The organism is Flaviaesturariibacter aridisoli (assembly GCF_004343705.1).
Taxonomy (GTDB): domain Bacteria; phylum Bacteroidota; class Bacteroidia; order Chitinophagales; family Chitinophagaceae; genus Flavisolibacter; species Flavisolibacter aridisoli.
In genome coordinates, this window is the sequence record NZ_SKFH01000011.1 from 1 (window position 1) to 55,599 (window position 55,599).

General features: G+C 60.6%; 59 protein-coding genes (1 of these 59 only partly in view). 23 read left to right on the plus strand and 36 right to left on the minus strand.

The window, feature by feature from the left end; genetic code table 11:
• Positions 1-66: 66 nt before the first annotated feature.
• Positions 67-456 carry a VOC family protein gene (locus E0486_RS08680; protein ID WP_131851771.1) on the minus strand — a complete coding sequence of 130 codons (390 nt, stop codon included), beginning with the start codon at positions 454-456 and terminating at the stop codon, positions 67-69.
• 473 nt (positions 457-929) lie between these two features.
• Here E0486_RS08680 and E0486_RS08685 point away from each other — a divergent pair, with 473 nt between their 5' ends.
• Positions 930-1,241, plus strand: coding sequence for a hypothetical protein (locus tag E0486_RS08685; RefSeq protein WP_131851772.1), 312 nt, complete (start codon positions 930-932; stop codon positions 1,239-1,241).
• A 15-nt stretch (positions 1,242-1,256) separates the two neighbouring features.
• Here E0486_RS08685 and E0486_RS08690 read toward each other — a convergent pair whose 3' ends face one another.
• From E0486_RS08690 to E0486_RS08700, 3 genes are all read right to left on the minus strand, one after another.
• Complete coding sequence (locus E0486_RS08690) at positions 1,257-1,814, minus strand: dihydrofolate reductase family protein (RefSeq protein WP_131851773.1); 558 nt, start codon at positions 1,812-1,814, stop codon at positions 1,257-1,259.
• Between the two features lie 126 nt (positions 1,815-1,940).
• Entirely contained in the window at positions 1,941-2,897 is a 957-nt protein-coding gene (locus tag E0486_RS08695) for a tetratricopeptide repeat protein (protein WP_131851774.1), read from the minus strand.
• Positions 2,898-2,959: 62 nt separating this feature from the next.
• A complete protein-coding gene (locus E0486_RS08700; RefSeq protein WP_131851775.1) occupies positions 2,960-3,976 on the minus strand; it encodes a hypothetical protein in 1,017 nt (338 codons plus the stop codon).
• A 122-nt stretch (positions 3,977-4,098) separates the two neighbouring features.
• Between E0486_RS08700 and rlmD the strand changes: the two genes are divergently transcribed.
• The 5 genes from rlmD (at position 4,099) to cysS (ending at position 10,405) form a co-directional block, all read left to right on the plus strand.
• Complete coding sequence (gene rlmD, locus E0486_RS08705; protein ID WP_243697409.1) at positions 4,099-5,637, plus strand: 23S rRNA (uracil(1939)-C(5))-methyltransferase RlmD; 1,539 nt, start codon at positions 4,099-4,101, stop codon at positions 5,635-5,637.
• The gene (locus E0486_RS08710) at positions 5,634-6,278 is read left to right on the plus strand and encodes a rhomboid family intramembrane serine protease (RefSeq protein ID WP_131851776.1); all 645 of its coding nucleotides are present in this window, start codon (positions 5,634-5,636) and stop codon (positions 6,276-6,278) included. The genes rlmD and E0486_RS08710 overlap by 4 nt, the downstream gene beginning before the upstream one ends.
• 194 nt (positions 6,279-6,472) lie before the next feature.
• Positions 6,473-7,399 carry a rhomboid family intramembrane serine protease gene (locus E0486_RS08715; protein WP_131851777.1) on the plus strand — a complete coding sequence of 309 codons (927 nt, stop codon included), beginning with the start codon at positions 6,473-6,475 and terminating at the stop codon, positions 7,397-7,399.
• Positions 7,400-7,555: 156 nt separating this feature from the next.
• A complete protein-coding gene (locus E0486_RS08720; protein ID WP_165917254.1) occupies positions 7,556-8,638 on the plus strand; it encodes an endonuclease/exonuclease/phosphatase family protein in 1,083 nt (360 codons plus the stop codon).
• Between the two features lie 273 nt (positions 8,639-8,911).
• Positions 8,912-10,405, plus strand: coding sequence for a cysteine--tRNA ligase (gene cysS / locus E0486_RS08725; protein ID WP_207906221.1), 1,494 nt, complete (start codon positions 8,912-8,914; stop codon positions 10,403-10,405).
• A gap of 102 nt (positions 10,406-10,507) precedes the next feature.
• Here the strand turns inward: cysS and mnmC2 are convergent, their stop codons facing one another.
• Positions 10,508-11,176 (minus strand): tRNA (5-methylaminomethyl-2-thiouridine)(34)-methyltransferase MnmC2, encoded by a 669-nt coding sequence (mnmC2, locus tag E0486_RS08730; protein WP_131851780.1) that lies wholly within the window; start codon positions 11,174-11,176, stop codon positions 10,508-10,510.
• A 25-nt stretch (positions 11,177-11,201) separates the two neighbouring features.
• Here mnmC2 and E0486_RS08735 point away from each other — a divergent pair, with 25 nt between their 5' ends.
• On the plus strand, positions 11,202-11,801 hold the full coding sequence (locus tag E0486_RS08735) for a DNA-3-methyladenine glycosylase family protein (RefSeq protein WP_131851781.1): 600 nt from the start codon (positions 11,202-11,204) through the stop codon (positions 11,799-11,801).
• A 110-nt stretch (positions 11,802-11,911) separates the two neighbouring features.
• Here the strand turns inward: E0486_RS08735 and E0486_RS08740 are convergent, their stop codons facing one another.
• Complete coding sequence (locus E0486_RS08740; RefSeq protein WP_131851782.1) at positions 11,912-13,015, minus strand: mandelate racemase/muconate lactonizing enzyme family protein; 1,104 nt, start codon at positions 13,013-13,015, stop codon at positions 11,912-11,914.
• 83 nt (positions 13,016-13,098) lie between these two features.
• Between E0486_RS08740 and E0486_RS08745 the strand changes: the two genes are divergently transcribed.
• The gene (locus E0486_RS08745) at positions 13,099-13,635 is read left to right on the plus strand and encodes a Riean_0653 family protein (protein ID WP_131851783.1); all 537 of its coding nucleotides are present in this window, start codon (positions 13,099-13,101) and stop codon (positions 13,633-13,635) included.
• Between the two features lie 110 nt (positions 13,636-13,745).
• Here E0486_RS08745 and E0486_RS08750 read toward each other — a convergent pair whose 3' ends face one another.
• The 9 genes from E0486_RS08750 to E0486_RS18805 form a co-directional block, all read right to left on the minus strand.
• Positions 13,746-14,609, minus strand: a complete 864-nt coding sequence (locus tag E0486_RS08750) for a hypothetical protein (RefSeq protein ID WP_131851784.1) — start codon at positions 14,607-14,609, stop codon at positions 13,746-13,748.
• A 29-nt stretch (positions 14,610-14,638) separates the two neighbouring features.
• Entirely contained in the window at positions 14,639-15,136 is a 498-nt protein-coding gene (locus tag E0486_RS08755) for an SRPBCC family protein (RefSeq protein ID WP_131851785.1), read from the minus strand.
• 5 nt (positions 15,137-15,141) lie between these two features.
• A complete protein-coding gene (locus E0486_RS08760; protein WP_131851786.1) occupies positions 15,142-15,462 on the minus strand; it encodes an ArsR/SmtB family transcription factor in 321 nt (106 codons plus the stop codon).
• A gap of 94 nt (positions 15,463-15,556) precedes the next feature.
• Positions 15,557-15,868 carry a DUF6984 family protein gene (locus tag E0486_RS08765; RefSeq protein WP_131851787.1) on the minus strand — a complete coding sequence of 104 codons (312 nt, stop codon included), beginning with the start codon at positions 15,866-15,868 and terminating at the stop codon, positions 15,557-15,559.
• A 45-nt stretch (positions 15,869-15,913) separates the two neighbouring features.
• Positions 15,914-16,126, minus strand: coding sequence for a DUF5694 domain-containing protein (locus E0486_RS08770; protein ID WP_131851788.1), 213 nt, complete (start codon positions 16,124-16,126; stop codon positions 15,914-15,916).
• A complete protein-coding gene (locus E0486_RS08775; protein ID WP_165917255.1) occupies positions 16,123-16,587 on the minus strand; it encodes a CPCC family cysteine-rich protein in 465 nt (154 codons plus the stop codon). Before E0486_RS08775 ends, E0486_RS08770 begins: the two co-directional genes overlap by 4 nt.
• 347 nt (positions 16,588-16,934) lie before the next feature.
• The gene (locus tag E0486_RS08780; protein WP_131851790.1) at positions 16,935-17,615 is read right to left on the minus strand and encodes a hypothetical protein; all 681 of its coding nucleotides are present in this window, start codon (positions 17,613-17,615) and stop codon (positions 16,935-16,937) included.
• Positions 17,616-18,286: 671 nt separating this feature from the next.
• Complete coding sequence (locus tag E0486_RS08785; protein WP_131851791.1) at positions 18,287-20,461, minus strand: S46 family peptidase; 2,175 nt, start codon at positions 20,459-20,461, stop codon at positions 18,287-18,289.
• Positions 20,462-20,533: 72 nt separating this feature from the next.
• Positions 20,534-20,680: a hypothetical protein gene (locus tag E0486_RS18805; protein WP_165917256.1), complete on the minus strand. Its 147-nt coding sequence runs from the start codon at positions 20,678-20,680 to the stop codon at positions 20,534-20,536.
• Positions 20,681-21,051: 371 nt separating this feature from the next.
• Between E0486_RS18805 and E0486_RS08790 the strand changes: the two genes are divergently transcribed.
• Entirely contained in the window at positions 21,052-21,255 is a 204-nt protein-coding gene (locus E0486_RS08790) for a hypothetical protein (protein WP_131851792.1), read from the plus strand.
• 101 nt (positions 21,256-21,356) lie between these two features.
• Here E0486_RS08790 and obgE read toward each other — a convergent pair whose 3' ends face one another.
• From obgE to paaE, 12 genes are all read right to left on the minus strand, one after another.
• Entirely contained in the window at positions 21,357-22,355 is a 999-nt protein-coding gene (obgE, locus tag E0486_RS08795; RefSeq protein WP_131851793.1) for a GTPase ObgE, read from the minus strand.
• 109 nt (positions 22,356-22,464) lie between these two features.
• The gene (locus E0486_RS08800) at positions 22,465-23,700 is read right to left on the minus strand and encodes a T9SS type A sorting domain-containing protein (RefSeq protein ID WP_131851794.1); all 1,236 of its coding nucleotides are present in this window, start codon (positions 23,698-23,700) and stop codon (positions 22,465-22,467) included.
• A 90-nt stretch (positions 23,701-23,790) separates the two neighbouring features.
• A complete protein-coding gene (locus E0486_RS08805; protein WP_131851795.1) occupies positions 23,791-24,375 on the minus strand; it encodes an acyltransferase in 585 nt (194 codons plus the stop codon).
• A 24-nt stretch (positions 24,376-24,399) separates the two neighbouring features.
• Complete coding sequence (locus E0486_RS08810) at positions 24,400-25,056, minus strand: hypothetical protein (protein WP_131851796.1); 657 nt, start codon at positions 25,054-25,056, stop codon at positions 24,400-24,402.
• 45 nt (positions 25,057-25,101) lie between these two features.
• The gene (locus E0486_RS08815) at positions 25,102-25,653 is read right to left on the minus strand and encodes a TVP38/TMEM64 family protein (protein ID WP_131851797.1); all 552 of its coding nucleotides are present in this window, start codon (positions 25,651-25,653) and stop codon (positions 25,102-25,104) included.
• Between the two features lies 1 nt (position 25,654).
• The gene (gene paaI / locus E0486_RS08820) at positions 25,655-26,089 is read right to left on the minus strand and encodes a hydroxyphenylacetyl-CoA thioesterase PaaI (protein ID WP_131851798.1); all 435 of its coding nucleotides are present in this window, start codon (positions 26,087-26,089) and stop codon (positions 25,655-25,657) included.
• A gap of 38 nt (positions 26,090-26,127) precedes the next feature.
• On the minus strand, positions 26,128-26,904 hold the full coding sequence (locus E0486_RS08825; protein WP_131851799.1) for an enoyl-CoA hydratase-related protein: 777 nt from the start codon (positions 26,902-26,904) through the stop codon (positions 26,128-26,130).
• A gap of 105 nt (positions 26,905-27,009) precedes the next feature.
• Positions 27,010-27,495 carry a 1,2-phenylacetyl-CoA epoxidase subunit PaaD gene (paaD, locus tag E0486_RS08830; RefSeq protein ID WP_131851800.1) on the minus strand — a complete coding sequence of 162 codons (486 nt, stop codon included), beginning with the start codon at positions 27,493-27,495 and terminating at the stop codon, positions 27,010-27,012.
• 116 nt (positions 27,496-27,611) lie between these two features.
• Entirely contained in the window at positions 27,612-28,430 is an 819-nt protein-coding gene (gene paaC / locus E0486_RS08835) for a 1,2-phenylacetyl-CoA epoxidase subunit PaaC (protein WP_131851801.1), read from the minus strand.
• Between the two features lie 174 nt (positions 28,431-28,604).
• Complete coding sequence (gene paaB, locus E0486_RS19200; RefSeq protein ID WP_131851802.1) at positions 28,605-29,009, minus strand: 1,2-phenylacetyl-CoA epoxidase subunit PaaB; 405 nt, start codon at positions 29,007-29,009, stop codon at positions 28,605-28,607.
• Positions 29,010-29,061: 52 nt separating this feature from the next.
• Positions 29,062-30,009 (minus strand): 1,2-phenylacetyl-CoA epoxidase subunit PaaA, encoded by a 948-nt coding sequence (paaA, locus tag E0486_RS08845; RefSeq protein WP_131851803.1) that lies wholly within the window; start codon positions 30,007-30,009, stop codon positions 29,062-29,064.
• A gap of 138 nt (positions 30,010-30,147) precedes the next feature.
• Entirely contained in the window at positions 30,148-31,224 is a 1,077-nt protein-coding gene (gene paaE, locus E0486_RS08850; RefSeq protein WP_131851804.1) for a 1,2-phenylacetyl-CoA epoxidase subunit PaaE, read from the minus strand.
• A 508-nt stretch (positions 31,225-31,732) separates the two neighbouring features.
• Here paaE and E0486_RS08855 point away from each other — a divergent pair.
• The 6 genes from E0486_RS08855 to E0486_RS08880 all read left to right on the plus strand — a co-directional run bounded on the left by E0486_RS08855 (position 31,733) and on the right by E0486_RS08880 (position 36,320).
• Positions 31,733-32,059, plus strand: coding sequence for a hypothetical protein (locus E0486_RS08855; protein ID WP_131851805.1), 327 nt, complete (start codon positions 31,733-31,735; stop codon positions 32,057-32,059).
• A 99-nt stretch (positions 32,060-32,158) separates the two neighbouring features.
• The gene (locus tag E0486_RS08860) at positions 32,159-32,887 is read left to right on the plus strand and encodes a hypothetical protein (protein ID WP_131851806.1); all 729 of its coding nucleotides are present in this window, start codon (positions 32,159-32,161) and stop codon (positions 32,885-32,887) included.
• Between the two features lie 190 nt (positions 32,888-33,077).
• Positions 33,078-33,563, plus strand: a complete 486-nt coding sequence (locus E0486_RS08865; RefSeq protein ID WP_131851807.1) for a hypothetical protein — start codon at positions 33,078-33,080, stop codon at positions 33,561-33,563.
• Positions 33,564-33,588: 25 nt separating this feature from the next.
• Positions 33,589-34,338 (plus strand): hypothetical protein, encoded by a 750-nt coding sequence (locus E0486_RS08870; protein ID WP_131851808.1) that lies wholly within the window; start codon positions 33,589-33,591, stop codon positions 34,336-34,338.
• Between the two features lie 82 nt (positions 34,339-34,420).
• The gene (locus E0486_RS08875; protein ID WP_131851809.1) at positions 34,421-35,203 is read left to right on the plus strand and encodes a hypothetical protein; all 783 of its coding nucleotides are present in this window, start codon (positions 34,421-34,423) and stop codon (positions 35,201-35,203) included.
• A 193-nt stretch (positions 35,204-35,396) separates the two neighbouring features.
• Positions 35,397-36,320: a PfkB family carbohydrate kinase gene (locus E0486_RS08880; RefSeq protein WP_131851810.1), complete on the plus strand. Its 924-nt coding sequence runs from the start codon at positions 35,397-35,399 to the stop codon at positions 36,318-36,320.
• 1,874 nt (positions 36,321-38,194) lie between these two features.
• Here the strand turns inward: E0486_RS08880 and E0486_RS08885 are convergent.
• Positions 38,195-40,168 carry an LTA synthase family protein gene (locus E0486_RS08885; protein WP_131851811.1) on the minus strand — a complete coding sequence of 658 codons (1,974 nt, stop codon included), beginning with the start codon at positions 40,166-40,168 and terminating at the stop codon, positions 38,195-38,197.
• 167 nt (positions 40,169-40,335) lie between these two features.
• On the opposite strand from E0486_RS08885, the gene E0486_RS08890 reads away from it, so the two are divergent.
• Both E0486_RS08890 and E0486_RS08895 read left to right on the plus strand, forming a co-directional pair.
• Positions 40,336-40,944, plus strand: coding sequence for a phosphatase PAP2 family protein (locus tag E0486_RS08890; RefSeq protein ID WP_131851812.1), 609 nt, complete (start codon positions 40,336-40,338; stop codon positions 40,942-40,944).
• Between the two features lie 81 nt (positions 40,945-41,025).
• A complete protein-coding gene (locus tag E0486_RS08895; protein ID WP_131851813.1) occupies positions 41,026-43,908 on the plus strand; it encodes a serine hydrolase domain-containing protein in 2,883 nt (960 codons plus the stop codon).
• 104 nt (positions 43,909-44,012) lie between these two features.
• Here E0486_RS08895 and E0486_RS08900 read toward each other — a convergent pair whose 3' ends face one another.
• The 5 genes from E0486_RS08900 to E0486_RS08915 all read right to left on the minus strand — a co-directional run bounded on the left by E0486_RS08900 (position 44,013) and on the right by E0486_RS08915 (position 50,186).
• Positions 44,013-45,512 (minus strand): hypothetical protein, encoded by a 1,500-nt coding sequence (locus E0486_RS08900; protein ID WP_131851814.1) that lies wholly within the window; start codon positions 45,510-45,512, stop codon positions 44,013-44,015.
• 12 nt (positions 45,513-45,524) lie between these two features.
• A complete protein-coding gene (locus tag E0486_RS08905) occupies positions 45,525-46,676 on the minus strand; it encodes an ATP-binding cassette domain-containing protein (RefSeq protein ID WP_131851815.1) in 1,152 nt (383 codons plus the stop codon).
• Positions 46,677-46,714: 38 nt separating this feature from the next.
• Positions 46,715-46,843, minus strand: a complete 129-nt coding sequence (locus tag E0486_RS19285) for a hypothetical protein (RefSeq protein WP_262709626.1) — start codon at positions 46,841-46,843, stop codon at positions 46,715-46,717.
• A 57-nt stretch (positions 46,844-46,900) separates the two neighbouring features.
• The gene (locus E0486_RS08910; protein WP_131851816.1) at positions 46,901-48,565 is read right to left on the minus strand and encodes a PSP1 domain-containing protein; all 1,665 of its coding nucleotides are present in this window, start codon (positions 48,563-48,565) and stop codon (positions 46,901-46,903) included.
• A gap of 406 nt (positions 48,566-48,971) precedes the next feature.
• Positions 48,972-50,186 (minus strand): DNA polymerase III subunit, encoded by a 1,215-nt coding sequence (locus tag E0486_RS08915; protein ID WP_131851817.1) that lies wholly within the window; start codon positions 50,184-50,186, stop codon positions 48,972-48,974.
• A 151-nt stretch (positions 50,187-50,337) separates the two neighbouring features.
• On the opposite strand from E0486_RS08915, the gene E0486_RS08920 reads away from it, so the two are divergent.
• Positions 50,338-50,949, plus strand: coding sequence for a hypothetical protein (locus E0486_RS08920; RefSeq protein WP_131851818.1), 612 nt, complete (start codon positions 50,338-50,340; stop codon positions 50,947-50,949).
• 92 nt (positions 50,950-51,041) lie between these two features.
• Here the strand turns inward: E0486_RS08920 and E0486_RS18810 are convergent, their stop codons facing one another.
• Complete coding sequence (locus tag E0486_RS18810) at positions 51,042-51,191, minus strand: hypothetical protein (RefSeq protein WP_165917257.1); 150 nt, start codon at positions 51,189-51,191, stop codon at positions 51,042-51,044.
• A 169-nt stretch (positions 51,192-51,360) separates the two neighbouring features.
• Positions 51,361-51,879 (minus strand): glutathione peroxidase, encoded by a 519-nt coding sequence (locus E0486_RS08925; RefSeq protein WP_131851819.1) that lies wholly within the window; start codon positions 51,877-51,879, stop codon positions 51,361-51,363.
• Positions 51,880-52,036: 157 nt separating this feature from the next.
• On the opposite strand from E0486_RS08925, the gene E0486_RS08930 reads away from it, so the two are divergent.
• Both E0486_RS08930 and E0486_RS08935 read left to right on the plus strand, forming a co-directional pair.
• Positions 52,037-53,185 (plus strand): vWA domain-containing protein, encoded by a 1,149-nt coding sequence (locus E0486_RS08930; protein ID WP_131851820.1) that lies wholly within the window; start codon positions 52,037-52,039, stop codon positions 53,183-53,185.
• A 76-nt stretch (positions 53,186-53,261) separates the two neighbouring features.
• Positions 53,262-53,999: a hypothetical protein gene (locus tag E0486_RS08935; protein WP_131851821.1), complete on the plus strand. Its 738-nt coding sequence runs from the start codon at positions 53,262-53,264 to the stop codon at positions 53,997-53,999.
• Between the two features lie 7 nt (positions 54,000-54,006).
• Here E0486_RS08935 and E0486_RS08940 read toward each other — a convergent pair whose 3' ends face one another.
• Positions 54,007-54,189, minus strand: coding sequence for a hypothetical protein (locus tag E0486_RS08940; protein ID WP_131851822.1), 183 nt, complete (start codon positions 54,187-54,189; stop codon positions 54,007-54,009).
• Between the two features lie 78 nt (positions 54,190-54,267).
• Between E0486_RS08940 and E0486_RS08945 the strand changes: the two genes are divergently transcribed.
• The 3 genes in view from E0486_RS08945 to E0486_RS08955 are tightly spaced (at most 48 nt apart) and all read left to right on the plus strand, a layout consistent with a single transcriptional unit that may run on beyond the window.
• Complete coding sequence (locus tag E0486_RS08945) at positions 54,268-54,777, plus strand: DinB family protein (RefSeq protein WP_131851823.1); 510 nt, start codon at positions 54,268-54,270, stop codon at positions 54,775-54,777.
• Positions 54,778-54,786: 9 nt separating this feature from the next.
• On the plus strand, positions 54,787-55,365 hold the full coding sequence (locus tag E0486_RS08950) for a GNAT family N-acetyltransferase (protein ID WP_131851824.1): 579 nt from the start codon (positions 54,787-54,789) through the stop codon (positions 55,363-55,365).
• Between the two features lie 48 nt (positions 55,366-55,413).
• Positions 55,414-55,599 carry the beginning of a 3'-5' exonuclease gene (locus E0486_RS08955; protein ID WP_207906222.1) on the plus strand. It continues 867 nt past the right edge of the window, so 186 of the gene's 1,053 nt are visible here — the first part of the coding sequence; its start codon is at positions 55,414-55,416; its stop codon lies beyond the right edge, outside the window.

Genomic DNA, 55,599 nt, shown 5'->3' on the forward strand with positions numbered 1-55,599 from the left:
CGGGTGGCTTTTTCGTGCTACAGGGGTAGGCAACTACAAACTACAAACCCCAAACTATAAACTGTTCTAACCCATCGGCGTACACAACTCCACCAGGAAGCCATTCGGGTCGCGCACGTAGGCTACTACTTGTCCCCAGGGTTTGGTCTTGACCGGTGCGGCCAGCGTAGCGCCGGCCCGGAGGGCGGCGTCGACGGCGGCGGCAACGTCGGTGGTAGCAAAGCCGATCTCGAAACCGAAGGGCCTCCCCGACGCGTCGGGCGCCTGGAAGCCGCCTTCGAGGTTGGACGCGGCGAGCGCCAGCGAGGCAAACGAAAGCGTAGTGCCGCCGGTGTCGAGCTCGCCGTAAGAGCTGTCGGGCGCAATAAAGCGGCGGGTGCATCCGAAGGCCTTTTCATAGAAGGCGAGGGCGGCTTCCACGGCGGGCACATAGAGGATGGTATAGGCAAAGGTCATAGCGGGAGTTTAGGTGTGAAGATCGGGATTCCAGAGGCACAGCGCTACGCAATCCTTGTCATGACCAGCCCCCAACTATAGGACTGCCTTCGCGCATGTCCTGCGCAGCAGGACGCTCGAACTACGACGGGCAGGAGCGCCGGTGCCTGTACCATTATAGCCGGCAGAAGAGCCGAACGCCGCGCGCTCTGACCGCGCGGCAATAGCTCTGCGCCCCCATGATTGTCTCCCTTTCTCGGCGTTGCAAACCGCGCCTCCCTGCACCTTCCTGAAACGACAAACGGAAGTCCGGTAACCGGCAACTCCCCTGCGCGCTTCAACGCACGCACCAACGCTTCCACCGCCGACCATTGCGGGTTGTGGTCGGCTTCGGGGATGCGCACGGGCGTTCAGATTAGCACTGCAAGTATACAGTGCGCAATGGAAATGCTGACGGGCCGCCGCGTATCTTAGCCCTACTCAACCCGATCACCATGACCGAAGCCCGCCAAACCCTGCAAGACCTGTTCGACCGCACGCCGCGGCGCCACAATGCCGACAATGTGAAGGAGATCTACGGCATCCTCGACGCCTACGAAGACCTGCTGCAAACCCTCGAGGCGCAGCCGCAGTACGAGCCGGTGATCGCCCCCTTCTTTGATGCGCTCGATCCCATCCGCGCCACCGTAAAGAAATCCAACGACCCGAAGGCTTCCAAGAAGGGCAAGGACGACCTCTTCGACGAGGCCTCCGGTGCCCTCAAAGACAATATGGAGGAATTGATGCGGCTGCTGGATAGCCAATAGAAAGCCGGTATCACGTTACCGCTCCGGCGCATACCGCAGCAGCACAATGCCGCAATCGAAGGGCGTGGCGCCGAGCAGCTTCAGGCGGGTGCGGCCGCTGAAGATGGACAGCCCGTCTCCGATGGCCGTGGGGTTGACAAAGAGATGCAGTTCGTCGATGAGGCCCGCATCGATCAGCGCCGATACGAAGGAGGCGCCGCCGTAAACGATCAGGTCCTTACCCTCCAGCGCCTTGAGCCGCGCTACTTCTCCGGCCAGGTCGCCGGCGATCGTACTGCGCGGCCAGGGACTTTCCGTCATTGTTTTGCTGAATACCACCTTGGGCAGCTCCGAAAACAACCGGCCCACGCCCTGCTCGGGGTGGGCGGCATCGTCGGCCACGCCGGCCCAATACGGGATAAAGCCTCCGGCCATCTTGCGACCGAGGAGGATGGTATCGATGGAATCGGTAAGCGCGGTTACATACTGCTTCAGGGCATCGTCCCAGGCAAAGGTCATCCAGTCCAGTTCCCCGTTGGGGCCCGCTACGAAGCCGTCGGCGGTTACCTGCATTTGCAAATGGAGTCGGCGCATCGTTTTTTGCTTTGCCACAAACCTAGGCATTCGGGGCGTTCGGAAGCGGGGCGCCTGCGGCAAAGTGGGGGCATTTTGCAACGCCCCCCCCGGGGCCCGCGCGGCTCAGGGATCAAGGGCGCCTCGTTAGCGGCGGCGGCGGCGGGCCAGCAGCCATACAAAAGCGCCGAGAAATACGAATATGCCGGCCAGCGACCAGTAGAGTGTATTAGAAGGCGCGGGCTTCGTGGCGGCCATTACGGTGGGTGCAGGACGCGCGTCTTTTACCAGTTGCTGCAGTGCGGCGTCGGTCTTGCCGGCAGCAACCAGCGAGTCGCTGAGCGTTTGCGCGCGGCGCAGCAGGAGCGTGTCGGTGAAGCCGTAGCGGCGGGCAGCGCCATAGAGCGCGCCCACGCTGGTAGGATCGTGCTGCAGCCAGCGCAGGTTGCCCAGCTCAAACAGCAGGCGCCCGATGACGGGATCGGGCGGCGCGAGGAACGACATCCGTTCATTAAGCTGGTAAAAGATGGCCTCGTCCAGCGTCCAGGGGCTGCGGCCGGCAGCTGTCCAGCGCGGCTTCGCGTCGCGCCCCAGGTCAGCGTCGAGCAGATCGGAGGTGGAGGGGTTGGCGTTGCCGGCGGCTTTTGCTTCGAGGATATTCACGTGGATCCACTCCGAGCCCCGATGCGACTTCGGGTCGATGGCCACGGCGCGGCGGATCCAGAGGAGGGCGGAATCGTTCTTTCCCAGCAGCTCGTATACCGTACCCAGGTTGGACGCGGTGGAGTAGCGGCCCGGCTTGCGGCGCTCGAGGTCGAGGTAGAGGTCGCGGGCCTCGGTGTATTTCTTTTGCAGGATGAGCAGCACGCCCATATCGGAGCGGTAGGCGGCATCGCCGGTGCGGCGCCAGCCCTGCTCGAGGCGTGCGGTGGTGGCGGCGTAGTCGATCTTTTCAAAGTCGTGGCCCCTCGGCACGCGCGACTCGCCACCGCGGTCGGCAAAGAGCAGGGTACCGTCTTTCGGCTCGCGGGTTTCGCCGTTGATACAGGCGGCGGCCGGCAGGGCGGCGGCCAGGAAGGCAAAGGGAAGCAGCAGTTTCTTCATTTGATGTGCAGGTATGGGGTGCGCGAAAATAATTCAGGGAAAGGGTGCATTTAAAGCGGCGCTCAGCGGCCGGCAGGAGCCGCAACCGGGAGAAAGCCGCCGTTGATATGATCGATCCGCAGGAGGCTTTCTTGCAGCTCGCCATCCGCAACCATGAGTGCCCCGACAAGTCCGAAGGCGACGCCAAAGGCAATGGCTTTCCCCGTCGGAACCGTTTTGCGCAGCCGCCCGTTGAAAAAGAAGTCGTTGCCCTCCTTGCGGAGCGGGCTGTAGCCGAATTCGGTCGCCACCCAGATGCGCCCGTCGTGCACCAGCGCGTAGAAATCCTGCGGCGGAATGACCTCCTGCCCCTCGCCCATGTAGATCTTCACTTCTTTCAACGAGCCCTTTTTCGAGAATTGCGGGAGCGGCTCGGCGATGTCGGGCGTTTGCGCGGCCAGGGCGGCATACGAATAATACAAGCCCTCGCGGTAGTGATCCGTGCCGTACAGCGGGAGGCGCTGTTTCTCGATCGAGTCGAGGTGCAGCACCTGGTCGTAGGTCAGTAAGGCCGTATCGGCAGCGGCCTGTACCAGGTGCGCCTGCAGGAAGTCGGCCAGCAGGTCGGACGCGCGCCGGTAAAGGCCGCGGGTAACATCCAGGGCGCTGATGTGGATCATGCTGTCGAGCGTGCCGAGCAATGCATAGCGACCGGCACCGGCTTCGGCATAGAGGTTGGCACGCAGGTAGCACCAGCCTTGCTCGCGAAAAGAAGTCGTGAGCTCGGCGAAACGGAAATCCCGCAACTGGAACAGCAGTGTGCCCGGCGCATTGCGGCCACCCTGCGCCTCCACCAGGCCTTGCAGTTGCACTTCCAGCGCCGGTTTGGGCACCACGGAAGCAAGGCGGTTGAAAGCGCCGGTCTGCACCACCCCCAGGCTGCTGCTGTCATAGCGTGCATCCAGCAAGCGGACACGCCCGTAGCGGGCGCCGGAAACAGGCTGCACTTTTTCGGGAAGACCGATCGTGAAATAGTCGGTGTGCTGCGCGCCGGCCACGAATGCAGCGAACAACAGCAGGGTGGAAAGAAACGATTTCATGCGGTGGGTTTGGATGGTTCCAAATTAATTGAAAAAGGAGAAAGCCGTCGAATAACTGTTAAAGCGAACCACAAACTTCAAACTACAAACGACAAACTTCCCTTCGCTCGTACTTTTGACGCGTGAGAAGAAAACAAAAACCACGCATCCTCGAAGGCATTACCGTGGAGGCTTATGCCGCCGAGGGCAAGTCGCTGGCGCGCCAGGATGGAAAAGTGATCTTTATCGAAGGCGCCGTGCCCGGCGACGTGGTCGACGTGCGGCTTGGCAAGAGTAAGAAGGACTGGGCCGAAGGCCATGCCATTCACTTTCATAAATATGCCGAAGAGCGCGTGACGCCCTTTTGCCAGCACTTCGGCGTGTGCGGCGGCTGCCAGTGGCAGATGCTGCCCTACGAAAAGCAGCTCCAATACAAGCAGCAGCAGGTGTTCGACAACCTGACCCGCATCGGCAAGGTGCAGCTACCGCCCTTCGAGCCGATCCTGGGCGCGCCGGAATACCGCTTTTACCGCAATAAGCTGGAATACACGTTTTCGACGAAGGAGTTTACGCCGGGCAAACCCGAGCCGCGCGACCCTTCCTCCCGACCTCCTTCCCTGGAAGAAGGAGGAGTTGGCTCCGAATCTGTTCCCCTTCCCTTAGGAAAGGGGTCAGGGGATGGGTCCGTAGCGGGGAGTGCCCTCCCTCCTGCCGGCGAATCCTACGACGACCCGCAGCCCGGCGCGGCCGGCTTCCATGCCCGTGGCTTCTTTGAAAAAGTCGTGGCCATCGAGAAGTGCTGGCTGCAGGAAGACGTGACCAACCGCATCCGCAACGGCGTGCGCGACTTCGCCCGCGCCAACGGCATTTCGTTTTACGATATCCGCGCCCACGTGGGTGCCCTCCGCACCATGCAGGTGCGCCTCTGTACCACGGGCGAGCTGATGGTGAACCTCGTTTTCGGCAACGACAACCCGCGCGAGCGGAAGCCGGTGCTCGAATACATGAAGGCGACTTTTCCCGAAATCAGCACGCTGCTCTATACCGTCAACCTGAAGTGGAACGACTCGCTCCACGACCTCGACCCACAGGTGTATACCGGCAAGGGCTTCGCCATCGAGCAGCTGGAAGACTTTCGTTTCAAGATCGGGCCGAAAAGCTTTTTCCAGACCAACACGAAGCAGGCCGAGCACCTCTACCGCGTTACGCGCGAGTTTGCCGAGCTGGACGGATCGCAGGTACTGTACGACCTCTATTGCGGCACGGGCTCCATCGGTATTTTCTGCAGCCGCGGCGCCAAAAAGATCGTGGGCGTGGAGCTGATCGAAGCCGCCATTGCCGACGCGAAGGAGAATGCGGCGCTCAACAACATCGGCCACAGCTTCTTCACCGCCGGCGACGTGATCGAGGTGTGCAACGACGCCTTCTTTGCCGAACATGGCCGCCCCGATGTGCTCATCACCGACCCGCCGCGCGCCGGCATGCACGAAAAACTCGTGCACAAGATCCTCGAGATGGAAGCACCTACGGTGGTGTATGTCAGCTGCAACCCCGCCACGCAGGCCCGCGACCTGGCCCTGCTCGACGCCAAGTACGCCGTGACGCGCGTGCGCCCCGTCGATATGTTTCCCCACACCCACCACATCGAGAACGTGGTGCAACTGAAACGCCGTTCCTCATGAGCCGATTCGAATATTACCGCCCCAACCAGATGCCGCCGGTGGTGCGCGGACTCCTCATCACCAACGCGGTCGTTTTCCTGCTCCAGCAGCTCGGCGACTCGTACGGACGCACCGCCCCGATCCCGTTCTCGCTGACGGGGAAGCTGGCCCTCTTTCCCTTCGGTGCCGGCTTCGAAGTATACCAGCTGGTGACGCACATGTTCACCCACTGGGATTTCGGACACATCCTTTTCAACATGTTCGCGCTGTGGACCTTTGGCAAGATGCTCGAAATGGTGTGGGGACCGAAGCGCTTCCTCAATTTTTACCTGTTGTGCGGATTGGGCGCCGCGATCATACACCTGGTAGTGCAATACGTCCAGGGCAACGGCGTGCCCGCCATCGGTGCGTCGGGCGCGGTGATGGGTGTTTTCGCCGCCTGCGCGTACCTCTTTCCGAACACGGAAATGCACATCATGTTCATCCCCATCCCGGTCAAACTGAAGTGGATCGCCGCCGGCTATATCGCCATCGATCTCTTCGGCGGTTTCAGCCCTTCGGCCGGCGACGGTATCGCCCACTTTGCGCACCTCGGCGGCGCCCTCACTGGCTTTATAATTGTATTGATTTGGCAGAAGACCAATCGCCGGCGACTGTACTGACGGCTAAGCCGCCATTGCGAGCGAAGCGAGGCAAACTCCCCCGTTACGCAAGCAGTTTTCACGCTTCAGAAAATTTCAATTGAAATGGTGGCGGAGCGGGAAATGATTTCAGGTTGAGGAGTTTGCTTCGCTTCGATCGCAATGACCCGCCCCGGCGGATCAAAGCCTCGTCCCACACCTAACTTTGTACCGATATGGCTTACTATCCTCAGCAAAACCGCAAGAAGCTTTCCATCGGATCGGATGGCAACGCCCTGATGAACCTCATTGCGCTGCTGCTCATCGTGTTCGTGGTATTCGCATTCATCCAGGTCATTTACACCTTCAGCTTTTACAAGGAAGGATCGGCGCGCTACCACACCGAGGTGTTTCCCTGGATCAGTATGCCGGCCGACCTGTCGAAGCTGCTCACGCGGCCCTGGACGGTGCTCACGCATCCCTTCGTGCACGACGGTGTATTCCCGGTCATCGGCAACCTGCTCTGGCTCTGGGCCTTCGGCTACATCTACCAGGAACTTACGGGCTACCGCCTGCTGATCCCGCTGTTCCTGTACGGCTCCCTCGCCGGCGCGGTGGCGTTCCTTGCCGCCTATAACCTCATTCCCGGTCTCCGCCCCGATGCCGCCGTGGCACAGCTCTGGGGCGCCGGCGCCGGCGTGATGGCCATCGCCATTGCCACCACCGTGCTGGCCCCCGACTACCGCATCTTCCCGATGCTCAACGGCGGCATCCCGCTGTGGGTCATCACGCTGCTCTATGCCGTGGTCACGCTGGCGATGATCCCCTTCAGCAACCCGGGCGAGCACATCGCCCACCTCGCCGGCGCCGGCCTCGGCTTCCTGTTCCAGGTGCAGCACAACCGCGGCCGCGACTGGTCCAGCCCGCTGAACCGCCTCTGGGACTGGTGGACGAACCTGTTCAACCCCGAACGGCCGGGCAAGAGCCCTTCGCCGAAAGACCAGCTCTTTTACAAGGCCTCCGTGCCGCCCTTTAAGAAGTCTTCCAACCTCACCCAGCAGCGCGTGGACGAGATCCTCGACAAGATCAACCAGAAAGGCTTCAAAAGCCTCACGGAGGAAGAACGCGAGATCCTCAAAAAAGCGAGCAGCGACAACCAGTAATTTCAGATCTCAGATCTCGGATCTCAGATTTAGAATTCCGGATCCACATACCGGCCAACTGAATCTGAAATCCGAAATCCGGAATCTGAGATTCTCCTGTAATTTGCGCTCATGGCAGGCAAGGCGCGTCGATTCGTACGGCGGTTCTATCTCGGGATGAATATCGCCGTGGTAGTTCTGTTCCTGCTGTCTTGCCTGGCCTCTTACCTGCACCCGGCACGCTGGTGGTTTTTCGCCGTGCTGGGCCTCGGCTTCGCCGCCACACTGGTTACGCTCATCCTCTTCTTTTTCTTTTCGCTGATCATCAAGCCGCGCTATTCGCTGATCTCACTCGGCGCGCTGGTGCTGGGCTGTAAAAGCATTTTCGTGTTCTTCGCCCTCAGCGGCGCGGGCAGCACCCGCGCGGGCTACGCGCCCCCAAAGGGCGCCCACACCCTGCGGGTGGTGCAGTGGAACGTAGCCCGCTTCATCGAGCAGCGGCGCAACAACAACGAGGGCAGCCAGACGCGCCTCAAGATGCTGGAACAGTTGCGGCGCACCAACGCCGACGTGCTTTGCTTCCAGGAATTCATCCAGGCCAGCGGCGAAGAATTCTACGACAACCTGGGCTACCTGCGCAAGGAACTCGGCTACCGCTACAGTTACTTCCCGCGCGGGGCGGGCTTTAAGAACTGGTACGGGCAAGCCATCTTCTCGCGCTACCCGCTCATCGACACCGGCTATACTTCCTTCCCGAGCCCCGGCACCCCGGAAAAGCTCATCTGGGGCAACATCGTTCTGGGCCAGCGGATCATCCGTATTTATACAAGCCACCTGCAGTCGTACAAGCTTCGCCCCGAAGACTACGAGCGCATCGAGAAGATCAAGAACAACGAAGACAGCCTGCTGCCCAATTCGCGCAGTATCTGGACGAAGTTGCACCGCGCCACCACCATCCGCGGCACGCAGGCCGACCTCGTGCGCGCCGAGCTCGACCGCTGCTCCTACCCCTTCGTCTTCACCGCCGACCTCAACGACGTGCCCAACTCCTACGCCTACCATACGGTGCGCGGCCCGCTGCGCGACGCCTTTTTGGAAAAAGGCTTCGGCGTCGGCCGCACCTTCAACGCCCTCGCGCCCACCCTGCGCATCGACTACATCTTCACCACCCCCGACTTCGAAGTGCTGCAGTTCCAGCGCGTGGCCCGTGACCTCAGCGACCATTACATGCTCGTGGCCGACCTGCAGTGGCGGCGATAGAATCGTGAGGCGTCAGGCGTCAGCCGTGAGCCGTGAGCGAAGAAGAAGAACGCTCTTCTCCTTGCATTCAAATGCCGCGACAGATGCAATTTCGATGAAGTTGTTACCTTCCTCAGGCCATTTCATCCGCTCTCGGGCGACGGCTCACGCCTGACGAACTTCCCCTATCTTTGACCCTAATGATCCCGAAGTACCCTTTCTCCGCCTGTTGTTGTTGCTGATCCCGAGCGACCGGTACTTTCTTTTATTTGATCATTTTCCCCTCTTATTATCATGAGCACCCTCAAGGTTTATAATTCGTATACACGCGAAAAGGAAGAATTCAGGTCCATCACACCCGGCCACGTAGGCATGTACGTGTGCGGACCGACCGTCAGCGGTGAGAGCCACCTCGGCCACGCCCGGCCCTACATCACCTTCGACGTGGTGTATCGCTACCTCACCCACCTGGGCTATAAGGTGCGCTACGTGCGCAACATCACCGACGCCGGCCACTTTGAAGAGGAAGGCCGCGCCGCCGAAGACAAGATCTCCAAAAAGGCCGTGCTCGAAAAGCTGGAGCCGATGGAGTTGGTGCAGAAATATACCAACCTGTTTCACTGGGCGATGGCGCAGTTCAACACCATCCCGCCTTCGATCGAACCGACGGCCACCGGCCATATCGTGGAGCAGATCGGGATGATCCAGGAGCTCATCCGCCAGGACTATGCCTACGAGGTGAATGGCTCCGTGTATTTCGATGTAAAAAAATACGCCGCCGGCCACGATTACGGCAAGCTGTCGGGCCGCGTGCTCGACGAGCTGCTCAACACCACGCGCGAACTCGAAGGGCAGGATGAAAAACGCAACAAGGAAGACTTCGCATTGTGGAAGTCGGCGCCGCCCGAGCATATCATGCGCTGGCAAAGCCCCTGGGGCGAAGGCTTCCCGGGCTGGCACATCGAGTGCTCCGCCATGGCCACCAAGTACCTCGGCGCACAGTTCGACATCCACGGCGGCGGCATGGACCTCCAGTTCCCGCACCACGAAAGCGAGATCGCGCAGAGCACCATCTGCAACCACATACCGCCCGTGCGCTACTGGATGCACAACAACATGATCACCATCAACGGGCGCAAGATGGGCAAGAGCTACAACAACGTGATCAAGCTCACCGAGCTGTTCAGCGGTAACCATCCCGAGCTCGAAAAAGCATACGCGCCGATGACCGTGCGCTTCTTCATCCTGCAAACGCACTACCGCTCCACGCTCGATTTCTCCAACGAGGCCCTGCAGGCAGCGGAGAAAGGACTGAAGCGGCTGATGGAACCCTACCAATGGTTTCAGCAGCTGCCGATGCCCGTCATTGGCGAAGGCACCGATGCCGAGCTGGACAAGAAAGTACGCCACCTGCTCGTGGAGCTCGACGACTTCATGAACGACGACTTTAACACGGCGCGCGTGCTGGCCAACCTCTTCGAGCTCGTGCCGGTGCTCAACTCCTTCAAGGATAAGGTGCTGCCGCTGGAGGCGCTCAGCTACGAAACGCTGCAGTGGCTCCAAAAGAAGCTGAAGCTGTTTGTGGAAGATATCCTGGGCCTGCGGACGGAAGACGAAGCCGGCTCCGGAAAGCTCAAAAGCGTGATCGACATCCTGATCGACCTGCGCAAGGAAGCCCGCGCCAGCAAAGACTGGAAGACCTCCGACCGCATCCGCAACCAGCTCGCCGAAGCCGGCATCCAGCTGAAGGATGAAAAAGACGGCGGTATGAGCTGGACGCTATCGTGAGCCGTCAGCCGTGAACCGTGAGCGCGCGTTGCGACTTAAGAATAAAGGATGCTCCAGGGCATCCTTTATTCTTTATTGGCATAAGCATTCACGGCTGACGGCTCACGGCTGACGTATGGCCCGCACCATCTCCCGTTTTCCCCAGGGGCCGGGCGGCTTCGTTACGGTAAAACCCGCCTCCATCATGGCGCGGCGCACGACCGTCTTGGAGCAATAGGTCACCAGCGCGCCACCGGGCAGGAGCAGCTCGTACATCTGCCGGAAGCGCGTGGACGTCCACAGCTCGGGCTGCGAGGAAGGCGCGAACGCATCGTAATATACCAGGTGATATAAGCCGGTCAGTTGCAGTTCCTCCACGGTGCTTTCTTCTTTGCGTATGGTGAAGTAATCGGACAGCTTTGTCTCCATAGCCCAGGGCGCCGCGTGCAGTTGCAGAAAGAGTTCGCGCGCGCCGAGCAGCGCGCCGTAGTTGAGAGCAAGCGCTTCTTCCGGCGGTATGGGAAACGCTTCTACTGTTACGTATTGCACGGGCAGCTGCCGCGCCGCTGCTTCGAGGGCCGTCAGCAGGGCATTAAGACCGGTGCCGAAGCCGAGCTCAAATACCGACAACGGAGCCCCACCGAACCGCTCCAGGGCGTACTGGAACCCGGCTTCAAGAAACACGTGCCGCGACTCTTCCAACGCCCCGTGGCGGGAATGATACGTGCCGCGCTTGTCGGCGAATTCAAGTGTCTGCGAACCGTCTTTGGTGACGATGATCTTTCGCTCCATGCCGCGAAGTTCGCTACTTTCGGATATGGACTACATAGACCATCTTTCCAAAGACCGCAAGCTGGCCTCCGTATTGCGCGCACAGGATCCCGTTGCGCTGGAGCCGCGCAAGAACATTTGCCTGCGCCTCTGCGCCTCCATCATGAGCCAGCAGCTTTCCACCAAGGTGGCCAAAGTGCTCTTTCACCGCTTCCTGGAATTATACGGCGGCAAAGAGCCGAAGCCCGCGCAGATCGCCGCCACGCCCTTCGAGCAGCTGCGCGGCATCGGCCTCAGCAACGCCAAGGCGCAGTATGTACTCAACGTAGCGCAGTTCTTCATCGACCAGAAAATTGATGAAAAGAAGCTGCGCAAAATGAGCGACGAAGAAGTGATCGAACTACTCACTCAGATCAAAGGTGTCGGCCGCTGGACCGTAGAAATGCTGTTGATGTTCACCCTCGGCCGCGAAGACGTGTTCGCCGTCGACGACTACGGCATCCAGGTGGCCATGAAAAAGCTCTACAAACTGGATGACAGCAACAAGAAAGAATTCAAATTGAAGATGCAAGGCATTGCAGCCAAATGGGCACCCTACCGCACCTATGCCTGCCGGCATTTGTGGGATTGGAAGGACGGCGGTTAATCAGGTGACCGGTTAATCGATTAATAGGTTAATTGGTGGTTTCCCATCAATTCATGCCGACCACAATCCAGGCAATTAATTTATTAAAATATCAACCGGTTAACCGGTCATCAATAGACCCAACTTCCGCTCAGCCATTCCTTCTTCGGCTTCGCTCCCAGCCCGGGCGCGTCGTTCACGTCAATGACACCTTTGGCCGCATAGTGGATCCCCCCTTCGATCGGGTCTTCGGTAAACATCAGCGGCGTGTCGAAATCGCAGTAGCGGATCGCATCGTTGCAAAGTGCGAAATGGGCAGCGGCCGTCATACCGAGCCGGCTTTCCATGAACCCGCCGACCTGTAGCTTGAGCCCTGCAGCAGCGCCCATGCGGGCCACCTTCAGGGCTTTGTATAATCCGCCGGCCTTGCCAAGCTTGATGTTGAACTCCGGGCAGGCCTTTATGCGGATGAGCCGCTCCGCATCGTGCTCGTCGCCGCAACTTTCATCCGCCATGATGGGGATGGGACTGACGAACGAGAGTGCCGGCAGGTCGAGGAATTGCCAGCGCGGGATCGGTTCTTCGCAGTGCTCGATGCCGAAGGGGGCCAGTGCCTGCAACACGCCAAGCGCATAGCCGGCGTCGCGCCACCCCTGGTTAGCGTCGGTGCGCAGCGGATGGTCGGGGCCGATCGCTTCCCGGATGGCCCGGATGCGGGCCACATCCAGCTCCAGCTCCTGGCCGAGCTTCACCTTAATGGCGGGAAAGCCTTGCGCCACAAACCGTGCGGCGTCGGCGGCCATCTTTTCGGGCGCGCCGATCGACACGGTCATATCCGTTTCCAGGACCTTTCCCTTTTTCCCTCCCAGGAAGGCATAGAGCGGCTGCCCGGCTGCCTGCGCCGCGAGGTCGTGCAGGGCCATATCGAAGGCGCTTTTAACCGAGCTGTTGCCATAGATAAGCCCATCCATCGCCGCTACTGCGCCCGCGATATCGGTATAGTCGCGGCCCTTCAGGATCCGGGCGAAATACTGTCCTACCACGAAGCAGGTATCGAGGCTTTCGCCGTTGATGGTCATATACGGACTGCATTCGCCCCAGCCCTCCCGGCCGTCGTCGGCCTGCAGGCACACCGCGAGGTTCTGAACGGCTTCGATGGGACCAAGCGAAATAACAAAGGGCTCGCGAAGCGGCACCAGCATACGGTGCAGGGAGATCGATCGGATGGCCGGCATGGTATAAGGTTTTGTGAAAGAAAGTGTGGAAAGCCGAGTTGCGCATGGTTTTGGCTAACTGGAGCCAAATTATCGATCCGACCATGAAAAACCTAATCGTTCTGAGCGCGGCCGTCCTCGCCCTGGCCAGTTGCAGCAAAAAAGTGACCGAGCTGCCGGAGGCCACCGATTCGGGTTCTAACACGTTCGGGGCCCGCGTCAATGGTGAGCTGTGGGCGCCGCAAGGCAAAGGGATTCTGCCGCACGCACCCCTGCTCGAAGCCTCGTTTGCCGGCAACGACAACTACGTGATCAACGCACGCAACATCAGCAAGAGCCCTACCGAGACCGAGTTCGAGATCTACCTCCAAGGTGTGACCCGGCCCGGAACCTATGCGCTCAATCAAACTACGGAGCTTCGCCCTGCCCATACCGCCTCTTATGCCTATTTCGTGGAGCGTACCCTTACGCCCACCCACCAATGGATGACCAATGCACAAACCACCGGGACGGTGGTCATTACCAAGGTGGACAAGAACGCGCACGTTCTTGCCGGCACTTTCTCCTTCCGCGCAACCGACCGCAACGGAGGTGAGGTGCTCGACGTGACCGAAGGCCGCTTCGACCTGACCATCCAGTAAGGAAGAGGCCGGTTAATGGTTAGTGGTCAACTTTTTCGGGGAGAACGCCTCCCACCCGTACTTCTACGGTTTACAGGAAAGAAAACCCTCCGATTGGAGGGTTTCTTTTTTTACGGATTGGTAAAGCGGATGGAAAAGGGCAGCTTGACCCGGTTGCCGGAGGGCGCCGCTACAACCAGCACGCCTTGCTCGCTCACGGGGCCTTTCTTACGATTGTTGCTGCGCACCCGCACGCTGCGGCCGTCGGTGGAGGTAAACAGGTTCCGGACGCTCGTGCCGACCTCGGCGCCGACCACGAGGTGGGCCAGCGGCTGCTGCACGGTAACGGTGCCACACCAGGCCGCCTTGCCCATAGGGTCGGCTGCACAATCCCTGTCGCGACGGAGCAGCACGGTGTAACGTTTTTGCAAGGCAGTGGCTTCGGCTGCCAGCGCTTCCTCAGAATAGCTTTGAAAGCGACCCAGAAGCGCAGCCAACACGGCATCATCGGCGGCAACGCCGCGATCGCCTTTCGCCGTGTAATAAACGAGCGTGTAGTCGTCTGCGCCCAGGTGCGCCGCTACGAGCGCCGTAGCCGTATCGCCATTGTCGCGGTTGAACATTACGAAGCGGAGGCAGGAAAAGCCGGCCAGGTGCCGCGCCGCTGTATCGCGCGCCAGTATCCGGATCACGGAGTCGTCCTTCATCTCCATGGCCTGTATACCCAGCAGGCTATCGAGCAGCGCCATCGAACCCGGCCGGTCTGGCCGCTTCGACTCGATGTGCAGTTCCACCCGCCGCGAAGTATCGGCAGAGTACAGCAGGTCGTAGCTCGCTTTGTCGCCCGGGTGGCCATAATAGCGAAGCACCTGGAAGTGCGCCGGGTTGTAGCGGAGCGAGATGCCGGGCTCCACGAACAGCAGGGTATCATCCTGCGCGGCAGCGGCGACAGGCAGCAACAGAACAGCAAGCAGGATGCGAAGGAACGGGCTCATGCGGATGGTTTGTGCGGCGAAGGTACGTCCTACGAACCTGCTACCGCTTGCTTCGCCAGCAGTTCGTCGAGGTTGCCGTGGGCCATCGTGAAGCCGCCTTTGAAACCCATCTCCACGATCCGCTGCAGCGACTCGGGTGTGGCGAAGTCGATGTCGATGGTCACCAGGGTGCCGTCGCCGTCGGCGCTGAAGCGGTTCTGCCAGTGCATGTTGGGAAAGGCCTCGGCCGCATGGCCGTGCTCGTCGGTAAAGGCATCGCGCGCGCTGAAGCTTTCACCGGCAACAATGGTCTCATAATCCACGCGGCAGTAGTGGCGCGCGCCTTCGGGGCTTTCCATATAGTAGCGCCAGGCGCCGCCGGGGCGAAAGTCCATGGCCACGGTCACCGCCTTCCAGGGGCGCGGCGCCCACCATTGCTCGAGCAGCTCCGATTCGGTCCAGGCCTTCCAGACCGCTTCCGGAGCGGCTGCAAAACGACGCGTGATGTGGAGGCGGCGGTCGCCGTCCTGGGTGATCTCTGTTTGCATATTGTTTATTTTTTGGGTTTCTTCAGGAGTTCGTCCAGCTGGCTGAAGCGCCCTTCCCAGAGCGCGCGGAAGGGTTGCAGCCAGCGCTCCACTTCTTTCAGCTTTTTCGGGTTGAAATGGTAATATACTTCACGGCCGCTCGGCTTGGTGTGCAGCAGGCCGCACTCCGACAGGATCGCCAGGTGCTTCGAAATTGCCTGGCGGCTGCTATCGAAATGGGCCGCCATAGCAGCCGGCGTCAGCGCGCCCGCGGCAAGCAACGCCAGGATGGCGCGGCGCGTTGGGTCGGCAATGGCCTGGAAAACATCACGTCGGGCTTCGGGCATAAGGCAACCATTTGGTTGTTCAAATATAGGCAACCTTTTGGTTGCGCGACATTATTTTCGGCAGCGCAGGCCCGGGAAAAATGCAACTGAGCGACTACGCGTCAAACTGCAACTCCGCCGGCACGGGGTAGCGCTTCAGCGGGCTGAAGTCGACCTTCCAGATATCGAGCTCAAAGAGCTCGCCGTGCTCGTTGGCCGTGAGCGTGAGGTACACCGCGCGGCGGTCCTCGTCGACAAACTCCGCTTCCACGAGGTCTTCGGCGTGCTCGCCCCGCTCGGACAGCTGCAGGCCGTATTCGCCGAGCGAGCCGGCCGTTTGGGGGATCGTATATTTCTTCCCGCCGGGAACTTTCGTCAGCAGGTGCTCGATGAGGGACCGTTCTTCAGGACGCAGGGGGCGCGGCATGGGGCGAAGGATTGATGGAACGCTAAGATAAGGCCGGTGCCGGCGCTAGCGCTTCAGGTACTTTTTCGGATCTACCAGCCGGAACGCTTCATCGTCGCGGAAGATGCCGGTCAGTGAACCGATGTGCGCCCCGCCGATGATCAGCAGGGCCCGCTTCGCGCCCGTCTGCAATTGTGCCCGAACGATGTTGGAGTAGATCTTGTAATCGCGGTTCTTGAAGATCGACGTGAGCTCGGCCCCGATGTAGCGCGGGTTCACAAAAGCGGTGTCCGTTCCACCACCAGGTCGGCGAGCCAGGCATCCCGCAGTGCGTTGATGCCTTTCCACACGGGGTCGTCGCGGTCGGCCTCGCCCGCCTCGCGGTAATGGATCTCGAGGCGCCCGCGGTAATACTCCGCGATCTGCAGAAAGCGGTCCAGGTCGAGGAGCACGTCGCCGCCTTTTTCGGTGCACCATTCAACAAGCTCGCGTTCCACCCGGCGGCGCCCTTCCTCCAGCGTCATCCCGTTGGGCGCGCTGTAAAAGCCGGCATCCGGGTCGTCCTGTCCATCGTCCTGCCAGAAACACAGGTCGCAGATGGGTTGCGGCTCGATGGGCCCCAGGGTCGGAAAGCCGCAGCAGGGGCAGGTGACCAGGTCGAGCTGCCGCAGGGCGACTTCGTTGCGGTACCAGTCGCGGCGCGCATGAAAGCGCCGGAGATCAATGAAGCGGTCTTCCATAATGGTTTGATTGAACACCTCTGTACGACCAGCAAGGTCGTACGCGGCTCTCTGAAAATAGGACTTTGAAAGATGTGGCGGGCACCTCAATCGGGGCAAGGTTTCTCGCAGAGGGCACGGGAGCGTTTTCGCAGAGATCACGGAGGCGGGTTCTCTACCAACGAACACGTAGGCCGTACTACAGGGTGCGATGGACATTTATACCCGAGGGGGCGAGAGGCGCCTTGCAGGCAGAGGAAAGGCAGCATCCCAGGCCTCCATGGTCAGGGCGTTTGCCTGCGAGTGGAAACTTGCCCACAAAAAAGCCCCCGCTTCAGGCGGGGGGCTTCCGTATTTCTACAAGTACATCATTCTGCTTTTTTCTCCGGCTGCCGTGGCTTTAGCTTCGACACGCGGCGGGCTTCGAAATAACCGTTGTAAAATTCCTCGTATTCCTCCTCGTCGAAGAAGGCATCGATCTCGCCGTCGAGTTCTTTTAATTTAATCCGTGCCCGGCGCATGAGGGTTTCGATCGAGGCGGTGAGCAGCTTACGGATATCCATCACGCTGTCGCGCTCCGTTTCCAGGGGCGCAAACGCATCGATGGAGGCGCGGAGCTTGTCAATGGAATCGCGGGTGATCTTGTACGAAGCAAGGGCGGGGAGGTTTGCGTCAGCGCGCTCGGCTACCATACGGCAGCGGGCTGCCTGCTCCTCTTCGGTGCCGTATTCGAAAGAGGTCTTGCTGAACGACAGCTCCTGCATCAACACCAGCTTGCCCGTTTTACGGGCAAAGATCTTCAGCTTCTTACACTCTTTCCAGCCGAGACCCAACATGATACCCAAGGCGGCGTCTTTGGCATCGGTATAGGCTTCGGGTTGCGTACCCTGCTGCTTGTCGGCACGGCGCAGCAGCTCCTGAACCAGCGGGTTGATGAAGTCTACCGATTCCACTACGTGCTCGTTGTCCGACCAGTAGCTGCGGTTGTCGTTCATAAATTTGAGGGTGGTCTTAAAGGCATCCAGCGAATGCCAATCGTACGTTTTCATACACAAGCATTTTGGTTATGCTTAAAGCTAAGTGCTTTCCCGTATAAAAAGAAGCGCCGCAGCCTTTTTTTGCCGAGCGGCTAACGGAAATACGCCGTCGGGAACGAAAAGGCGTGTCTTCAGCGCAAAAAGACGCCGTCGCAGGCGAACCGGCGTCTCACCGGCATAAAAATGCGTCGTCGGAGACAGAAATACGTCTAACCAGCTCAAATAGACGCCGTCGACGGCCAGAATGTCTCTCACCAGTACCAAAATGCGTCGTCGACCGCCAGAATGTCTCTCACCTTGTCGCAAAACACCCTTTCAGAGCCCTTTGCGACAAAAAAACTGGCTTGAAGAATCTAGCGGCAGTTACCTCGGGGCAAGGTTTCTCGCAGAGACACGGGAGCATTTTCCCCGCCGTTAGCGGGGCAGGCTACGAGATCACGGAGGCAGGTTCTCTACCAACGAACACGTAGGCCGTACTACAGGGTGCGATGGTCATTTATACCCGAGGGGGCGAGAGGCGCCTTGCAGGCAGAGAAAAGGCAGCATCCCAGGCCTCCATGGTCAGGGCGTTTGCCTGCGAGCGGAAATTAGCCCACAAAAAAGCCCGCAGCAAAGATTGCTGCGGGCTAAAAGGAATGATTCGATCTAAGTGCCCCCTTTGGGGGACAGGGGGCCGGGATGGGTCACTTGCGTAAGGTCAGCTCCTTCACAATGTTGGAGGCACCACCCACTTTGTCTACACACCACAGCACGAAGCGGATGTCGACACAAATAGTGCGGTTCAGGTTCTTGTCGAAGGCGAGCTTGTGGCTGAGGGCTTCGTAGTTGCCGTCGAAGGCGAGGCCGATGAGCTCACCGTTGCCGTTGATCACGGGCGAGCCCGAGTTGCCGCCGGTGATGTCGTCGGTGGTGATGAAGCAGGTCACCAGCGAGCCGGTGCGCGCGTCTTTGTATTGACCGAAGTCTTTGGCGCGGGCTTTCTCGAGCACGTTCTGCGGCAGGTCGAACTCGTAGTCGCCGGCCTTGTATTTCTCCAGCATGCCTTTCATGGTGGTTACGTAGTCGTACTTCACGGCGTCGCGCGGGGCGTAGGGCGACACCTTGCCGTAGGAAACGCGCATCGTGAAGGTGGCGTCGGGGTACATCATTTTCGCCTTGGCGGGGTTCTGCTCCCTGATGCCCTTGAGGTACAGGCGGCCCCACTCGTTGTTCTGGGTGGTGAACTGCTGGTACTTCGGCAGGTACTTGCCCTGCCAGTTGCGCAGGAAGGCGTTGGCGAGGCTGTAGGCGAGGTCGGTCTGCAGGGTCTGCGCGTCGGGGCTGCGCTTGAAGGCGGCCCACTTGGCGTCGTCGAGCAGCATCGTGCCGTCAAAAACGGCGTCGGTATACTTCTCCCAGGTAGCGGGCTTGTCGAGCGATCCGTACTCGTTGCGGATGGCCTCGAACAGGCCCTGGGGCTGCTGCTCTTTCGGCACTTCCTTGTAGTACATCTGCAGCACGGAGGCTACGATGTTGCGGTCGGAGGGCGTGTTGTGGGCTTCCAGGAAAGCCGTGCGCGCGCGGTCGGCGGAGGCTACCAGTTTCTGGATGTCGGCCGTGGAGGAACCGGGCTTCACCATCGTGTTCTCGAGGTTCTGCAGCGAGGCGGCATAGGCCAGCAGCGGCGAGCCCATGATACCTTCGTTGATGTACACGCGGTGCAGCGCGTAGGGGCGCCAGGCGGCGTAGCTGGCTTCGAGGTTGGTGAAGATGTCCTTGTATTCGGGCTTCGCGGCGGCCCACTTCAGGAAGTCGGCTTCGGCCTTCTGCTTCTGTCCGTACACGTCGTACTTCAGCAGCTGTTTCGTTTCGCCGTCGTAGAACTTCCAATAGTTGGCGATCGAGGCGTAGTCGGAGGCGAGCTGCAGCTTGATGGCCGGGTCCTTCTTCATTTCCTCGAACATGTACTTGAGGCGCATGTCGCGCAGCTTCACCAGCGTCGGGTTGTTGATGTCGGTGGCGAGCTTGATACCGGCCGACGACTCGTAGCGGTTGGTGGAGCCGGGGTAGCCCCAGATCATGGTGAAGTCGTTTTCCTTCACGCCTTTGAGCGATACGGGCAGGTGCCATTTCGGCTTCATCGGCACGTTGGCGCTGCTGTAGCGGGCGGGTTTGCCGTCGGCCGAGGTGTATACGCGGAAGATGGAGTAGTCGGCGGTGTGGCGGGGCCACTCCCAGTTGTCGGTGTCGCCGCCGAATTTACCGAGGGCTTCCGGGGGGGCGCCCACGAGGCGCACGTCGTTGTAGCGCTGGTACACGAAGGCGAGGAACTGGTTGTTCTTGAACAGCGGCGAGATGCGCGTTTCAACAAAGGCGGCCGTGTCGGTCATCTGGCGGTTGATGGCCGCGAGTACCGCCGCCTGGCGCGTGAGGCGCTCCTGGCCGCTGAGGCCTTTGAGGGAGTCGAGCACGCGGGCGGTCACGTCCTCGATGCGGAGCAGGAACTGCACCGACAGGTTTTGCGTGGCGCCGGGAATCTCTTCGCCCATGTTTTTGGCGTAGAAGCCGTCGCGGAGGTAGTTGTGCTCCACCGTAGAGGCGCCGGCGATCACGCTGTAGCCGCAGTGGTGGTTGGTGAAGACCAGGCCCTGCGTGGACACGATCTCACCGGTGCAGCCGCCGCCGAAGATCACGATGGCATCTTTCAGCGAGGGTTTGTTGATGTTGTAAAGCTGGTCTTTGGAAAGCTTCAGGCCTTTCTTCACCATGTCGTTGTACACTTGCTGACCAAGCAGCAGCGGCAGCCACATTCCTTCGTCTGCCGAGGCCTTGAATCCGGCCAGGGCAACGAAGAGGAGGGCGATAAGGGTTCTCTTCATATAAGAAACAATTTAAGGTTGGCAAACCTACTTAAAAGTTGCTTCCAAAGAGGTGACCCGGAATGGTAAGTCTCAGCTAAAAAGGCGCGTCATCCAGATCGCGAAGATGGCCACGAGGTGAAACAGGAACAGAAGGCTGGTAAAGGTGCGGAAACGGGGGGTACGGTCGCGGAAGGCCGTGTGCTGGTCCATCCAGTGTTGCAATTGCTTGGTGCTCATATTCGTTGGTCTTGTAAAAATAGCAGGCCAGCCCCAAATACGTTGGTCCAGCCGCTTGAAAGTCATTAGAATAGACTTAGAAAAGAGTCCCAAAGGCCGGGCTTACGCGCAAGTGTTCAGCAAAGCGTGCCCACGAAACGGTTTTGATTAAACGAAGCGTTCCTGCGGCCCTTCGCGCGGGCTGGGGTGCGAATTCCACAGCTTTGCACAATGTGGACGCTGGGGCGCGGACCCAGTGCCGTCTCACCCGCCGATGGTCCGGGCTGATTCGTCGAAGAAAAAACCGGTTTCAACCCGCATCCGCGGTTTCCCGCGGGAAAGCCGCGGCCGGGGTACGCCCTTTGCCCTTTCCTTCCCTGAAAATCCGCCATATGAACAGCCGACTGCAACGCCTCGAATTTTTTACCCTTTACGATCTGTACCTGAAGAAAAACGAAGAGTTTCGCCAGGCCGTGCAGGAGCACCGCGATCCGCACGAGCTGGAGCGTCTGCGCAGCAACCTGCAGGTGATCTTTAAAAAAATGACCGAAAAAAGAGGGATCGCCGGCAACGACCCGAGCGGGATGCATGAGTAATCAGTAATGAATAATGAGTGGATAATCCCGGAATAAATAAAAGGCCCCACGGTGTGGGGCCTTTTCGTATTCATTACTCATTACTGATTACTCATTGCTCATTACTCCTTCCTGTTCAGCTCCAGCCACAGCGTGTCTTTCAGCTCCTGCAGCCCGGTTTGCGTTACCGAGGAGAAGAAGAGGTGCGGGACGTCGGCGGGCAGCTCTTCGGCAATGGCAGCCTTCAGTTCGTCGTCGAGCATATCGCTTTTGCTGATGGCGATGATGAACCGCTTGTGGAGCAGCTCGGGGTTATAATCTTCCAGTTCCTTTTTCAGGATCTCGAATTCCTGGCGATGGTCTTTGCTGTCGGCGGGGATCAGAAACAGCAGGATGGAGTTGCGTTCGATGTGGCGCAGGAAGCGGTGGCCGAGGCCCTTGCCTTCCGCGGCGCCTTCGATGATACCGGGCAGGTCGGCGATGCAGAAGCTCTTGCCCTCGCGGTATTCCACCATGCCCAGGTTGGGTGTGATGGTGGTAAAGGCGTAGTCGGCCACTTTGGGCTTCGCCGCGGTCACTACCGACAGGAGCGTGCTCTTGCCGGCGTTGGGAAAGCCCACGAGGCCTACGTCGGCCAGCACTTTGAGCTCGAGCACCTTCCAGCCTTCCTGTCCCGGCATGCCGGGTTGCGCGTGCTCGGGCGCCTGGTTGGTGGGGCTGCGAAACTGCCAGTTGCCGAGGCCGCCTTTGCCGCCGGGCAGCCAGATGATCTCCTGGCCGTCTTCCAGTATTTCTACTTCCTTTTCGCCGGTTTCCTCGTCGCGGGCGATGGTGCCCAGGGGCACTTCGATGATGATGTCTTCGCCGTTGCGACCGGTGCAGTTGGCTTCGCCGCCGCGCTCGCCGTTTTCGGCATGCACGTTCTTGAAGTAGCGCAGGTGCAGCAGGGTCCAGAGGTTGCTGTTGCCGCGCAGGATGATATGGCCGCCGCGGCCGCCGTCGCCGCCGTCGGGGCCGCCCATGGCGGTCAGCTTGTCGCGGCGAAAGTGCTTATAGCCAGCGCCGCCGTGGCCGCTGCGCGCGAAAATGCGGATCTGGTCTACGAAGTTGCTTTTCTCCAAGTGAGGGATTTAAGCCGCAAAGATAAGCCCGCGGGCGGGCCGGGCCCACCTCCACGAAAAAGGCCGCCCCGGAAGGAGCGGCCTGACGAATATATATGGCTTGTGTTGCTTACTGAACGAGGATCTTCTGCTCGTATACACCCTGGCCGGCATTGTCTACGAGGCGCACGAGGTAGAAACCCTTGCCGCTGAGGCGGCTCAGCGATACGGGCTGCACCTGGCTGTCCATCGTAATGGAAATGCGGCGCGACTGAACCGTTTTGCCGTTGGCGTCGGTCACCTGGAGGGTGTAGTCACCGGCCGGCACCTTGGTAAACTGCATGTTGAACACATTGTTGGTAACCGGGTTGGGGTACACCTGGATGCGGTCGTTGTAGTTCGAGGCCTTGGGGCTGATCAGGTCGATCGTATTGGGATTCTTGCGGGTAGCGAGGTAGTTGCTGTTGGCGAGGTCGGAGCTGTGGAAAGCGCCGCCTTTGAGGATCTGGGCGCTCCAGTCTTTCGGATTCACCACGTAAGAACCCGAGCCGTCTACTGCGCTGCATACCACGAGGTTGCCGTCGGCATTCACGACGGCGCCGTTGGTGGTAAAGGCGGCGGGCAGGCCCTGGATGGAGCCGAGCAGGGTAGCCACGCGGTTTTCCGCCGACACCTTGAAGATGTGGTTGCGGGCGGAGATCACGTAGAGGTTGCCTTCATTGTCGGCGATCATGTCGCCGCCGAACGAAGAGCAGCGGTTGTGCACCGATACCGTGCCGTTGGCGGGATCATCCACCAGCGCACCGAGTACCGTCACCTTGCTGTTCTTTCCGGTGCTGAACTGGATAAAGGTATTGCCGTCGTTGGAGATGGCGTAGCCCGTGCCGTCGGGTGTGATCACCATGCGGGTGATGCACTTGCCTTCGTCGTTGTGCATGTTGCCGAGGCCGGTGAAGGCTTTGTCGGCCACGTAGTACACCTTCATCGTCTTCAGGTCGATATAACGGAGCTGGTCGATGAACATCGGAGTGAAGTAGATGCGGTCGTGCGTGGGGTCGTACGCAGCGGCGGCCACACCGGTACTGAAGGGAATGTTCAGCGCATTGCCGTAGCGGGCATCGGTGCTGAGCGACAGTTGCTTTTTGCTAACGGCGTCGAACACGGGCGCATTGGCATCCACACCGTTGAACAGCACGGGGCTGTACTCACCGGTAGTCAGGTCGATCTTGCGCAGCACGCTCCAGTTGAAGCCTTCCTTGGTTGCGTCGGTGATGGCGTAGGCGAAGCGCTCGTTCTGGGCGCTGGCCGAAAAAATGCTGCCGGCGAGGATGGCAGCAAAGACGCCGGTGCGTAAATTTTTGTTCATGTTCAGCGGGTTTTAGGTAAGTTGATTGATCGGTGTTTCGATCCCTCTAAATTATAAAGAAATATTTCGTAGTTCTCTACCTACTTCTGGTTATTTTTTGAACGGTCGGTAGTCCTTGCGGATGAGCGGCTCCTGCGCGATCGCCTCGCGGAGCGGCTCGCAGGGCCTGAGCGTATCGGCGCACCACGCGGGCAGCTGCTGGTAAAGCCGCGTCCCATCTGTCTTCCAGGCCATCTGCTCGTCGGTCACTGTGCGGATGATGCGGGCGGGGTTACCGGCTATCAATGAGCGCGGCGGGACCTTTTCACCCTGCCGGATAAACGCGAGGGCGCCCACGATGCATTCGTCGCCCAGCTCCACCTCATCCATCAGAACGGCGTTCATCCCTACCAGGCAGTTGCGGCCGATGGTGGCGCCGTGGATGATCGCACCGTGACCGATATGCGCACTTTCTTTCAGCAGCACCGTTACGCCGGGAAACATATGCACGGTGCAGTTCTCCTGCACGTTGCAGCCGTCTTCGATCACGATGCGGCCCCAGTCGCCACGCAGCGCCGCGCCTGGCCCGATGTATACGTCGCGGCCGATGATCACCTCGCCGGTCACCACGGCTTGCGGGTGAACGAACGCGCTTTCGTGGACGACGGGTTTTATTCCGTTGAATTCATAGATCATACAACAAAGATGCGGAGCGGCAGCTTAGCCTCCTGCCGGCTCCTGCGTTGCCGCCGGCTTTTTCCGGGGGCCGTTCACGATGCGCTTGATGATGGCGATAACGCCCAGCACGATGCCGGCCAGGCCCAGCGCGCCCACAATGATGGCCAGCACTTCGGCACCCGAACAGGCAATGCTGCAGGAAAGCACGAGCACCAGCCCCGCCAGCAGGAGGCCTGCGACGATGGTGAGTACGATGAGTGCCGCCTGGCCGCCGCCACCGGCCCCGCGGTAGTGCGCACGCAGGCGGCGTGCCAGCCGGCGCAGCAGCTTCTTGTTCTTGGGAGGCGCCTGTGCGTCGGCAGAAACCGCGGCCGCCTGTGCAGCATTGGCCTGGAAGGGCACCGGGCCTTCTTCGGGGCCGGCGCTCAGCAGCATCACCAGTAAAAAGGTGCAGGCCGTAAGCGCGCCGTCGAAGCTTTTCCGGAGGCGGTACGAGGCCCGCCCCGGCGGGTAGGCCAGCAGCAGCGCCGAGGCAGCGAAAGCCAGGGTGGTAATCCAGCCCGGGCCACCGTCGCAGCCCGCGGCGGCCAGGCAATTGCCGGCGACCCAGGCGCTAGCATTCAACAACAGGATCGAAAGGAGGAGCAGGAGGCGTGCCGACCAACGGTGGTCGCGCGCCCAGGAAGAAAGCTGACGCATAAGCTCTGATTTGGTGATCGGTTGTATTTCTACAAGATACTTCCTTTACCGCCCAATCCGAAGGCGGCGCAGGATCCAAAACAGTAAGGCCAGCGCCACAACGGCGAGGATGATCTTCCCGGCCATTCCGAAGCGCGTCACTTCGTATACCGACCAAGCTTCAAGCAGCAGCGCAGGCGCTTTGCCCAGGGTGCTCGCTGCGAAGAAGGTGCCGATGCCCACGCGGCCCACGGCCGCCGCAAACGTGACGAGACCCGACGGAACAAAGGGCAGCAGGCGCAGCGAAAACACAAGCCCGAAGGCTTCGGCGCCTTCGGCGGCCAGCAGCCGCTGCAGCCTGGGGAAGCGATCGAGGCCGGGCGCCACGCGCCGGCGGAAACCTTTCCGGTATAGCACAAACGAAACAAGCGCGCCCAGCGCCTCGCCGGCAAAAGACAGCGCCGTGCCGGGCCAGAAGCCGAAGAACAGCAGGTTGGCGGCCGTCACGAAAAAGCTGGGCACGAGGCCGAGCACGGCCACGCCCACGCTGATGACCAGCGACAGGAACACGGCCAGGCCGGGGTGTTGTTGAAAAAGGTGCAGCAGCTGTTCCTGCACGTCAGAGCGAATTGGCCGGCGTGACGAGCGGCTTACCGGTGCGGAAGCAGGTGCCTTTGAAAATAGCCACCGTGTCGCCGGCGGCGTTGGTCACCATGATGTGGTAGAGGCCGGTGCTGCGGCCGTTGTGCAGCTCGCGGGCTTCGGCGGTAATGGTATCGCCGGGGAGCAGCTGCCGGGTGAAGTTGATACCGGTATCGAGCGCCACCGACAGGTTGTTGCGGTTGTTGCAGGCAAAGGCAAAGGCGCTGTCGGCCAGCGAAAAGGCGATACCGCCGTGGATGATGCCGAAGCCGTTGAGCATTTCCTCCCGCAGCGTCATGCGGATGCGGCTGTAGCCTTCGCGCACCTCCAGTATTTCTACACCCAGCCAGCGGCTGAACTGGTCGTGTTCGATCATATGGTCTACTACTTGCCGGGCCAGAGCGTCAGTCATGGGATGCAGGATGTTTAAGGGGTGATGCGTTCTTTCTCTTACTCGCCGCGGAATACGGGTTTGCGTTTTTCCAGGAAAGCCTGCACGCCTTCTTTGTAGTCGTGGGTGCTGCCGGCTTTTTCCTGCAACAGCTCTTCGTCGTGCAGCTGGTCTTCGTAATGATTGCCCATTGAATTGTTGAGGGCCATTTTCGTCAGCGCGAGGCCGCGGGTAGGCATTGCGGCAAGCGTGGCGGCTACCCCCATCGACTCTTCGTGAAAACTTTCATCGGCCATCACTTTGTATACCATGCCGAGGCGTTCGGCTTCTTCGGCACCGACTTTATCGCCCAGCATAAATAGCGCGGATGCTTTTTGAAAACCGATGAGGCGCGGCAGGAAGAAGGTGCCGCCGCTGTCGGGGATGAGGCCGATCTTCGAAAAGGCCTGTATAAAGGAAGCGCTCTTCGCCGCCAGCACCACGTCGCAGCACAGGGCGATGTTGGCGCCCGCGCCGGCGGCTACACCGTTCACAGCGGCCACCACGGGCTTCTCGAGGCGACGGAGGCGCTTCACGATCGGGTTGTAATGTTCGCTGAGGATCGCCGCTACATCGGGGCCGGCGGGATCCACCACTTCGTCGAGGTCCTGCCCGGCGCTGAAGGCTTTGCCGGCGCCCGTCAGGTACACGCAGCGAATGCCGCTGTTGGCCGCGCATTCATCGAGGTGGTTCTGCAGCAGCAGGGCCATCTCCCGGTTGAAGGCATTGTATTTCTCCGGGCGGTTGAAGGTGATGTGGGCGATGCTGTCGCGGACTTCGAAGAGGATCGAGGACATGGGCTATGGTTTGCGGGTCAAAGCTAGGGAATCGTCAGCCGTGAGCATTGAAGCGAATTATTACCAATGATTCCGCTCACGGCTCACGGCTCACGGCTCACGTTCTCAATGGCACTTAAAATGATCGAACGCCTCTTTGCAGTCGAGGCAGCGGTACATGCTCTTGCAAGCCGTGGAGGCGAACTGGGATATGAGCTCCGTGTGCCAGGAGCCGCAGCGCGGGCATTGCACGGCTTCTTCCTGGAAAAGGTCGGTGCTGCAGAACTGTTGCCTGGGATTGGGCGGCGCGATGCCGAAGGCCCGCAGCTTCTCCTTCCCTTCGGCGCTCATCCACTCGGTGGTCCAGGCGGGCGACAGCTGCTGGCGGATGCGCACCTTGCGGATGCCGTGCTCGATGAGCTTGAGGCGAATGTCCATTGAAATAACGTCCATGGCCGGGCAGCCACTGTAGGTGGGAGTAAGTACGATCTCCACCTCCTCTCCCACGACCGAAACGGCGCGGATGATGCCCATATCGAGCACCGACAACACCGGGATCTCCGGGTCTTTCACGTCGTTTAAAATTGACCAGATGGTTTCTTCTTGGATCATCCTTAAAAACGGGTTTGTAGTTTGTAGTCTGTGGTTTGTAGTTCCGCGATGCGACGCCTTGGCGTCATGGCTCCTCCCTCAACTACAAACGACCAACCACAAACTACCAACTTGCCCTACCACGTCATATTCGGATGCGCGCGTTGGAGGTATTGCAGCTCGGAGAGAAGGTAGCCGAGGTGTTCGGTGTGCACGCCGCGCTTGCCGCCGCTCTGGTGCCAGGTGCCGGTGGGCGGCACGGGCAGGTCGCCTTCGGCAAAGACGGATTCGACCTTTTCCTGCCAGGCGTCCCGGAAGCTGGAAGGATCGACTGCGCCCTCCACGGTTTCAAAAATGGCCGCTTCGAACAGCTCGCCGGTAAAGGGCCACAGCGACTCCAGCGCCGCTTCGATGCGGCGGCGGCTTTCGCCGGTGCCGTCGGCGAGGCGGATCACCCACTCGCTGCTCCAGCGCTGGTGGTAGGCCACTTCCTTGAGCGATTTTTCGGCGATCGCGGCCAGCGTCGCATCGCGGCTCTGCTGCAGCGCCTCGTATTGCAGGTACTGGAAGGCGGAGAAGAAAAACTGGCGCAACACCGTCACTGCCCAGTCGCCGCGGGGCCGCTCGGCGAGCAGCACGTTGCGGTACTGGCGCTCGTCGCGCAGGAAAGCGAGGTCGTCTTCCTGCAGTGCGCGGCCCCAGGCCGTCCAGGGCTTCGGGAGCAGCGCGGTTACCGAGACTTTGGAAGCATCGTCGAATGCGTTGTATTGCTCGGCCGCGTAGGCGTACAGGTTGCGCGCCGCACCCACGAGGTCGAGGGAGATGTTGGTGATGGCGATGTCTTGCTCCAGCACGGGGCCGTGGCCGCACCATTCGGCGTTGCGCTGGCCGAGGATGAGGGCGTTGTCGGCAAGGTGGAGGGTGTATTCGAAGAGCATTTGCGTAAGAATGGGCATTCCCGGGAGAGAAGGAACGCAGATTTTTTATGATTAATACGATTAACGCAGATCTATTACTATTTGCTCGTCAATTCCAATCCTACAATGAAATCGATTTACACGTACGATAAAAGCAACGATAAAAAATCATTTATCATCATAGCAATCGTATAAGATCCGCGTTCTTTCTCTTTACATGTGCGTGAGCTCATCCGGCAGGTCATAGAACGTCGGGTGCCGATACACCTTGTCGTTGGCGGGCTCGTAGAACGATTCGGCGTCGTCGGGGTTGGAGGCGTGAATGTGGCTGCTTTTCACCACCCAGATGGAAACGCCTTCCTGCCGGCGGGTGTAGACGTCGCGGGCGTTCTCGATGGCCATGGCCGCGTCGGCGGCGTGGAGGGAGCCGACGTGCTTGTGGTCGAGGCCTTGCTTGGAACGGATGAAGATCTCCCAGAGGGGCCACTCAGCCCCACCCGACCTCCCCGAAGGGGAGGGGTCTACCGCGCTACCCTCACTTTTCGGCGCGTCTGCATTGGGTTTGCCGCCTTTTATGGCATCATAATCACCGTAGAAATATTTTCGAAACAATTGCATAGTTGAATACTTTAAAAAACTTCCGACTTCACACTTCCGACTTCCGACTTTCCTATGCGGCCTTCATCTCCTTTTTACTCTTTCTCTTCTCCGCATGCGCCACGGCGGCTTCGCGTACCCAGGCGCCTTCGTCCCAGGCCTTGCGGCGGGCTTCGAGGCGCTGCGTGTTGCAGGGCCCGTTGCCGCTCACCACGTTCCAGAACTCTTCCCAGTTGATGGCGCCGAAGTCGTAGTGACCGCGCTCTTCGTTCCACCGGAGGTCCGCATCGGGAAGCGTCATGCCGAGAAGCTTAACCTGCTCGGCGATCATATCCACGAAGCGCTGGCGCAGTTCGTCGTTGGAGAAGCGCTTGATCTTCCACTTCATGGAAAGCTGCGAGTTGGGCGAGGCGTCGTCAGTAGGACCGAACATCATCAGCGAGGGCCACCACCAGCGGTCGATGGCGTCCTGCACCATGGCGCGCTGCTCGTCGGTGCCCTTGCTCAGCACGAGCAGGGCCTCGAAGCCCTGGCGCTGGTGGAAGCTCTCTTCCTTGCACACGCGGATCATGGCGCGGCTGTAGGGACCGTACGACGTGCGGCACAGCGGCACCTGGTTCATGATGGCGGCGCCGTCGACGAGCCAGCCGATGGCACCCATGTCGGCCCAGGTGAGCGTGGGGTAGTTGAAGATGGAGGAATACTTGGCCTTACCCGAAAGAAGTTGCTCCGTCATCTCGTCGCGGGAGATGCCGAGGGTTTCGGCGGCACTGTATAAATACAACCCGTGGCCGGCTTCGTCCTGCACCTTGGCGAGGAGAATGAGCTTGCGCTTCAGCGAAGGGGCGCGCGAGATCCAGTTGCCCTCGGGCAGCATGCCCACGATCTCGCTGTGCGCGTGCTGCGAGATCTGGCGGATCAGGTTCTGGCGGTATTTCTCCGGCATCCAGTCTTTCGGCTCGATCCGCACATCGGCGTCAATCTTGTCCTGGAAAATCTGCTCCAATTCGGCTACACTCATATCGAAGGGGTTAGGTACAAATTTACGTTTTCGGGAAGGGTTCTCAGGGTTTTTAAGGTTTTCAGGGTTCTTAAGGTTGGGTTAAACGAGTAACGCTTCTTTGCGAACCTTAAGAACCTTCAGAACTTTAAAAACCTTCTACTTGGCATCAAAATCCACCACGATCCGTTCCGACCGCGGGTGGCTCTGGCAGGTGAGGATGAAGCCCGCGGCCACCTCGTCGGGCTCGAGGCCCCAGTTTTCGTCCATCACCACTTCGCCTTCGAGGAGCTTCGCCTTGCAGGTGCAGCATACGCCGCCCTTGCAGGCATAGGGCAGGTCGGCGCCCTGTTTGAGCGCTGCGTCGAGCACGGAGTGGCCGTCGTAGGCGAGGTCGAAATCGAAGGCGATGCCGTCGAGCTTTACCTGCACCTGGGCGCGCGGGCCGCTTTCGGACACGATTTCCTTTTCGGTTTCCACGTTCGACTTCTTCTGGCCCGGTACGGTGAACAGCTCGTAGTGGATCTTCTTCGGCGCCACGCCGGCCTCCCGGAGGTAGTCGCGCACGGTGAAGATCATCTCTTCGGGGCCGCACACGAAAAAGGCGTCGCAGCGGTCGCGGTCGATCACCTTGTCGAACAGCAGTTCGCACTTGGCGCGGTCGATGCGGCCGGAGTTGAGGGCGACGTCGGTCTTTTCGCGGCTCAGCACGTGGTAGAGGCGGAAGCGGTCGATGTATTTATCCTTGAGGGCTTCGAGCTCCTCCTTGAAGATGATGGAATTCTTGCTGCGGTTGCCGAACACGAGCGTGCAGCGGCTGCCGGGCTCGGCGGCGAGGATCGTTTGTAGCAGCGACAGCACGGGCGTAATGCCCGATCCTGCGGCGAAGAACAGGTAGTGCTTTTTGTTGGCCGCATCGAGGTCGACGCAGAAATTGCCGGTGGGCGGCAGCACCTCCAGCACGTCGCCGGGCTTCAGCGATTCGTTGGCCCAGGAGGAGAACAGGCCGCCCTCGACGCGCTTAATGGCTACGCGGAGGGGCCCGCCGGCGCCGCTGCAAAGCGAGTAGCTGCGGCGCTGCTCTTCGCCGTTGAAGGTTTTGCGGATGGTAAGGTTCTGGCCGGCGCGGAAGCGGAACGCCTCCTGCAGCTCCGGCGGCACCTGGAAGGTGATGGAAACGCAATCGTCGGTTTCCCGTTGCACCTTCTTCACGGTCAATGGATGGAAGTGGATCATAGCAAGGGCGCAAAGATAGCCGCCTTCGCTGAAGCTACGGCGGCCGGGGACCGGGGGTGAGCAGGTGAGCGGGTAGGCCTACGAGCGGTTTTTACGCGAATTTTGGCATCCAACTGCCTGGCAATCAACTAGCTGGAAAATCATTTTTCTCATTCATTGCAAAGCCGCCGTATGCCATTGAGGCAGGCGCGTATGCCATTGAAGCAGGCACGCATGCCATTGAAGGCATGACGCATACCGGTGCAGGAACGCCGGATGCCATTGCGACGGATGCGTATGCCATTGCGGCAGTGACGAATGCCGTTGCGAAGATGACGCGGGCGATTGCAGAACGATCGTCCGCCATTGCAGCGGTGACGAATGCAATTGCAGGTGTGTCGGATGCCGTTGCAAGCGTATCGGATTCAATCCGGGCGAGGGCGAATGCCGTTGCGTCCGGCGCCCGTCCTGCCGGGAGGGAAACCGAACCGTCCGTACCTTGGCGCAGCCCACCCTCCAATCAACCATTATGAGCCCGGATGAATACGCATCACAAATCGCCCAACCCAACGTGCTCAACGGCACGACGCTCAACGTGACCCTGAAAGAGCTGGCGTTTGTAAAAGAAACGGAGCTCGTATCGGCGCTGCAACGGATCCTGGCCGAAAACCGGATCGAAAAGCCGGAAGCCGTTTCCGGAAAGCCGGACGCGACACCGTACTATTACCGGGTAGACCTCAGCACCGCGCAACTCGAACGCATCATCGATTTCTTCAACGACCTCGAAGAGCAGCAGACCGGGCCGATGGCAGCATTTTACGGACGCCTCGGCGACCAGTGGAGCGCACTGGGCTAAGGACGCCTTGGTCATCTCCGCTGAATGAACGAACATCGCAGGCCAGACAAAAAGGCGGCCCGGCCCCATGGCGTACCTTTGGCCGCCACCTATTCCCAGATGAAAATAGTACTCGCTTTTCTCGCGTTCGTTTCGGCACTTTCCTGTGCTGCACAAGGCTTCAACCAATCGGTGAACAAGGATTCGCTGCTGCAGGTGGTCCTCAAAGACCTGCCGGAAAGCCGCAGGAGCGAAATGCTCCGCCTGTACAACCAGGGCAACGAAAAGGAGAAGGAATTCATTCTCGTCATGCTGTCGATGCCCCGGAGCAGCAAGAAAGAACTGATCGCCAATATCGAGCAGCGCTTCGACAAGATCCTGTTGCTGAAGGATACGTATCGCCAACTGGTTCCCAAAAACTATTTTGTTTCCATTGAATTCAACCCGGCCGACAATATCACGATGACGGACGAAAGCATCGACCTCAAGATCGAACACCGCGTCAACGGGAGCAGCACCTACGACCAGCAATGGAACCTCCGCTTCGGCTCCGATACGCTGGCGCGCATGATAGGGCAGCTCGGATGGACGGCGCAAACGCTGAACCGATTAAAAAAATTGCTGGCGGAAGCCCATTGCGTGTCGATCGAAAACGGGCCGGTTACCACCATCGGCTACGCCCGGAGTGGAATGGGCAAATATTCGTACCTGCTGTTTGCGCAAAACCTGACGCCGGCACAGATCGAAAAGTACAACGATGGCTGCACCACTCTTTTTTACAAGAAAAACATGGTACTGAAATACGGCGGTGGAGCTGTGGGGCCGCAGTGCTTTCCCGACAGGGACTAACCGGGGCGGGGGCCGTTGCCCTAAGTCCGGATGAAAAACTTGCCCGGACTGCGAACAGCCCTGCCTTCGATCATTTTTTTCGCCTGCTGAGCGGGCGACGCCGCGCAACGCGCCCGTTTCCGCCGTACCTTACGGGTAGGCCTATCCCCCAGCCCCTAGCCTTTCCTTTCCTAACCTAAAAACACCGGCTATGCTGAAGTGGATCTGTTGCCTCCTGTGGCTGCCCGCCTTCCTGCAAGCATCTGGGCAGACCGAAAGTCCTTCCTTTCTCGACTATTGGGGCAACACGCGCTCCGAAGCGAAACAAAAGCTCGAAGCCTACCTGCTCTATTATGGCTACCACGGGCAGTTCGACGAAACCGATTCCACCATCGACCTGCTGCTCCGGCGGCCGGGAACGACCTGGACGGGTTCCTGCACGTTTTATTTCGGCCGGAACGACAGCTGCCGGTCCATCACCCAGCGCCGCTGCGACGAAGGCGCCGGGACCGTTTTGAGCGACTACCTGGCCAACAAAAAGGCGGGCTGGGTGCAGGTGGGCGAGCGGAGCTATGTAAGCCGCCATGCCTTCCGGACGCAACTCGACGTGCTGCAGCGCGACTCCTGCCTCGTATACCGGATGCGGAAGCTGGACCTGCCGAAGGCTGGCTACCGCGCGCTGCTGCGCCATCGCTGATTAACGATTTCTAAAAAAACAGTTCATGAAATACACCCTTTCCTTGCTGGCGCTCCTGCTTCTGGGCGGGTATGCCGCGGCCCAAAACGATGGCCCCAAATCGCATTCCTGCCAGCCGGTGCGCCCCTGGGCCGTGAAGTGGAACCCGCTGGCGCTCTGCTTCGGCAAGATCGGCCTGAGCGGAGAGCGAAACATCGGCGCCCGAAAGAGCGTCACCTTCGGCATCGGCATCCCGGTGCAGACGCACCTCTCCCTCAACCCGTCCGCATACCGCCTGGACCTCGATCCCAGGTCTTTTTCGATAATGGGCGGCTACCGCATGTACCTGGGTTCGGATGGTGCGCGGGGCTTTTACTTCGAGCCTTACCTGAAATACGTGCATGCGCAGGCCAGCGGCTACTACGACAACAAGAGCCTTTCCGATCACGATATCTACCGCACCGAACTCCGGTATTCCGGCGTGGGCGCCGGCGCCCAGCTCGGGCTGCAGTTGCCCCTGTTCCGGATTTTCGTAGTGGACCTGTTCCTGCTGGGTCCGGAAGCGAACCTGGGCCATTTCGAGGGCGACTTCACCGAGATACTTTCTACCGGGCCCTGGTCGGAAAAGCAGGTGGCGGATGGCCGCCGCGAGATCGACGACATTCTGAACGACATTCCCATCGTGGGCAACAATACCGAGATCAGCATTTACGCCGGTGAGCGCCGCGTGCATGCCCGGTACAACGGCTTCCTGCCGGGACTGCGGGCCGGGGTGTCGGTGGGGATCCGATTTTAGGTCGCGGATCTCAGATTTCAGATTTGTGGAGGCAGGAGCGGCGCGCCCGTATTTTTACCGGCGAACCCCAACCCTCATAACCATGAAGTACCTGCCCCTGCTACTTTCTGCTACCCTGATGGCCGGCGCTGCCCAAGCGCAAAGCACCCTGGGCAGCAGCAGTGCGGAAACGCAAACGAAAACAAAAGTCAAGACCCAAACCGGCACGGACCACCCCTGGGCCGTGAAGTGGAATCCTTTAAGCCTCGGCTTCGGCAAGATCGGCCTCAGTGGCGAGCGGAGCCTGGGGGGTAAGAAGAGCGTTACTTTCGGCGTCGGCATCCCGCTGACCACCAGCTTCGAGCGCAATCCCACGGAATACCGCCTCGAACTGAGCCCGAAGACCTTTTCGGTGATGGGCGGCTACCGCATCTACCTGGGCAAGCGCCCGATGAAAGGCTTTTATATTGAACCTTACCTGAAATACGTGCACCTGGAAGGCAGCGGGCTGTACGACAACAAGAACCTCGCGAACCGCGATATCTACCAGGCCACGATCAACTATTCGGGGGCCGGTCTCGGCGCGCAGCTGGGCGCGCAGTTCCAGATCGCCAACCTCGTGGTGATCGACCTCTTCCTGCTGGGCCCGGAGGCGAACCTTTCCAAATTCGAGGGCGATTTCCGCGATGTGCAGTCGAACATTCCCTGGACGCAGATCCAGGAGGACGATGCCCGCCGCGAGATCGAGAACGTCCTGAACGACATTCCCATCGTGGGCGACAAGACCGAGATCAGCGTGTACCGCAACGAGCGCCGGGTGCATGCGAAGTACAACGGCTTCCTGCCGGGCTTCCGCGCCGGGGTGTCGGTGGGGATACGGTTCTGAGATGCCGGATGTCTGATGTCGGATCGCTGATATCGGGATGAACTTGTTAAAAAACGATTGCCTTGCGATCGTTTTCTGCTTTATATCCGACATCAGACGTCCGACATCAGCGATAAAAACGTAGTTTTGCCCGCCCTTCTTTTCGTCGGGCGATGGCCCCATTCCTGCCATCTTCATCAAACAGATTCCTCTTATGTCGTTAATGGTAGTCGGCTCCATGGCCTTCGATGCTATTGAAACTCCTTTTGGCAAAAGCGACCGCATTATTGGTGGCGCAGCCACGTACATCGCCTGGAGTGCCTCCAACTTTTGCAAGCCGATCAAGCAGCTCTCGGTCGTCGGTTATGATTTCCCCCAGGAAGAGCTGAAGTCGCTGGAAGACCGCGGTGTGCTGCTGGAAGGCGTGCAGGTGAAGAAAGACGAAAAGACCTTCTTCTGGAGCGGCCGCTACCACATGGACATGAACACGCGCGACACGCTCGACACCCAGCTCAACGTGCTGGCCAACTTCGAGCCCACGGTGCCCGATTCGTACCAGGGCAGCGAGTTCCTGATGCTCGGCAACCTCGTGCCCGCGGTGCAGCATGCCGTGATCAAGCAAATGAAGGAGCGTCCGCGCCTCGTTGTGATGGACACGATGAACTTCTGGATGGAAACGGCCCTCGCCGACCTGCTGGAAGTGCTGAAAGAGGTGGACGTGCTGCTGGTAAACGACTCCGAAGCCCGCGAGCTGAGCCACGAGTATTCGCTGGTGAAGGCCGCCAAGAAGATCATGACGATGGGCCCCAAATACCTCATCATCAAGAAGGGCGAGCACGGCGCGCTGCTCTTCCACGGCGACAACGTGTTCTTCGCCCCGGCCCTGCCGCTCGAAGACGTGTTTGACCCCACCGGTGCCGGCGACACCTTTGCCGGCGGCTTTATCGGCCACATCGCCCGCACCAAGGATATCTCCTACGAGAACATGAAGACCGCCATCATCGTCGGCTCGGCCATGGCCTCCTTCTGCGTGGAAAAGTTCGGCACCGAGCGCCTCCGCGAGCTGAAGAAAGAAGACATCGACGCCCGCATCCGCCAGTTCCAGGAGCTGGTGAACTTCGATATCGAGCTGGTGTAAGCCCCCTGTCCCCCGAAGGGGGCACCCAGGTGGAACATACTTACGGTTGCGGCCTTGCGTTAGGCCCAGCTCTCTTGAAAAACGGATCGCTTTGCGATCCGTTTTTCATGTACACCTTTCGTGCAGATTGTTAACGAGATGTTAGATTGATCTAAGTGCCCCCTTCGGGGGACAGGGGGCCGCAATAACCGAAATGGAGCGTCGTTTTTGATTTCCTGTACCGGTTTTTGTTTTCAGGAACGCCTGCGCAGGCAACCGGTGCTCTTCTCACAGACATTTTCCGACGGCCTGCTGCCGTTGCTGCACCTATGCCACCACCACTCCCGTAGTTCTACGGCCCGCCGAAATGGGGGGACTTTATTGTCGTTACCATAAACCAACAAAACCTTCTACCATGAAACGCTTCCTGTTTGTGGCGCTGCCGCTCCTGCTGGCTGCCGGGATCTTTGTGTACCTGCGGCCAACCGCCGGACCCGCCGCTGCCGGTGCGCCGTCTTCGGCCACGGGTGCCCCGGAACTCGTTACGTTCGACAGCGCCGTCCTGGCCCCGCCGCGCGACACGGCCGCCGGCACGCCGGCCGCAGCTTCCAGCCTGCGCGGCCCCAGCCCCGCGGACGCTTCCCGAGCGGCACCCACCCTGCCCGGTACGGTTACGGGAGATCCCGATAAGCCGCTGGCGCTTCGCGCCGGCCGGGGCACGATTGTATGGATGCCCGCCAACAGCCTCGTGCTCGAAAGCACCGGCCAGCCGCCGCAAACGCCGGTGACGCTCCGGGTGCACGAGTACTTTTCCGCCTCCGACATCCTGCAGGCCGGCCTGGGCACCACGGCCCAGGGGCGACTGCTGGAAACCGGCGGCATGCTCTTCGTCAGCGCCGCCAGCGCCGAAGGAACGTGCCGCCTGCGCAAAGGAGCCGGCTACGAAATCAGCTTCCCTGGCCGCCGCCCCGACGACGGGATGCAGCTCTTTACCGGGCAGGTGCAGAACGGCCGCGTGGACTGGGTGCTGCAGCCCGTGGTCAGCGACCTGCGCTTCGAATATGCCCAAGCCAGGCAAAGCAACCGGTACCACCTTCCCCGCTTTATGCAGGCGCAGGACCTCCGTGAATACCTCGCCCGGCAGCTCCGCTGGCCCGACAGCGTAGATGCCCCGATCACGATGTGGGATCTGCAGCTGCACTACACCATCAACGAAAACGGGCAGGTGGTAAAAGCGCGCGTGGACAACAGCATGGCATCGGGTTTCGACAGCCTGTTTCAAAAGGTTGCGTTGAACATGCCCCGCTGGACACCGGCCGGCCTCGACGAATACCGCGCCTGCGCCGAGCTGACCCAGCAGGTAACGTATTGGTGGGAAAGCAACACCTGGCGCGACACGGCAGTGCGCCTCCGCGTGAGCACGGCGCGGATCGATTCGATCTATTTTGCACCGGGGCAACGCCCGCCGGCCTCCCTCACGTTCACAGCCCGCAGCCTCGGCTGGATCAACTGCGACCGCTTTTACAACGACCCGGGGGAGAAAGCGAACCTGTACGTGGAAACCGGCGACAAGCCCGCCGATGTAAAGCTGCTTTTTCACGACATCCGCTCCATCATGAATGGCGACCGCGGGACCAACGGCGGACCGGTGTTTCAAAACATTCCGGCAGAAAAGACGGTAACGATCATCGCCGTGCGCAAGGAGGCGGAAAACCAATACGCGGTAGCCCTGCAGGAAGCCAGCACCAGTGCGGGCACCGTAAAAATTCTTTCCTATGCAAAGACCGACCGGGAGGGGCTGCTACGGAAGCTGCAAGAGCTCGATCGCCGTTTCGCGGCAGCGCCACAGGCGGTCCGGCCGGCGCAGCTTCCGGCTCCCACCCGTGATACGGGCCTTAGCGCGACTTGTTATGGTATAGCAGGTAGCGGTTCGTTTCCCACCAGCCCAGCACGTAATCGTCCATATGATTTTTTAGCCCATTGTTGCCCTTGGGCACCGGCGCGCCCGAGAGGGTAAGCAGGCGGCGCATTTTTCCGTCGATCTCGCGGCGGTACAGCAGGTCGCCCTCGAAGTAGCCGATGGTTCCGTCGTTGGGCGAAAACACGAAGGTGCTGTTCCAGCGTTGCGGCTGTGTGCCGCTGCTGTCGAACAGGTTCTTTCCGAGCGCCGAGTAGCGTGCCGGCACCGAAGCCAGCGAAGCGATGCTGGGAAGAATGTCGATCTGAGAGCTGAGCGTCGTACGGGCTTCGGGACGTAAATGTTTCGGGCTGTAAAAGAGCAGCGGCACGTGGAAGTTCTCGAGCTGCTCGGTGGTCCAGGCCTTCGGCATCAAGCGGCCCACTTCGCCGCTCACGCCGTGGTCGCCCACGAACACGAAGAGCGTGTTGTCGAACCAGGGCTGGCGGCGCGCTTCTTCCATGAATTTCTGAAAGCAGAAGTCGGTGTAGCGGAAGGCGTTGTATTCGCCGTTAGAGCTGAAGCCGTTTCGCTTCAGCTCGTCGTCGGAGAGCTGCAGCACCTTAAAATCGTTGCGGTCCTCGTCGGGGATGGTGTAGGGCTTGTGGTTGTCGGCGGTCTGGATGACGGCGAAGAAAGGCTTCGGCTCCTTCGTCAGGCGGCGTGTGGCCTGCAGCAGCAGGTTCTTGTCGGAAATGCCCCACACGTCTACCTGCTGACCTTCGAGGCCGTCCTGCTCCACGAGGTTCAGGTCGCGGATGTTGTTGTTGAGGAGCCCGCGGATGTTGGCCCAGGAGGCGCTGCCGCCGATGAAATAGTATTTGCTGTAGCCGGCGAAGTCGCTGATGAGGATGTGTTGATCCACGGTGGCGATGTTGCGGCTGGAGGAGCCGTTGCGCTCCACGTCGGGGAGGCCCGTCAGCACGGCCCACACGCCGCGCGCGGTGCTGTACGAGTTGGTGAAGCAGTTGCGGAAGAACACGCCGCTGTCGCACAGGCTTTTAAAGTAGGGCGTCGCGTTGAGCGGGTTGCCCCACATGCTGCTTTTGTAGGCGCTGAAGCTTTCGCAGATCACCAGCACCACATTGACGCCCTTCGGCACGCTGTAACCGGGTGCCGGCGCGATGCTGCGCTCGAAGGTGAGCGAATCCCTGTTGGGCCGCTGCACGCCGAGGTAGGGAGCCATGCGGTCGTAGTGTGCGGCGACGGCCCTGGCATCGTAGGAAGACTTGCGGAACTTGAGCGTGCTCACGAGACTTTGAAAGGGGTTGAGGGCCAGCTGTCCTTCGAAGGCATTGGAAAAGCCGAACACGTCGCTCCAGCGCAGGGCAAACTGGCTCAGGCTGCCCCAGGCGCCGGCGAGGAGCAGCACGATGTAGAGAGTATACGGAATCCAGCGATGGCGAACGGCGGGCTTTGGCTCCGCGGCGGCGGCACGAAAAAGGCGCTTGTAGAAATACGTAAAGAGCAGCACCAGCAGCACGAGCGCGATCAGCACCCGGATGACGGGATAAGTTTCCCACACCATCTGCGCCGAGGTCGTCGTTTCTTTCAGGAGGCTCAGCGAGGCGCCGTTGAGGCGTTGCTGCAGGTAGTCGTAGTGATAGTAGTCGACCACGTAGAGAAAGAGGGCCGCGAAGGTGAGCGTTACCAGGAAGGGCACCCAGAAGCGGCGCGACGCGGGCCGGCGCCAGGGCCGCAGGGCGGGCACGGCAGCGAGCAGCAGGGTGAGGCCGGCGGCCACCACCGCCACGCGGGCGTCGAACTTGAAGCCCATCCAGAAGGCACCGCCGGGAAAGCCTTCATCGGCGGGCTTGAAGCGGAAATAAAAGAGAAAGCGGAACAGCGTGAACAGCGTCAGGAAAAGAACGCCGATGTAGAAGGACCATTTTATCGAACGGGGAAATTTCATGGAATTCGGGTTTCAAGAAGCAGCAGGTTCGTGATGCGTCAACCGTCAGGCGTGAGCCCTTGCTGTACGCCGCCTCCTGCCACTTCGCATCTTACTGAGTTTTAAACTTTTTTCGCCTCACGCCTCACGCTTCACGCCTGACGATATCTCCCTACCTTTCGGCCCGGATGAATGCCCTGCTGAACCTGGACAAATCGCTCTTTCGCCTGCTCAACGGCCGCTGGCACAACAGCCTGTTCGACGCCGTGCTGCCCTTTGTACGCAACTCGGTCACCTGGTTGCCGCTGTACGTATTTCTACTGCTCTTCATCATGGCCAACTTCCGGCGCAGCGGCTGGATCGTGCTGTACACGGCGTGCACCGCCGCCCTTACAGACACTTTCAGCAGCACCATCATCAAAAACCTCGTCTACCGGCAGCGCCCCTGCAGCGCCCCCGACATGATCGGCCAGGTGCGCTTCATCGTCAACTACTGCCCCATCTCCTCTTCGTTCACCTCTTCGCACGCCGCCAACCACTTCGGCATCGCCACATTTCTCTATTTCATCCTGCGCCCGGTGATCGGCCGCTGGGCCGCCGCCGGCTTCGTGTGGGCGGGCGTCATCGCCTACGCGCAAATATATGTGGGCGTGCACTATCCGATCGATGTTTCGGCCGGCGCGCTGCTGGGCATCGGCACCGGCTGGGGCCTGTACCGGCTCTTTGTGCGGCACACCGGCCCCGCCGACCGCGAAAGCCTGCTGCGCGTGCCTTCCGGCGCGCAAAGTTCCCGTTAAAGAAGCATACGGAACACCTCCTCCGCGCTTTTTAACAAGAGGGCAGCGGCCGATTTGGACTAATTTGTGTCTTTCTTTTGTATGATGAAGCGGATCTTGTTCCTTTCCGGATGGCTTCTGCTGGCCGGAAGCACCTTTGCCCAGAAACCCGATAAAGCCGCCCGCAAATGGGTGGACGAAACCTACAAGCACCTAAGCCCGCGCGAGCGGATCGCGCAGCTACTGGTGGTGCGCGCCCACAGCAACCTTGGCCCCGAGCACGTGGCGCATGTAGACAGCCTGATCAACCTATACAACGTGGGCGGTCTTTGCTTTTTCCAGGGCGGCCCCGTGCGGCAGGCCCTGCTCACCAACCACTACCAGGCCATCGCCCGCACCCCGCTGCTGGTGACGATGGACGCGGAATTCGGCCTCGGCATGCGCCTCGACAGCATCACCCGCTACCCCTATCAGAGCACGATGGGCGCCCTGCAGAACGAAGCGCTTGTATACGAAGTGGGCGCTTCTATGGCGCGGCAGCTGAAGCGCATCGGTGTGCAGGTGAACTTCGCGCCGGTAGTGGACGTGAACAATAATCCCAATAACCCCGTGATCGGCTACCGCTCGTTCGGGGAGAATAAAGAAAAGGTGGCCCGCTACGGCGTGGCGCTGATGAAAGGCCTGCAAGACCACGGCGTGCTGGCTTCTGCCAAGCACTTCCCCGGCCACGGCGACGTGGAGGTGGACTCGCACCTCGACCTCCCCGTCATCCGCAAGTCGATGGGTAGCCTCGACTCGCTGGAGCTCTATCCCTTCAAGCAACTTTTTAAAGCCGGCGTCGGCTCGGTGATGATCGCGCACCTGGCGATTCCCGCCATCGATACCACGGCCAACCTGCCCACTTCGCTTTCCGCCAGCAACGTCAACGGGCTGCTGCGCCACGACCTGGGCTACAAGGGTATCGCCTTTACCGATGGCCTCGAGATGAAGGGCGTCACGAAATACTACAGCGCCGGCGAGATCGCCGTGCGGGCCCTTGAAGCGGGCAACGACATGCTGCTGCTCCCCGAGGATGTACCTGCCGCCATCAGCGCCATCGAAACCGCTATCGACGAGAAGCGCCTGCGGAAGAAAGACATCGAGGCATCCGTGAAAAAAGTGCTGCTTACAAAATACACGCTGGGGCTTTCGCAATGGAAACCGGTGGATACGACGCACCTGCTTGCCGACCTCAACGCCGAGACCGATTCGCTGCGCGAAGAAGTGGCCCGCAATACGGTTACGATCCTCCGCAACGACGCAGGCCTGCTGCCCCTGGGTCCGAAGCGCATCGCCTACGTGGCCATCGGCAAGAGCCCCGAGCCGCTGCTTGCGCGGCGCCTCCGCGAAGGCGGCACCGACGTCTTCTTTTTCCGTTATGAGCAAGACAGCACCGCGGCCGACAGCCTCGTGCGCCTGGTGCTCGACGGCCGCTACGATGCCGTGCTCGTGGGCCTGCACGACTACAGCCTGCGTACCGCCAACAACTTCGGCATCACGGCCAGCGCCGTGCAACTCTGGAACGGGCTCAACCACCGGCCGACTACGGCCACCCTGCTCTTTGGCAACGTGTATGCGGCAAAGAACTTTTGCGATGCCCGCACGCTGGTGGCCTTTTACCAGGACGACTCGCTGACGGAGGCCACGGCGTACCAGTTTTTACGCGCCGGCCTGCCGGCGAAGGGACGCCTGCCGGTTACCGTGTGCAACATCCCGTTTGGAACCGCAGCCGTAACGGGCCGCTTTGTGCCCGAAGGCTTCTCCGCCCCCTGGCTGGCGGTGGACTCGATCGTGCGCGATGGCATCGCCCGCAAGGCCTACCCCGGCGCACAGGTACTGGCCGTGCAGAACGGCGTCGTGCGCTACCACAAGGCATTCGGCCGCTACGACGGCGATTCGCTGTCGCTGCCCGTGCACCTCGAAAGCGTATACGACCTGGCTTCCATCACCAAAACGGCGGCCACTACCGTGGCCCTGATGAAACTATACGAAGAGGGCAAGCTGAACCTCGATGGCACCCTCGGCGACTACCTGCCGGCGGCGCGCGGCACCGACAAGGCGGGCCTGAAGGTGCGCGACATCCTGCTGCACCAGGCCGGCCTCGCTGCGGGCATCCCCCTGTATCCCGAAACGATGGATCCCGCCACGAAGCTGCCTTCGGCACGCTACTACCGCAGCGAGCCCAGCGACTCCTTCCGGGTGCCCGTGGCCCGCGACCTGTGGCTGCGCAGCGATTGGCCCGACAGCATGCTGCAACGCATCCTGGCCAGCCGCCTCGGGGTCGCCGGCCGCTACGTGTACAGCGACCTCGACTTCATCCTGCTGGGCAAGATCGTGGAAGCCGTCAGCGGGCAACCGCTCGATGTGTATATGCGCCAGCATTTCTACGCACCGCTCGGCATGACGAGCGCCACGTTTGTGCCGTCCCTCCATCCCGGCACCGGCCGCGTGGTGCCCACCGAAAGCGACGGCTACTTCCGGCGCCAGTTGCTCCAGGGTTATGTGCACGACGAGGCGGCAGCGCTGTTCGGCGGCGTGTCGGGCCACGCGGGCCTTTTCTCCAATGCCTGGGACCTGTCGGTGCTGTACCAGATGCTGGTAAACGGCGGCGAATACAACGGCCGGCGCTACCTGAAAGCATCCACGGTGCAGCTCTTCACCGCCTACGGCAGCCCCGCCAGCCGGCGGGGCCTCGGCTTCGACAAGCCCGAGCGCGACAACGACAGCCGCAAGGAACCCTACCCGGGCACCTTCGTATCGCCCGAAACCTTTGGCCACACCGGCTTTACGGGCACCGCCGTCTGGGCCGATCCCAAAACGAAGCTGGTCTACGTATTCCTTTCCAACCGCGTCAACGCCGGCCGCAGCAACCTCCTCGCCTCCCTCGACATCCGCGAGAAAGTGCTGGATGCGATCTATAAAGCCATTGCGAAAGAACCACAATAAAAGATCGCTGATGTCGGATGCCTCACGTCTGATTTGAGCAAAGAAAAACGGATCGCAATGTGATCCGTTTTTCATATCAGAAATCCGACATCAGACATCAGCGATTACTCCTGCGGTAGTGCCTGCCAGCGGCGGGCGAGGGCGTTGAGCACAAAGCCGGTGTAGAGCACCGACACGATCCACCAGGCCAGCGAAATGAGTCCGCCATGGTCGTCTACCCAGCTTGCGACGGGGTAATGGAGTTCCCGCCAGTCGGGCGGCGCGGGGCTGGGCGCTTCGCGGGAATAGTGGTAGGACAGGTACCGTTCTACCATTCCGAGAAAGAGGAAGCCGATATAGGGAAAGGTCCAGGCGTGCCAGGCGAGCAGCGCCCCCGAAAAGGTGCGGCCGGGGCTGCGCATACGGAGGAGCGCCCCGCCCAGGAACAGCCCGATAAGCAGCAGGAAAAGGTAAAAGCCCGACTCCTCGAAATCCCAGGCAAAGCCAAACAAGCCGATCACGATGGGCCACACGAGCGCCCCCACCACGGCTACCAGGAATACCTTGCGGCTGAAGCGCCGCCAGGTGAACAGCAGCAGGGCGCAGCCGAGGCTGACGTATGCGATTGCCAGGAAGCGCCCGGGCTCGGCGTCGCTGAGGCAGTCATTGACAAAAGACATGGCGTTGCGCAAGGAGCCGGTCTCGAGGTAATACGGATTGGGCGGGGTGCCGTTTTCCGTCTCGGCATACCGCTCCTCACTGTCGGGCACCCAGGCCGGCACGGCGTTGTAGGGCTTTACAAACGGCGCTTCCACAAGGGCCGCTTCGTTGAGCCGGAAGCGCACGCCGTACTTGCGGCAAATGGCCTCCACGGCTTCGATGTTGCGGCGGATGCCGTCGCGGCGCCCTCCTTGAATGAGCGCCTGCACGCGCTGCGCCACCGTCAAGGAAGAATCGAGGCCGCCGTACTGCGTATACAGGTAGGCAAGCGTGCAATAGTGATTGTAGGAAAAAGCGTCGGGGCGGCGCACCGCGTCGGCAATCATGCGGTAGTTGCTGTCGCTGGCGTATTCATCGGAACCGGGCAGGTAGGTCGTGTTCTCGTAATACGTGGGCAGCTGCTCCTTTTGCGCCGAGCAGCTGTTGAACAGGAAGTAGGGCGCCCGCTCCGTAGGCACGAAGGCGAGTCCTTCGTTAAGCTGGTTGAGCTCCTTTACGAAGGTGGCTTCGGAGGTGATGGTCCGCACGCGGGCCTGCACTCCCAGCATATAAAATTCGTAGTAGATACCGCTGCTGAAGAAGATCAAAAGGATAAGCGCGAATTCGCGCAGCAGGTGAAAGCGGCCAATACGGTAAAAGTTTTTGAACGCGTTGTTGCGCAGGTAATACAGCAGCCACAGCACGACCACCAGCACGGTGCACAGCGTAGAGAAGGCAGGGAGGCCGAAGCCGCCCACGAACCACACCGAGTAATAGGTGGCAATGGACCGCGCCTGCACGGTCAGGAAGCCGGCAAGGAAGAAAATAAGGTAGAGGCACAGGTTGGCAAGCAGCACCCACAGCACCCGGGTGTTCCAAAGTAGTGGGTGGTGAATGCGCAGGTATTGATTGATGCGTCGGATCATGGAGCAGGAGGCTTAGGCCACAAAAAAGCGGCGTGAGGAATGGGTGATGTCGCGCAGGTACTGCAGCGGGAGCCCGGCTTCGCCGATGCTTGCCAGGATGGGGCCGAGGGCGGTGCCGGGTGCGAAGTAGAGGATGTGCACGCCGCCGTTGAACGACTGCCGCTGCAGTCCGACCGGCGTCAGAAGGGTCTGCAGGGCCTCGCGGTCGGCGCTTGTTTCGAGCTCCAGCACCAGCGGCAACTCCTGCGGGTGCAGGGGGCGGTAGTGCGGGCGCCCCTGTTGCAGAAAGAGCACATCGTCGGACACCTTCTCCACTTCGTACAATTGCTGCGAGCTCAGTACGATGCCCAGCGGCATGCTTTCGGAGGCGGCCAGGTAGCGAAGGTCTTCGAGGATGACCTGCTGCGCCAGGATGTCGAGGTTGGCCAGCGGCTCGTCGAGCAGCAGCACGCGCGGGCGCCGCAGCAGGGTGCGGGCGAGCTCGAAGCGCATTTTATAACCCGACGAAATACGGCTCCAGTCGTAGCTGCGAAAGGGCCGCAGGCCCATGCGGGCCACGATCATTTCGGTCCAGAGCAGGTTTTCCTCGCCGGTATAGCCGGCGTAGGTACTGGCGTATTGCAGGTTTTCCATCAGTGAGCCGTACCAGGATTGCGGGCGCTGCGGGATAAAGGCCAGCGCCGTTTTGATGGCATAGACGTCGTCGCCGGGCGCTGCGAAGCCGTAGTGCAGGCGGCCCGCATCGGGGCGCAGCTCGCCGTAGAGCAGGCGGAGGAAGGTGGTCTTGCCGTTGCCGTTCTCACCCACGATGCCCGTCACCTGGCCGGGATGCAGCTCGAGGTCTACGGGGCTGAGGCCGAAACGGCCGCGGCGGTAGCGCTTGGCCACGCCTTCGGCGCGCAGCAGGAATGGAGGCTGCGGCGTTGTGTGCGGCGCGGAGCGGGCGAGGCGCGTCAACAGGTCGGCGGCGAGGCGGGCGCGCTCGCCGTCGGCGCTCTCGGCGGGCAGGGCATCGTAGGCGTCGCAAAAGCGCAGGGTGTCGCGGTATACGGCGAAGTCGGCGGTTTCGATGGCCGCATCGAGGAGGCGCCGGTAGCCGAGGTGAAAATCGTGGTTGCTGAAACAGGCCTGCACTTCGGCAAGGCGGCCTTCAAAAGGCGTCATAAGCGGTAGTTGGGGGAAGTAAGATAAGGGGATCGGGCTTAACGGCCGCGGTTGCGGCGGATCAGGTGGCCGGCGAGCCAGATGCCCCCGAACAGCAGGAAGGCAACGATGAAAACGTTCAGCAGGGTCCAGAAGAACAATCCGGCTTCGGGGGTGCGCAGCTCCATAGCAGTTGGGTTTGCCTAAAAATACAAAAGCCCCGACACAATCGTCGGGGCTTTCTTTTATCCTTCTGCTTTGGGCGTATTATCGGATTTTCCTTCACCACCGCCTCCGCCTCTGCGGCGACGGCTGCCCTGCGAGCGGGGCAACCCGCCCTCGCCGCCTTCGCTGCCCTTTTCACGGGGCGGGCGCGGGGGCTGGCCTTCCCTCTTTTCCTGCTGACCACCGCCACCGCGGCGTCCCTGCGGCGGCTGCTGGGGCTTCGGCTGCTGTTGCTGTCCGCCTTCGGCACTACCGCCTTCGTTGGTCCCACCACCACCACCACGACGTCCGTCGCGACGGGGCTGTTGCGGTTGCTGACCACCTTCGCGGCGGCCATCACGCTTCGGCTGCTGTTGCTGTCCTTCGGGCTTCGGCTGCTGGCCCTCTCCTTTCGGAGCCTGGCCTTCACCACGGCGTGGGCGCTGGCCACCGCCTTGCTGGGCGCCGCCCTGCTGACCGCCACCGGGACGTGCCGGCACGGGCAGGTTCGATTTGGCGCCGCCGCCACCGCCCCGCTGCTGGGGACGGCCGCCTTTGGCCTCGCCGCCGGGGCCTTTGCCCTGCTCGCGGCGCCGGTCGCGGCGCTTCTTATCGGCCTTTTCGAGGCTGCGCAGGCTGATATGGCCTACCACATCCACGAACTCGGGCTCCACTTCTTTTTGTTTGGAAGAAACCACTTCCACCACGCCGAGCTCGTCGGGAATGACACCCTGCGTGTTGAGGGCTTTGATCTCCTTCACGCGCTCGATGCTGAGCGGGTACTGCTTCGACGAATCGGGGAGCACGTACCACATGAGGTTTTTGAAGATATCTTTCTTGATGAGCGTAGCCGTACCGCGCTGCACACGCAGCAGGTCGGCATGCTCGGGGAAGCCCTGGAGGGCGTCGAGGTAGGTATCCAGCTCGTAGTTGAGGCAGCACTTGAGGCGGCCGCACTGTCCACTGAGCTTGGTCTGGTTGATCGACAGGTTCTGGTAGCGGGCGGCGGCGGTGTTGACGCTTTTGAACTCGGTGAGCCAGGTGGCGCAGCAAAGCTCGCGGCCACAGGAGCCGATACCGCCGACCTTGCCGGCTTCCTGGCGGGCGCCGATCTGGCGCATCTCCACTTTTACCTTGAACTCGCCGGCGAGGATCTTGATGAGCTCACGGAAATCCACGCGGTCGTCGGCAATGTAAAAGAAGGTCGCCTTTTTGCCGTCAGCCTGGATCTCGATCTCGCTCATTTTCATGTTGAGCTTCAGCTGGCGCACAATGGCGCGGGTGCGGATGAGGGCATCGCGCTCGCGGGCCTTGTTCTGCCGGGCCTGGTCGATGTCGCGCTCCGTGGCTCGGCGCAGGATGCGCTTCATGTCGGAAGCGTTTTCCTTGACACCCTTTTTCTTCAGCTGGAGCCGAACCGTTTCGCCGGTCAGCGAGATCTCGCCCACGTCGAAGCCGGAAACGCCTTCGACGGCCACGACCTCGCCGCTTTCAAAGTATTGCAGGGTGCTGTTGCGGTAAAATTCCTTGCGCGCGCCCTGGCTGAAGCTCACTTCCACCACGCGGCAGTAGGTTTCGGTATCCACGATCGGCAGGTTCACCAGCCAATCGAATGTATTGAGGCGGTTGCAGCTGTTGGTGCCGCAGCTGCCGTTGCTCTTGCAGCCGTTGGGGCTGCTTTTGGAGCCACAGTTTCCACATCCCATATGTTGAATTCTGCTCTTTAGGGGTTAAGTAAAGACCGGGAAGGGACTGCGCGCGGAATGGCTAGGAAGCTCGGACGCCTGGGGTTAGGGAAAATCCTGGCCCCGATGTCTCGGGAGGAAAAGCCCGGCCTTTAAGGGGCAGAGTCAGGCGGGATAAAGGGTTGCGCCCGCAGGGGCACCCCCTTTTATAGTGAGAATTCGATAGCGTTGTCATTCAGTCGGCACAGATCCGGAACCACGGGTATATATGTCGGGGCCCTTGCGGGCTTGGGACAAATATAGGCTATTTGCAGAGGGAAAGGAGGCGGAGGGAAAAGGGAGATTACTCGATTACTTGAATACATGAGTACAGGAGGGGAAGAATGCGGTCTTCCAGATCCGACATCCGACATCCGGCATCAGCCATCTAAACCGACACCACCACCCGGTGCTTGATAATGTGAAACAGCTTGATCGTCAGCGCGTGAAACAGGATCTTGGCGTTGGCGTTGCGCTCGATGTGGTAGGCCGCGGCGTCGAGCTCGGCGGCGGCGGCCTCCTTCTGGGCAGCGTCCATCACCTTGTTGAGGCGCTGGGCAAAGTCGGCCTCGGTGGCGGAGAAACTTTGGAGCAGGACATCCCCGGCAGGCGAACCCTGCAGCACCTCGAGGCGCAGGGCCTGCTCGATGAGGTGGGTGAAATAGCGGAGCAGCTGCTTTTGCTTTTCGCGGCCGAGGCGCGCGAGCTCCTCGATCACCTTCAGCTGGGCCGCGGGCAGGTAGCGGATCGTAGCGCCCAGCCATTCCTTCAGCAGCGACCCGAAGTCCTCATCGGCATGCTGCAGCAGGTGCAGCGCTTCTCGGTATGAGCCGTCGGCGGTGTTGGCGAGCTGCCGCGCCTGCTCGGGCGCCACGGAGGCACGCGTGCGGAGCGCCTCTTCGATCGCCGCCGCTTCCAGCGCCGGCACTTTCACCAGCTGGCAGCGCGACAGGATCGTATTGAGAATGGCGCCCTCGTTTTCGGCTACCAGGATAAACAGCGTGTCGGCCGGCGGCTCCTCGATCAGCTTCAGCAGCTTGTTGCCTTCCTTGCCCAGGTACTCGGGCATCCACAGCACGAGGATCTTATAACCGCTTTCAAAACTCTTGAGATTCAGTTTGCGAATGATCTCGTTGCATTCATGGGCGGTGATGTTGCCCTGCTTGTTTTCTGCGCCGATGAACTGCAGCCAGTCGTACACGCTCCCGTAGGGCAGCTGGCCGGTAAACTCGCGCCATTCGGTGATATAGTCCGTAGACAGGGGCTTGTCGCCCGACTTTCGGGGGATGACCGGGTAGGAATAGTGGATGTCGGGGTGCACCATGCCCTGTGCCTTGGCAAAGGAGGGCTGTGCTTCCATCCAGGCATCGGCGGCCGCTGCTGTGGCCGGGAGCCTTACTTCCAGGGGCTCGCCGAACAACCCGGAGGGGGCGGCGTCTTTCGTAGGCAGCAGCGACACGTATTGGGCAAAGGCCAGGGCCAGCGGCAGGGCGCCGCCGCCTTCTTTTCCCAGGAAAAGGAGGGCGTGGCTGAGGCGGTTCTGGGCCACCATCTCCACTAAATGCTGCTTCACTTCACTCTGGCCGATTACGTCGCGGAACATGGGTGCAAATTAACGGGATAATGGGACAATGGCGCTTCGACGGCGCTCAGCGCGACAGGGCCCTGGTCATCCGGAGCGCAGCCGAAGGATGGGGCGATGGAATCGTGTTGGCCGGGCAAGGAGACTTCGCCGGAATAATTACTTTTGCGGGATGTACAAAAACCAACTGCTCACCCTGCTCTTTGCGCTCATCGGCCTTTCTGCCGGCGCGCAGGAAGCCAATGACCTGTTCGTTCCCGAATTCAACTGGAAGATCCGCATCCCCGCCGGCTACACCCGCGTATCGCAGGCGGGTGCCGACAGCCTGTCGGAAGGCGGCGAGGAAATGATTGAAAAACATACCGGCATTACGATCAACACCCGGCCCAAAGACCTGTTCACCTTCCGCAACGGCCCCTTGCATTACATCGAGGCCAATTACCTCCCCCGGACCACCAACAGTGTGAAAGAATACGAAGCCGCCTTCCGCAAAATGACCGAAGTGGTGTATACCACGTTCGAGAAACAGTTCAGCGCAGCAGCGGTAGACACGGCCACCGGCACCGAAGTCATAGCCGGGATGCGCTTCTACGCGCTGCGGGTGCAAATAAAGGCGGCCAACGGCTTCGTGCTGCGTATGCACCTTTATACGCGTCTCGTGGGCGAGCGCGACCTGACGGTGACCTTTCTTTCGATCGACAAAGACCGCCTCGAAGAACTGCTCAACGCTTTCCGCACGTCTACCTTCGGCGCCACAGCTGCCCAGGGGAAGGCGAAACCGTAGCTGTTCGCTTTCGCGATGCGCACAAACGTCTTGGCGGGCGCCTTTGACGTTCGCAAGGAACGCTGCGACACCGATGCTTTGACAAAATACAGTCACGCGAAGCCAGCGGCCTTAACGCGGAGGCTTCTGACGTTCACGCGGAAGCCGCTGACGGTCACACATTCGCCGCTGACGTTCACGCAGAGGCTACCAACACCCATGCGGAAGCCGCTGACGTTGGCGCGGAAGTCATGTTCATTCACGCGGAGCGCAGCAACACGGCAACAATATCTGGCGCCAACGTCCGTTGTGCGCCATTGTAAACGCGAACGCCCCCGCCGATGGCGGGGGCGTTCGTCTGGAGTGGGGTTTGGAAACACGACCAGGATCATCACTTACGTATCATCCCATTACCCCATTTACCCAATGGTATTATTTCAGGTACCCGGTCAGCTCGTCGCTCATCGGCTCTACCTTACTGGGAAACACGTGCACAAGGTTGCCGTTCTCATCGACCAGGAACTTGGTGAAGTTCCATTTGATCGGGTCGGCCACGCCCTGCTTTTTGGCTTCGGCCACGAGGTATTGAAACAGGGGCGCAATGTCTTCGCCTTTCACCGACACCTTGGCGGCCATCGGGAACGTAACGCCGTAGTTCTTCCTGCAGAAAGCGCCGATCTGTTCGTTGGAGCCGGGCTCCTGGGCACCGAAGTTGTTGGCGGGGAAGCCTACGATCACGAGCTTGTCCTTATACGTTTCGTACAGCTTCTCGAGGCCGTCATACTGGGGCGTATAACCGCATTCAGAGGCCGTGTTTACAATGAGGATCTTCTTGCCTTTGAATTGCGCAAAGTCGATGGTGCCGCCGCTGAGGCCGTCCACCTTGAAATCGTAGATGCTGTTGGCAGTGAGGAGCATGGTAAAAAGGGTTGCGAGGATTGCGAGTTTCATGAATGGATGGTTTTGAACCGATAACAAAGATAACCCGGGAAAGTTTGGCTCCACCCGCCAAAGCTTCAGCGGCGGGGGGAACGTTAAGACTGTCCTAAAAGCCACCAGCGCCCTGTGCTTTTTTCCCGGCAAAACAGTCTATCGGGAAAGCCTGCTTATGCAACCGAAACACAACCTCCTCCGCGGCGTCCTGCTGCTCCTGGCCCTGCCGATCGTTTTTTCCTTCACCCGCCCGCGCCCCCAGCAGCGCCCGCCGGTCCCGAAGATCCAGGTGGCGCTCCTGCTCGATGTGAGCAACAGTATGGACGGTCTCATCGACCAGGCCAAGGCCCAACTCTGGAACCTCGTGAGCATCCTGGGCCGCGCCGAATGTGCCGCCGGCACCCCGCAGATCGAGATCGCCCTGTATGAATACGGCCGCAGCGCCAACGACGCCGCCAAGGGCTATGTGCGCCAGATCCAGCCCTTCACCTCCAACCTCGACGCCCTCTCCAAAAGCCTGTTTGCGCTCAACACCAACGGCGGCGAGGAATACTGCGCCCAGGTGATCTATACCTCGGTGCAGGACCTGGCCTGGGACAGCAGCGCCCAAACCTACAAGGCCGTCTTCATCGCCGGCAACGAAAGCTTCCGCCAGGGCTCGCTTTCCTGGAATACCGCCTGCGCCGCCGCCCGTGGTCGGGGCATCGTGGTCAACACGATCTATTGCGGCCCGCGCGACCAGGGCATCCGTGAATTCTGGAACCTCAGCGACTGCGCCAACGGCTCCTTCACCAACATCAACAGCGATGCAAAGGCCGAAGACATCCCGACGCCGTACGACAGCATGCTGTACACCCTCAACGAACGCTTCAACAGCACGCTGATGGCCTATGGGCCGCGCGGTTCGGCGGCCATGAGCGAAGTGGCCGAAGTAGACGCGCTGAACCAGCGGCACAACAAATCTTCCGGCGCCGCCCGCACTGCCGTGAAAGGTAAGAGAAGCCTGTACAACAATTCCGACTGGGACCTGGTGGATGCGTATGAATCCGACAGCAGCAGCTACCGCCGCGTAGACCGCGCGATGCTGCCCGACAGCCTGCGCGGCAAGAGCGACGCCGGGCTGCGTGCCGCCATCAAGCAAAAGCGCGCCGAGCGCGACGCCGTGCGCGCCGAGATCGCCGAAACGAGCCGCCTGCGCGAAGCATGGCTGACCGAAGAACGCAAGCGCCGCGCCGGCAATGCCGCCGCCGAAGCCACGCTCGAAAGCGAAATGGAGAAAACGCTGAAAGCGCAGGTACAGCGCAACGGCTACATCATCCGCTAACGGTTCACAATAACCGACGGGATGCGGTCGTTTCGGAAAGGTCACCTAAGCATGCGGCGACCAGCACCTGCGACAGGTGTTGCCGTTTACCGGCAGCCTCGACAGCCTTTCCGGAGCCCTGTTCGCGCTGCGCACCAGCGGGTCGCTGGAATATTGCGGCCGCGTGCTGACGTCGGCGCTCGACGAACTTCACTGGGACAGCAGCCCCGGCAGCTACCGCACGATTTTTATTGCGGGCAACGAAAGCTTCGGCCAGGGCGACGTGGCACCGGTGAACGCGTGCGTATCCGCACAGCGGAAAGACGTCGTGGCCCTGCTGGTCTGGAACGACCGCCTCAATCAAACCTACCTCTCCTATCTTCAGCCAACCTACGATACGGTGCCGGTTTCCGACCTGAACGATCCAAACAAGGTGATACAATACCGCGTCGTCATCGACTCGATGAATTTCTCCGCCGGCTCGGGATTGAACCGCATCGCCATCAAAGGGAACGCGCGCCTCGACCGCAACGAAAGCTGGGATCTGGTAGACGCCGAACGCGCCCATCCCGGTTTTGCCGGCGCGCTCGAGCGCCGGCGCCTGCCCCAGCCGCTGCGTCACCTTTCCCCCGAAGAACTGACCGCGTTGATCCGCAGCAAAGGCGCCGCCCGCGACAGCATTCGTGCGGAGATCACCACGCTTTCCGATGCACGGAGCGCCTGGCTGGAGCGCGAGCGAACGCTGCGCGCCCACACAGCAGGCTTTTCGCTGGACACGGCCCTCGAAAAAATACTGAAGGCACAGCTCCAAGCCCGGGCGTTCCTGGTAGATTAAGGCAGCGCTAATCCTGCAGGCGCATCATCTCGTCCGTGTCGGTGCGGTCGCCTTCGCCGGAGTGCCCGGCGCGCGCCCGCTCGTCGGCGCTGGAATCGAGCGCCGGCTGCCATTCGTTGACCGGCACGCCCGAAACCGCCTGCTGCGGCGCCGCCTGCTCAGGGGCGTCCTGTTGCTTTTTTTCTTCCATGTTCCTGCTTTGCGGAAGAAGCGCAAATGGGGTGCCGGGGCTGGGACCGCTTTGCTATCTTTAGCAAAAGAAAGCACCATGGACCAGTCTGCCTACCTCGCCCTGCTCGACCGTACGGAACAGGAAACCCTGTCGGTTACCGCCCGCTTTGACGATGCCGCGCTGCAACAGCGCGCCGACGGGAAATGGAGCCCGCTGGAGGTGCTGGAGCATTGTTGCCTCACCGAGGCGCTGGTGGCGGGCCTGCTGCAGCGCCCTTCGGCCGAGCACCACGATGGCGAAACGGTGCACGGCTCCGACAAGCTGTATCACCTGATGGTAAACAAACGCGCCGTCAGGATTGCCGCGCCGGAGCGGCTGCACCCCAAGGGCGCCTTTACCGGCCGCGCCGCCTTCGAAGAACGCTTCCGCAGCCAGCGCGCGGCGCTCCGCGACGCCATCGAAGGCAGTATGCTGACTCTCGACAACCGCCTGTTTCCCCACCCCGTGCTTGGCAATATGACCGTGGCCGACTGGCTCTACTTCCTGGTGCACCACACGCAACGCCATCTGGAAGACCTGAAAGAACGCATACCCGCTACCGTATAACTACAACCGATGCAATTCGAATACCTGGAGACCAGCCGCCTCCGGCTCCGTCTGCTGACGCAGGAGATCTACCGGGAAGTGTGCCTTACCTGGACCGCGGCGCAACAGAAAGCCTTCTTCGGCGCCGCTACGGATAAAGAGCTGGCGCAGGAGCAGGCACGTGGCCTCGGCGGCATGAGCACCTACCGCTCCACCATCCGCTATTTTCACCTGCTCGACAAGGAAAGCGGACAGACGCTGGGGTCCTGCGGCTTTCACAACTGGTACCCCGACCACCGGCGCGCCGAGATCGGCTACGTCCTCAACGACAGCGCCCGCCGTGGGCAGGGCCTCATGCGCGAAGCCCTCGCCCGCATCCTCGATTACGGTTTTGCCGAAATGGACCTTAACCGCGTGGAAGCCTTCATCGGCCGCGACAATGAACCCTCCCTCCGCCTAGTGCGCGGCTTCGGCTTTACCGAGGAAGGCATGCTGCGCGAACACTGGAACGTAGACGGCGTGCTGCACGACTCGGTGCTGTTCGGACTGCTCCGGAAGGAGTACCGGCCCCTGCTCGCAGGGAGGGCTACCCGCTCCGCGCAGGGCTGAAATCATCCGACCTCAACAGATAAGCAATAATTTGAATAGCTTTGACCTGTGGAGCAGCATCCGTATTTCCTGCCTAAAGCAACTGAAGGCTTCCTCGAGCTGGAGCGCCCCCTGGTGTTCTTTGACCTCGAAACCACCGGCACCAACGTGGCCGTGGACCGTATCGTGGAGCTCTGCGCCATCAAGTTGCACCCCGACGGACGGCAGGAAGAACTCCACGAGCTGATCAACCCG

Coding starts and splice junctions, on each gene's coding strand:
- E0486_RS08715 (WP_131851777.1), top strand. CDS start 6,473: ATGGCTTACTATCCTCAGCAAAACCGCAAGAAGCTTTCCATCGGATCG.
- E0486_RS08895 (WP_131851813.1), top strand. CDS start 41,026: ATGATGAAGCGGATCTTGTTCCTTTCCGGATGGCTTCTGCTGGCCGGA.
- E0486_RS08885 (WP_131851811.1), bottom strand. CDS start 40,168: ATGAAATTTCCCCGTTCGATAAAATGGTCCTTCTACATCGGCGTTCTT.
- E0486_RS08855 (WP_131851805.1), top strand. CDS start 31,733: ATGAGCCCGGATGAATACGCATCACAAATCGCCCAACCCAACGTGCTC.
- E0486_RS08765 (WP_131851787.1), bottom strand. CDS start 15,868: ATGCCGCGCCCCCTGCGTCCTGAAGAACGGTCCCTCATCGAGCACCTG.
- E0486_RS08685 (WP_131851772.1), top strand. CDS start 930: ATGACCGAAGCCCGCCAAACCCTGCAAGACCTGTTCGACCGCACGCCG.
- E0486_RS08910 (WP_131851816.1), bottom strand. CDS start 48,565: ATGGGATGTGGAAACTGTGGCTCCAAAAGCAGCCCCAACGGCTGCAAG.
- E0486_RS08740 (WP_131851782.1), bottom strand. CDS start 13,015: ATGCCGGCCATCCGATCGATCTCCCTGCACCGTATGCTGGTGCCGCTT.
- E0486_RS08790 (WP_131851792.1), top strand. CDS start 21,052: ATGAACAGCCGACTGCAACGCCTCGAATTTTTTACCCTTTACGATCTG.
- E0486_RS08865 (WP_131851807.1), top strand. CDS start 33,078: ATGCTGAAGTGGATCTGTTGCCTCCTGTGGCTGCCCGCCTTCCTGCAA.
- E0486_RS08950 (WP_131851824.1), top strand. CDS start 54,787: ATGCAATTCGAATACCTGGAGACCAGCCGCCTCCGGCTCCGTCTGCTG.
- E0486_RS08900 (WP_131851814.1), bottom strand. CDS start 45,512: ATGATCCGACGCATCAATCAATACCTGCGCATTCACCACCCACTACTT.
- E0486_RS08720 (WP_165917254.1), top strand. CDS start 7,556: ATGAATATCGCCGTGGTAGTTCTGTTCCTGCTGTCTTGCCTGGCCTCT.
- E0486_RS08880 (WP_131851810.1), top strand. CDS start 35,397: ATGTCGTTAATGGTAGTCGGCTCCATGGCCTTCGATGCTATTGAAACT.
- E0486_RS08695 (WP_131851774.1), bottom strand. CDS start 2,897: ATGAAGAAACTGCTGCTTCCCTTTGCCTTCCTGGCCGCCGCCCTGCCG.
- E0486_RS08735 (WP_131851781.1), top strand. CDS start 11,202: ATGGACTACATAGACCATCTTTCCAAAGACCGCAAGCTGGCCTCCGTA.
- E0486_RS08940 (WP_131851822.1), bottom strand. CDS start 54,189: ATGGAAGAAAAAAAGCAACAGGACGCCCCTGAGCAGGCGGCGCCGCAG.
- E0486_RS08760 (WP_131851786.1), bottom strand. CDS start 15,462: ATGCCCGAAGCCCGACGTGATGTTTTCCAGGCCATTGCCGACCCAACG.
- E0486_RS08775 (WP_165917255.1), bottom strand. CDS start 16,587: ATGGAAGACCGCTTCATTGATCTCCGGCGCTTTCATGCGCGCCGCGAC.
- E0486_RS08690 (WP_131851773.1), bottom strand. CDS start 1,814: ATGCGCCGACTCCATTTGCAAATGCAGGTAACCGCCGACGGCTTCGTA.
- E0486_RS08680 (WP_131851771.1), bottom strand. CDS start 456: ATGACCTTTGCCTATACCATCCTCTATGTGCCCGCCGTGGAAGCCGCC.
- E0486_RS08810 (WP_131851796.1), bottom strand. CDS start 25,056: ATGCGTCAGCTTTCTTCCTGGGCGCGCGACCACCGTTGGTCGGCACGC.
- E0486_RS08780 (WP_131851790.1), bottom strand. CDS start 17,615: ATGAAAACGTACGATTGGCATTCGCTGGATGCCTTTAAGACCACCCTC.
- E0486_RS08700 (WP_131851775.1), bottom strand. CDS start 3,976: ATGAAATCGTTTCTTTCCACCCTGCTGTTGTTCGCTGCATTCGTGGCC.
- E0486_RS08750 (WP_131851784.1), bottom strand. CDS start 14,609: ATGAGCCCGTTCCTTCGCATCCTGCTTGCTGTTCTGTTGCTGCCTGTC.
- E0486_RS08875 (WP_131851809.1), top strand. CDS start 34,421: ATGAAGTACCTGCCCCTGCTACTTTCTGCTACCCTGATGGCCGGCGCT.
- E0486_RS08925 (WP_131851819.1), bottom strand. CDS start 51,879: ATGAAACTCGCAATCCTCGCAACCCTTTTTACCATGCTCCTCACTGCC.
- E0486_RS19285 (WP_262709626.1), bottom strand. CDS start 46,843: ATGGAGCTGCGCACCCCCGAAGCCGGATTGTTCTTCTGGACCCTGCTG.
- E0486_RS18805 (WP_165917256.1), bottom strand. CDS start 20,680: ATGAGCACCAAGCAATTGCAACACTGGATGGACCAGCACACGGCCTTC.
- E0486_RS08945 (WP_131851823.1), top strand. CDS start 54,268: ATGGACCAGTCTGCCTACCTCGCCCTGCTCGACCGTACGGAACAGGAA.
- E0486_RS08825 (WP_131851799.1), bottom strand. CDS start 26,904: ATGTCCTCGATCCTCTTCGAAGTCCGCGACAGCATCGCCCACATCACC.
- mnmC2 (WP_131851780.1), bottom strand. CDS start 11,176: ATGGAGCGAAAGATCATCGTCACCAAAGACGGTTCGCAGACACTTGAA.
- E0486_RS08870 (WP_131851808.1), top strand. CDS start 33,589: ATGAAATACACCCTTTCCTTGCTGGCGCTCCTGCTTCTGGGCGGGTAT.
- cysS (WP_207906221.1), top strand. CDS start 8,912: ATGAGCACCCTCAAGGTTTATAATTCGTATACACGCGAAAAGGAAGAA.
- paaI (WP_131851798.1), bottom strand. CDS start 26,089: ATGACTGACGCTCTGGCCCGGCAAGTAGTAGACCATATGATCGAACAC.
- E0486_RS08805 (WP_131851795.1), bottom strand. CDS start 24,375: ATGATCTATGAATTCAACGGAATAAAACCCGTCGTCCACGAAAGCGCG.
- E0486_RS08930 (WP_131851820.1), top strand. CDS start 52,037: ATGCAACCGAAACACAACCTCCTCCGCGGCGTCCTGCTGCTCCTGGCC.
- E0486_RS08890 (WP_131851812.1), top strand. CDS start 40,336: ATGAATGCCCTGCTGAACCTGGACAAATCGCTCTTTCGCCTGCTCAAC.
- E0486_RS08785 (WP_131851791.1), bottom strand. CDS start 20,461: ATGAAGAGAACCCTTATCGCCCTCCTCTTCGTTGCCCTGGCCGGATTC.
- E0486_RS08905 (WP_131851815.1), bottom strand. CDS start 46,676: ATGACGCCTTTTGAAGGCCGCCTTGCCGAAGTGCAGGCCTGTTTCAGC.
- paaC (WP_131851801.1), bottom strand. CDS start 28,430: ATGCCCATTCTTACGCAAATGCTCTTCGAATACACCCTCCACCTTGCC.
- E0486_RS08915 (WP_131851817.1), bottom strand. CDS start 50,186: ATGTTCCGCGACGTAATCGGCCAGAGTGAAGTGAAGCAGCATTTAGTG.
- paaD (WP_131851800.1), bottom strand. CDS start 27,495: ATGATCCAAGAAGAAACCATCTGGTCAATTTTAAACGACGTGAAAGAC.
- E0486_RS08710 (WP_131851776.1), top strand. CDS start 5,634: ATGAGCCGATTCGAATATTACCGCCCCAACCAGATGCCGCCGGTGGTG.
- E0486_RS08860 (WP_131851806.1), top strand. CDS start 32,159: ATGAAAATAGTACTCGCTTTTCTCGCGTTCGTTTCGGCACTTTCCTGT.
- E0486_RS08800 (WP_131851794.1), bottom strand. CDS start 23,700: ATGAACAAAAATTTACGCACCGGCGTCTTTGCTGCCATCCTCGCCGGC.
- E0486_RS08920 (WP_131851818.1), top strand. CDS start 50,338: ATGTACAAAAACCAACTGCTCACCCTGCTCTTTGCGCTCATCGGCCTT.
- paaB (WP_131851802.1), bottom strand. CDS start 29,009: ATGCAATTGTTTCGAAAATATTTCTACGGTGATTATGATGCCATAAAA.
- E0486_RS08745 (WP_131851783.1), top strand. CDS start 13,099: ATGAAAAACCTAATCGTTCTGAGCGCGGCCGTCCTCGCCCTGGCCAGT.
- paaA (WP_131851803.1), bottom strand. CDS start 30,009: ATGAGTGTAGCCGAATTGGAGCAGATTTTCCAGGACAAGATTGACGCC.
- paaE (WP_131851804.1), bottom strand. CDS start 31,224: ATGATCCACTTCCATCCATTGACCGTGAAGAAGGTGCAACGGGAAACC.
- E0486_RS08755 (WP_131851785.1), bottom strand. CDS start 15,136: ATGCAAACAGAGATCACCCAGGACGGCGACCGCCGCCTCCACATCACG.